The organism is Dokdonella sp. (assembly GCF_044227025.1).
Lineage (GTDB): Bacteria > Pseudomonadota > Gammaproteobacteria > Xanthomonadales > Rhodanobacteraceae > Dokdonella_A.
In genome coordinates, this window is record NZ_JBGAFX010000004.1 from 169,516 (window position 1) to 225,796 (window position 56,281).

Annotated in this window: 54 protein-coding genes and 2 pseudogenes (2 of these 56 running past the window's edge); 25 read left to right on the forward strand and 31 right to left on the reverse strand. The window is 67.3% G+C overall.

Annotated features, from left to right (window positions below):
• On the reverse strand, positions 1–270 hold the 5' portion of the coding sequence (locus ACILRJ_RS11130; RefSeq protein ID WP_395683259.1) for a carboxymuconolactone decarboxylase family protein. 291 nt of this gene lie to the left of the window's left edge; the window shows 270 of its 561 coding nt (coding positions 1–270); its start codon is at positions 268–270; its stop codon lies beyond the left edge, outside the window.
• 291 nt (positions 271–561) lie between these two features.
• A complete protein-coding gene (locus ACILRJ_RS11135; RefSeq protein ID WP_395683260.1) occupies positions 562–1,104 on the reverse strand; it encodes a peroxiredoxin in 543 nt (180 codons plus the stop codon).
• A 146-nt stretch (positions 1,105–1,250) separates the two neighbouring features.
• Between ACILRJ_RS11135 and ACILRJ_RS11140 the strand changes: the two genes are divergently transcribed.
• From ACILRJ_RS11140 to ACILRJ_RS11205, 14 genes and pseudogenes are all read left to right on the forward strand, one after another.
• Positions 1,251–2,219, forward strand: a complete 969-nt coding sequence (locus ACILRJ_RS11140) for a LysR substrate-binding domain-containing protein (protein ID WP_395683261.1) — start codon at positions 1,251–1,253, stop codon at positions 2,217–2,219.
• A gap of 175 nt (positions 2,220–2,394) precedes the next feature.
• A complete protein-coding gene (rnk, locus tag ACILRJ_RS11145; RefSeq protein ID WP_395683262.1) occupies positions 2,395–2,817 on the forward strand; it encodes a nucleoside diphosphate kinase regulator in 423 nt (140 codons plus the stop codon).
• Positions 2,818–2,948: 131 nt separating this feature from the next.
• Entirely contained in the window at positions 2,949–3,368 is a 420-nt protein-coding gene (locus ACILRJ_RS11150; RefSeq protein ID WP_395683263.1) for a rubrerythrin family protein, read from the forward strand.
• A 76-nt stretch (positions 3,369–3,444) separates the two neighbouring features.
• Positions 3,445–4,800 (forward strand): (Fe-S)-binding protein, encoded by a 1,356-nt coding sequence (locus ACILRJ_RS11155; protein ID WP_395683264.1) that lies wholly within the window; start codon positions 3,445–3,447, stop codon positions 4,798–4,800.
• A gap of 70 nt (positions 4,801–4,870) precedes the next feature.
• Complete coding sequence (locus ACILRJ_RS11160; RefSeq protein WP_395683265.1) at positions 4,871–5,461, forward strand: DUF3501 family protein; 591 nt, start codon at positions 4,871–4,873, stop codon at positions 5,459–5,461.
• 235 nt (positions 5,462–5,696) lie between these two features.
• A complete protein-coding gene (locus ACILRJ_RS11165; RefSeq protein WP_395683266.1) occupies positions 5,697–7,283 on the forward strand; it encodes a peptide MFS transporter in 1,587 nt (528 codons plus the stop codon).
• Positions 7,284–7,357: 74 nt separating this feature from the next.
• Complete coding sequence (locus tag ACILRJ_RS11170) at positions 7,358–7,933, forward strand: hypothetical protein (RefSeq protein ID WP_395683267.1); 576 nt, start codon at positions 7,358–7,360, stop codon at positions 7,931–7,933.
• Positions 7,934–8,144: 211 nt separating this feature from the next.
• A complete protein-coding gene (locus ACILRJ_RS11175) occupies positions 8,145–10,238 on the forward strand; it encodes a catalase (protein WP_395683268.1) in 2,094 nt (697 codons plus the stop codon).
• 152 nt (positions 10,239–10,390) lie between these two features.
• Entirely contained in the window at positions 10,391–10,981 is a 591-nt protein-coding gene (locus tag ACILRJ_RS11180) for an alpha-ketoglutarate-dependent dioxygenase AlkB family protein (RefSeq protein ID WP_395683269.1), read from the forward strand.
• Between the two features lie 155 nt (positions 10,982–11,136).
• Positions 11,137–12,012 (forward strand): Ku protein, encoded by an 876-nt coding sequence (locus ACILRJ_RS11185; RefSeq protein WP_395683270.1) that lies wholly within the window; start codon positions 11,137–11,139, stop codon positions 12,010–12,012.
• A gap of 122 nt (positions 12,013–12,134) precedes the next feature.
• The gene (locus ACILRJ_RS11190) at positions 12,135–12,941 is read left to right on the forward strand and encodes an SDR family NAD(P)-dependent oxidoreductase (protein WP_395683271.1); all 807 of its coding nucleotides are present in this window, start codon (positions 12,135–12,137) and stop codon (positions 12,939–12,941) included.
• Positions 12,942–13,019: 78 nt separating this feature from the next.
• A pseudogene (gene ligD, locus ACILRJ_RS11195) lies at positions 13,020–15,598 on the forward strand (DNA ligase D).
• Positions 15,599–15,729: 131 nt separating this feature from the next.
• Positions 15,730–16,044 carry a hypothetical protein gene (locus tag ACILRJ_RS11200; RefSeq protein ID WP_395683272.1) on the forward strand — a complete coding sequence of 105 codons (315 nt, stop codon included), beginning with the start codon at positions 15,730–15,732 and terminating at the stop codon, positions 16,042–16,044.
• A 45-nt stretch (positions 16,045–16,089) separates the two neighbouring features.
• Positions 16,090–16,236, forward strand: a complete 147-nt coding sequence (locus tag ACILRJ_RS11205; RefSeq protein ID WP_395683273.1) for a DUF3309 family protein — start codon at positions 16,090–16,092, stop codon at positions 16,234–16,236.
• A 57-nt stretch (positions 16,237–16,293) separates the two neighbouring features.
• On the opposite strand, the gene ACILRJ_RS11210 is transcribed toward ACILRJ_RS11205, so the two are convergent.
• The 7 genes from ACILRJ_RS11210 to rfbB form a co-directional block, all read right to left on the reverse strand.
• Complete coding sequence (locus tag ACILRJ_RS11210) at positions 16,294–16,536, reverse strand: hypothetical protein (RefSeq protein ID WP_395683274.1); 243 nt, start codon at positions 16,534–16,536, stop codon at positions 16,294–16,296.
• A 171-nt stretch (positions 16,537–16,707) separates the two neighbouring features.
• The gene (locus tag ACILRJ_RS11215) at positions 16,708–16,917 is read right to left on the reverse strand and encodes a hypothetical protein (protein ID WP_395683275.1); all 210 of its coding nucleotides are present in this window, start codon (positions 16,915–16,917) and stop codon (positions 16,708–16,710) included.
• 111 nt (positions 16,918–17,028) lie between these two features.
• On the reverse strand, positions 17,029–18,465 hold the full coding sequence (locus ACILRJ_RS11220; protein WP_395683276.1) for a mannose-1-phosphate guanylyltransferase/mannose-6-phosphate isomerase: 1,437 nt from the start codon (positions 18,463–18,465) through the stop codon (positions 17,029–17,031).
• Positions 18,466–18,519: 54 nt separating this feature from the next.
• Positions 18,520–19,455 carry a dTDP-4-dehydrorhamnose reductase gene (rfbD, locus tag ACILRJ_RS11225; protein WP_395683277.1) on the reverse strand — a complete coding sequence of 312 codons (936 nt, stop codon included), beginning with the start codon at positions 19,453–19,455 and terminating at the stop codon, positions 18,520–18,522.
• Positions 19,456–19,557: 102 nt separating this feature from the next.
• A complete protein-coding gene (gene rfbC, locus ACILRJ_RS11230) occupies positions 19,558–20,121 on the reverse strand; it encodes a dTDP-4-dehydrorhamnose 3,5-epimerase (protein WP_395683278.1) in 564 nt (187 codons plus the stop codon).
• Entirely contained in the window at positions 20,118–20,999 is an 882-nt protein-coding gene (gene rfbA, locus ACILRJ_RS11235) for a glucose-1-phosphate thymidylyltransferase RfbA (RefSeq protein WP_395683279.1), read from the reverse strand. Before rfbA ends, rfbC begins: the two co-directional genes overlap by 4 nt.
• Positions 21,000–21,112: 113 nt before the next feature.
• Positions 21,113–22,168 (reverse strand): dTDP-glucose 4,6-dehydratase, encoded by a 1,056-nt coding sequence (rfbB, locus tag ACILRJ_RS11240; protein ID WP_395683280.1) that lies wholly within the window; start codon positions 22,166–22,168, stop codon positions 21,113–21,115.
• A 262-nt stretch (positions 22,169–22,430) separates the two neighbouring features.
• Here rfbB and ACILRJ_RS11245 point away from each other — a divergent pair, with 262 nt between their 5' ends.
• A complete protein-coding gene (locus tag ACILRJ_RS11245; RefSeq protein ID WP_395683281.1) occupies positions 22,431–22,877 on the forward strand; it encodes a nuclear transport factor 2 family protein in 447 nt (148 codons plus the stop codon).
• Positions 22,878–22,935: 58 nt separating this feature from the next.
• Here ACILRJ_RS11245 and ACILRJ_RS11250 read toward each other — a convergent pair whose 3' ends face one another.
• Positions 22,936–23,931: an isoaspartyl peptidase/L-asparaginase family protein gene (locus tag ACILRJ_RS11250; protein WP_395683518.1), complete on the reverse strand. Its 996-nt coding sequence runs from the start codon at positions 23,929–23,931 to the stop codon at positions 22,936–22,938.
• A 180-nt stretch (positions 23,932–24,111) separates the two neighbouring features.
• Positions 24,112–24,858: pseudogene (locus ACILRJ_RS11255) on the reverse strand (cyanophycinase); the annotation flags it as partial.
• 203 nt (positions 24,859–25,061) lie between these two features.
• On the opposite strand from ACILRJ_RS11255, the gene ACILRJ_RS11260 reads away from it, so the two are divergent.
• The 4 genes from ACILRJ_RS11260 (at position 25,062) to adhP (ending at position 31,140) form a co-directional block, all read left to right on the forward strand.
• Positions 25,062–25,652: an RNA polymerase sigma factor gene (locus ACILRJ_RS11260; RefSeq protein WP_395683282.1), complete on the forward strand. Its 591-nt coding sequence runs from the start codon at positions 25,062–25,064 to the stop codon at positions 25,650–25,652.
• Positions 25,630–26,682, forward strand: a complete 1,053-nt coding sequence (locus ACILRJ_RS11265; RefSeq protein ID WP_395683283.1) for a FecR family protein — start codon at positions 25,630–25,632, stop codon at positions 26,680–26,682. The genes ACILRJ_RS11260 and ACILRJ_RS11265 overlap by 23 nt, the downstream gene beginning before the upstream one ends.
• 93 nt (positions 26,683–26,775) lie before the next feature.
• The gene (locus tag ACILRJ_RS11270) at positions 26,776–29,847 is read left to right on the forward strand and encodes a TonB-dependent receptor domain-containing protein (RefSeq protein ID WP_395683284.1); all 3,072 of its coding nucleotides are present in this window, start codon (positions 26,776–26,778) and stop codon (positions 29,845–29,847) included.
• A gap of 276 nt (positions 29,848–30,123) precedes the next feature.
• Positions 30,124–31,140 carry an alcohol dehydrogenase AdhP gene (gene adhP / locus ACILRJ_RS11275; RefSeq protein WP_395683285.1) on the forward strand — a complete coding sequence of 339 codons (1,017 nt, stop codon included), beginning with the start codon at positions 30,124–30,126 and terminating at the stop codon, positions 31,138–31,140.
• Between the two features lie 40 nt (positions 31,141–31,180).
• Here adhP and ACILRJ_RS11280 read toward each other — a convergent pair whose 3' ends face one another.
• The 3 genes from ACILRJ_RS11280 to ACILRJ_RS11290 form a co-directional block, all read right to left on the reverse strand.
• Positions 31,181–31,942, reverse strand: coding sequence for a murein L,D-transpeptidase catalytic domain family protein (locus tag ACILRJ_RS11280; protein ID WP_395683286.1), 762 nt, complete (start codon positions 31,940–31,942; stop codon positions 31,181–31,183).
• A 34-nt stretch (positions 31,943–31,976) separates the two neighbouring features.
• A complete protein-coding gene (locus tag ACILRJ_RS11285; RefSeq protein ID WP_395683287.1) occupies positions 31,977–32,984 on the reverse strand; it encodes a L,D-transpeptidase in 1,008 nt (335 codons plus the stop codon).
• A 68-nt stretch (positions 32,985–33,052) separates the two neighbouring features.
• Positions 33,053–34,096 (reverse strand): universal stress protein, encoded by a 1,044-nt coding sequence (locus ACILRJ_RS11290; protein ID WP_395683288.1) that lies wholly within the window; start codon positions 34,094–34,096, stop codon positions 33,053–33,055.
• Positions 34,097–34,132: 36 nt separating this feature from the next.
• Between ACILRJ_RS11290 and ACILRJ_RS11295 the strand changes: the two genes are divergently transcribed.
• Positions 34,133–34,732 (forward strand): GNAT family N-acetyltransferase, encoded by a 600-nt coding sequence (locus ACILRJ_RS11295; RefSeq protein ID WP_395683289.1) that lies wholly within the window; start codon positions 34,133–34,135, stop codon positions 34,730–34,732.
• Positions 34,733–34,947: 215 nt separating this feature from the next.
• On the opposite strand, the gene ssb is transcribed toward ACILRJ_RS11295, so the two are convergent.
• The 12 genes from ssb to ACILRJ_RS11355 form a co-directional block, all read right to left on the reverse strand.
• The gene (ssb, locus tag ACILRJ_RS11300; protein WP_395683290.1) at positions 34,948–35,439 is read right to left on the reverse strand and encodes a single-stranded DNA-binding protein; all 492 of its coding nucleotides are present in this window, start codon (positions 35,437–35,439) and stop codon (positions 34,948–34,950) included.
• Positions 35,440–35,610: 171 nt separating this feature from the next.
• Positions 35,611–36,135, reverse strand: coding sequence for a lipocalin family protein (locus ACILRJ_RS11305; protein WP_395683519.1), 525 nt, complete (start codon positions 36,133–36,135; stop codon positions 35,611–35,613).
• A gap of 41 nt (positions 36,136–36,176) precedes the next feature.
• A complete protein-coding gene (locus ACILRJ_RS11310; protein WP_395683291.1) occupies positions 36,177–37,256 on the reverse strand; it encodes a class I SAM-dependent methyltransferase in 1,080 nt (359 codons plus the stop codon).
• Positions 37,253–38,050 (reverse strand): DUF1295 domain-containing protein, encoded by a 798-nt coding sequence (locus ACILRJ_RS11315; protein ID WP_395683292.1) that lies wholly within the window; start codon positions 38,048–38,050, stop codon positions 37,253–37,255. The genes ACILRJ_RS11310 and ACILRJ_RS11315 overlap by 4 nt, the downstream gene beginning before the upstream one ends.
• Entirely contained in the window at positions 38,047–38,592 is a 546-nt protein-coding gene (locus tag ACILRJ_RS11320) for a DUF2878 domain-containing protein (RefSeq protein WP_395683293.1), read from the reverse strand. The genes ACILRJ_RS11315 and ACILRJ_RS11320 overlap by 4 nt, the downstream gene beginning before the upstream one ends.
• Before the next feature lies 1 nt (position 38,593).
• On the reverse strand, positions 38,594–39,868 hold the full coding sequence (locus tag ACILRJ_RS11325; RefSeq protein WP_395683294.1) for a class I SAM-dependent methyltransferase: 1,275 nt from the start codon (positions 39,866–39,868) through the stop codon (positions 38,594–38,596).
• Complete coding sequence (locus ACILRJ_RS11330) at positions 39,865–40,635, reverse strand: DUF1365 domain-containing protein (protein ID WP_395683295.1); 771 nt, start codon at positions 40,633–40,635, stop codon at positions 39,865–39,867. The genes ACILRJ_RS11325 and ACILRJ_RS11330 overlap by 4 nt, the downstream gene beginning before the upstream one ends.
• An 8-nt stretch (positions 40,636–40,643) precedes the next feature.
• Positions 40,644–41,951, reverse strand: coding sequence for an NAD(P)/FAD-dependent oxidoreductase (locus ACILRJ_RS11335; RefSeq protein WP_395683296.1), 1,308 nt, complete (start codon positions 41,949–41,951; stop codon positions 40,644–40,646).
• A 1-nt stretch (position 41,952) separates the two neighbouring features.
• The gene (locus ACILRJ_RS11340; RefSeq protein WP_395683520.1) at positions 41,953–42,867 is read right to left on the reverse strand and encodes an acyl-CoA desaturase; all 915 of its coding nucleotides are present in this window, start codon (positions 42,865–42,867) and stop codon (positions 41,953–41,955) included.
• A gap of 146 nt (positions 42,868–43,013) precedes the next feature.
• On the reverse strand, positions 43,014–43,757 hold the full coding sequence (locus tag ACILRJ_RS11345; protein ID WP_395683297.1) for an anti-sigma factor domain-containing protein: 744 nt from the start codon (positions 43,755–43,757) through the stop codon (positions 43,014–43,016).
• Positions 43,754–44,314 carry a sigma-70 family RNA polymerase sigma factor gene (locus tag ACILRJ_RS11350; RefSeq protein WP_395683298.1) on the reverse strand — a complete coding sequence of 187 codons (561 nt, stop codon included), beginning with the start codon at positions 44,312–44,314 and terminating at the stop codon, positions 43,754–43,756. The genes ACILRJ_RS11345 and ACILRJ_RS11350 overlap by 4 nt, the downstream gene beginning before the upstream one ends.
• 145 nt (positions 44,315–44,459) lie before the next feature.
• A complete protein-coding gene (locus ACILRJ_RS11355) occupies positions 44,460–45,263 on the reverse strand; it encodes a hypothetical protein (protein ID WP_395683299.1) in 804 nt (267 codons plus the stop codon).
• A gap of 223 nt (positions 45,264–45,486) precedes the next feature.
• On the opposite strand from ACILRJ_RS11355, the gene ACILRJ_RS11360 reads away from it, so the two are divergent.
• A complete protein-coding gene (locus ACILRJ_RS11360; RefSeq protein ID WP_395683521.1) occupies positions 45,487–46,416 on the forward strand; it encodes a polyprenyl synthetase family protein in 930 nt (309 codons plus the stop codon).
• 102 nt (positions 46,417–46,518) lie between these two features.
• On the opposite strand, the gene ACILRJ_RS11365 is transcribed toward ACILRJ_RS11360, so the two are convergent.
• A complete protein-coding gene (locus ACILRJ_RS11365) occupies positions 46,519–46,980 on the reverse strand; it encodes a low affinity iron permease family protein (protein ID WP_395683300.1) in 462 nt (153 codons plus the stop codon).
• 15 nt (positions 46,981–46,995) lie between these two features.
• Positions 46,996–47,784 carry a dienelactone hydrolase family protein gene (locus tag ACILRJ_RS11370; protein WP_395683301.1) on the reverse strand — a complete coding sequence of 263 codons (789 nt, stop codon included), beginning with the start codon at positions 47,782–47,784 and terminating at the stop codon, positions 46,996–46,998.
• A gap of 96 nt (positions 47,785–47,880) precedes the next feature.
• On the opposite strand from ACILRJ_RS11370, the gene ACILRJ_RS11375 reads away from it, so the two are divergent.
• Entirely contained in the window at positions 47,881–48,336 is a 456-nt protein-coding gene (locus ACILRJ_RS11375; RefSeq protein ID WP_395683302.1) for a c-type cytochrome, read from the forward strand.
• A 36-nt stretch (positions 48,337–48,372) separates the two neighbouring features.
• On the opposite strand, the gene ACILRJ_RS11380 is transcribed toward ACILRJ_RS11375, so the two are convergent.
• The gene (locus ACILRJ_RS11380; RefSeq protein ID WP_395683303.1) at positions 48,373–49,050 is read right to left on the reverse strand and encodes a cytochrome b/b6 domain-containing protein; all 678 of its coding nucleotides are present in this window, start codon (positions 49,048–49,050) and stop codon (positions 48,373–48,375) included.
• A gap of 152 nt (positions 49,051–49,202) precedes the next feature.
• Between ACILRJ_RS11380 and ACILRJ_RS11385 the strand changes: the two genes are divergently transcribed.
• The 3 genes from ACILRJ_RS11385 (at position 49,203) to ACILRJ_RS11395 (ending at position 54,329) form a co-directional block, all read left to right on the forward strand.
• A complete protein-coding gene (locus ACILRJ_RS11385) occupies positions 49,203–49,778 on the forward strand; it encodes an ECF-type sigma factor (RefSeq protein ID WP_395683304.1) in 576 nt (191 codons plus the stop codon).
• 1 nt (position 49,779) lies between these two features.
• Entirely contained in the window at positions 49,780–52,695 is a 2,916-nt protein-coding gene (locus ACILRJ_RS11390; protein WP_395683305.1) for a protein kinase domain-containing protein, read from the forward strand.
• Between the two features lie 65 nt (positions 52,696–52,760).
• Positions 52,761–54,329: a hypothetical protein gene (locus tag ACILRJ_RS11395; protein ID WP_395683306.1), complete on the forward strand. Its 1,569-nt coding sequence runs from the start codon at positions 52,761–52,763 to the stop codon at positions 54,327–54,329.
• An 18-nt stretch (positions 54,330–54,347) separates the two neighbouring features.
• Here ACILRJ_RS11395 and murD read toward each other — a convergent pair whose 3' ends face one another.
• Together murD and murL are read right to left on the reverse strand one after the other, a co-directional pair.
• Positions 54,348–55,712: a UDP-N-acetylmuramoyl-L-alanine--D-glutamate ligase gene (gene murD, locus ACILRJ_RS11400; RefSeq protein WP_395683307.1), complete on the reverse strand. Its 1,365-nt coding sequence runs from the start codon at positions 55,710–55,712 to the stop codon at positions 54,348–54,350.
• A protein-coding gene (gene murL / locus ACILRJ_RS11405; protein WP_395683308.1) for a UDP-N-acetyl-alpha-D-muramoyl-L-alanyl-L-glutamate epimerase crosses the window boundary here: on the reverse strand, positions 55,699–56,281 show its final stretch. 806 nt of this gene lie beyond the right edge of the window; 583 of the gene's 1,389 nt are visible here — the last part of the coding sequence; its start codon lies beyond the right edge, outside the window; its stop codon occupies positions 55,699–55,701. The genes murD and murL overlap by 14 nt, the downstream gene beginning before the upstream one ends.

The window sequence follows — 56,281 nt, forward strand, 5'->3', positions numbered from 1 at the left end:
GAAGCGATAGTAGATGTTGTTCATTGCCATGATCGAGGCGGCGGCGCGCGCGCCGTTCGCTTCCGCTTCACTGAGCGAACCGGAAAACCTTCCGGCGATCGCGCGTGTCAGCGGATCGTGGCGCGCCGAGATCGCGCTGGCAATCGCGACGATCGCGATCTGCTTGGCGGACAGCCCCGGCGATCCGGCCTCGCCGAGCACCGAATCGAGGTTGAGGCGAAGGTCCTTGGCGTAGTCGGGCAACTGGTCGCGGATCTGTTCGAGGGTCATGCCGTGCTCCTTGGAAGATTGGCGCCGGCCACGAATGGCCGGCGCCCACAAGCGGCGGCGCGGGGAGGGACGCGCTGCCGACTTGAACTGAAAACAACGGAATTCGCTTAGCAACCGTCCATGGTGCGCAGACGTTCGGCATCCTGCCTACCCGCCTGCCCCCGCGTGCGATGCCTGGGGGCATCGCACTAGCGGGTAGCGGCAAGCAACCGTCCATGGTGCGCAGACGTTCGGCATCCTGCCTCACCCGCCTGATCCCGTGCGATGCCCGATGGCATCGCACGAGCGGGATCAGGCGACTTTCAAGGTCTCTTCGCCCTGCTTCCAGTTGCACGGGCACAGCTCGTCGGTCTGCAGCGCGTCGAGCACGCGCAGCACTTCCTGCGGGTTGCGGCCGACGCTGCCGTCGGTCACGTAGGCGAAGCGGATCACGCCTTCCGGATCGACCAGGAAGGTCGCGCGCTTGGCGACACCTTCTTCCTCGTCGAGGATGCCGAGCGCGCTCGACAGGCGCTTGGCCGTGTCCGCGAGCATCGGGAACGGCAGGTCGCGCAGGTCCTTGTGGTCCTTGCGCCAGGCGAGGTGCACGAACTCGCTGTCGGTGCTGGCGGCGAGCACCTGCGTGTCGCGGTCCGCGAACTGCTGGTTGAGGTCGCCGAAGCCCTTGATCTCGGTCGGGCAGACGAAGGTGAAGTCCTTCGGATAGAAGAACACGAGCAGCCACTTGCCCTTGTAGCTCGTGTTCGTGATCGGCGCGAACGCCTTCTCGACACTCTCGGTCGAGACCGTGGCCTTGAGGTTGAATTCCGGGAACTTGTCGCCGACGGTCAGCATGGAGGAACTCCTGTGGGATGGTTGGTCGGTGGGATGCAACGGATGGGGCGCCTGGATCGCGCCGACGGAACAAAGGATAGGGGCTCGCAATCGATCATTCAATTCGATTGTTGAAATGACTTCGATAGGGTGCTTCAATCGCTGGCATGAACCTGCGCGATCTCCGCTACCTCGTCGCCCTCGCCGAACACAGGCACTTCGGGCGCGCCGCCACAGCGAGTTTCGTCAGCCAGCCGACCCTGTCGACCCAGATAAAGAAACTCGAGGAAGAACTCGGCGTGGCGCTGGTCGAGCGCACGCCGCGCAAGGTATTGCTGACCGAAGTCGGACGCGAGATCGCGCTGCGCGCACGCGAGGTGCTCGGCGAGATCGAGCAGATCCGCGCCGCCGCGCAGCGCACGCGCGACCCGGAATCGGGCACGGTGCGACTCGGCATATTCCCGACCCTCGGCCCGTACCTGTTGCCGCACGTGGTGCCGGCGATCCGCGCGCGCTTCCCGCGCCTCGAACTGTTGCTGACCGAAGAGAAGACCGAGGTGATCCAGCGCCAGTTGCGCGAGGGACGCCTCGACGCGGGCATCCTCGCGCTGCCGATCCACGACGACCAGCTGCATCAGGAATTCCTGTTTGAGGAAGACTTCGTGCTCGCAGTGCCCGAGGGCCACGCGCTCGCCTCGCTTCCGGCGCTCAAGCTCGGCGACCTCGCCGATCAGAACCTGCTGCTGCTCGAGGATGGCCATTGCCTGCGCGACCAGGCGCTCGAGGTCTGCCAGCTTGCCGGCGCGGTCGAGCGCAGCGGCTTCCGCGCGACCAGCCTCGAAACGCTGCGCCAGATGGTCGCGGCCGGCGTCGGCATCACGTTGCTGCCGAGCCTATCGGTGAAACCGCCTGTCGCCACCTCGAACGACATCCACCTGGTGCCGTTCCGCGGCGATCCGCCGAGCCGGCGCATCGCGATGGTGTGGCGCAAGAGTTCGGCCATCGTCGCGTTCCTGAAGACCCTTGCCGGCGTCGTGCGCAGCGTGCCGAGCGAGCTGCTCGACGCGCGGGCGGCCGGCCCGGCCGCGCGCACGCAGCGACGTGCGGGTGGCAGAGCTTCCAGCCGTTCGCGTTGAGCACGCCGAGCGGTGACGAGCGAAGTCGAAACGCCCGCGAATCCTGGAAGCCGCGCGACTGCAGGCTTCATGCCTGCGCTTGCCCCCCGCCCGTTTGAGAAACCCTGCGCATTGCACTACGGTACCTGCATGCTTTCGCGCTCCTTGCGGCGCGCCTCGACCTGATGGAGCTGTCATGAGCAACGCACCCACCACCCCGCCGATCCTTGTTTCCAGTCTCGATCTCGAACGCATCGAAGCCCTGCTCGATGAACCCGATCGACGCCACTTCCCCGGCGCACAGACCCTGCGCGCCGAACTCGCTCGCGCAGAAATCGTCGAACCTGCGCAGGTGCCTGCCGATGTCGTGACGATGAACTCGACCGCACGCGTGGTCGATGTCGATGCCGGCGAGGAGTACGAACTGACCCTGGTCTACCCGCGCGAGGCGGATGGCGATCCGGGCAAGGTGTCGGTGTTCGCGCCGGTCGGCAGTGCGATCCTCGGCCTGCGCATCGGCCAGTCGATCCAGTGGCCGGTCCCGGGCGGTCGCCTGCGCACGCTGCGTATCGCGGCGATCCGCTACCAGCCGGAGGCAAGCGGCCACCTGCATCGCTGATTGCCATAGGACCGCCCTATCACGGCGATAACCACGGTCGATTTCACTGCACCGCGAGTCGGTGCTAGGTTCGACGGGCGATGCCGGCGAATCCGGCGCCGATGCAGCATCCACCCAGCACGAGGTGCATCATGAGCAACCTGAAAGGCAGCCGCACCGAAGAGAACCTCAAGGCCGCGTTCGCCGGCGAGTCGCAGGCAAATCGTCGTTATCTCTATTTCGCGCAGAAGGCCGACATCGAAGGCCACAACGATGTCGCGGCGGTGTTCCGCTCGACCGCCGAGGGCGAGACCGGCCATGCGCATGGCCACCTCGAGCATCTCGAAGCGGTGGGCGACCCCGCCACCGGCCTGCCGATCGGCAGCACGTCGGACAACCTGAAGGCCGCCATCGCGGGCGAGACGCACGAGTACACCGACATGTATCCGGGCATGGCGAAGGCTGCGCGCGAGGAAGGCTTCGCCGAGATCGCCGACTGGTTCGAGACGCTGGCCAAGGCCGAACGCTCGCACGCGAACCGCTTCACCAAGGCGCTCGGCGAAATCGCCTGAGCGGATTGCGTCGCGACGAATCCGCGGGAACGGCCGGCCGTTCCCGCGTGCATGGCTGCGCGGGGGGGGGCGGACGATGGCCGAACAACGCTCGATCACGAATTCTGCCCGTGAAGGCAGCCTCGACGCCCCGACGCGCCATCCGCTCGACTGGAAGAATCCCGCGTTCTACGAGCAGGCCTCGCTCGATGCCGAGCTCGAACGCGTGTTCCACATCTGCCATGGCTGCCGGCGCTGCGTCAGCTTGTGCCATGCATTTCCGACCCTGTTCGATCTCGTCGACGAGTCGAGCACGATGGAAGTCGACGGCGTCGCGAAGAGCGACTACGCCAAGGTCGTCGACCAGTGTTACCTGTGCGACCTGTGCTACCAGACCAAGTGCCCGTACGTGCCGCCGCACGAATGGAACGTCGATTTCCCGCACCTGATGCTGCGCGCGAAGGCCAAGCGTCATCGCGACGGCGAAACCACGCTCGCCGCGAAAGTGCTTTCGAGCACGACCGCAGTCGGCAGGCTTGCCTCGATTCCGGTGGTCGTCGACGTCGTCAATGCGGCCAATCGCGCGAAGCCGACGCGCGCGCTGCTCGACAAGACCCTCGGCGTGCACCCGGACGCGCGCCTGCCGACGTACCACGCCGACACCGCGCGGCGCCGGCTCGGACACCTCGACGGCGCGAGCGCCGAGTTCGTGCCGGCGGGACGCACGCGCGGCAAGGTCATGCTGTTTGCGACCTGCTACTGCAACGTGTCGCAACCGCAAGTGGTCGAAGATCTCGCCGCGGTGCTCGGGCACAACGGCGTCGCCGTTGAACTGGTCGCACGCGAAGTGTGCTGCGGCATGCCCAAGCTCGAACTTGGGGACCTCGACAGCGTCGCCCGGTACAAGGAGAAGAACATCCCGCAACTCGCCGCCGCCGCGCGCGACGGCTGGGACATCACTGCGGCGATTCCCTCGTGCGTGCTCATGTTCAAGCAGGAACTGCCGCTGATGTTTCCGGACGACGCCGACGTCCAGCTCGTCAAGCGCCACATGTTCGACCCGTTCGAATACCTGTGGCAACGCCACCAGGCCGGCCTGCTGAAGATCGATTTCCGCAACCCGCTCGGCAAGGTCGCCTGGCATGCGCCCTGCCACCAGCGCGTGCAGAACATCGGGCCGAAGACGCGTGACGTGCTTGCGCTGGTGCCCGGCACCGAAGTCACCGCGATCGAACGCTGCTCGGGGCACGACGGCACCTACGGCGTGAAGCGCAAGACCTACGAGCTCTCGCGCAAGATCGCCAAACCGGTCGAGGCACGCATCGCGCAGGCGGCACCGGACCATTTCGCCAGCGATTGCCCGATGGCCGGCGCGCACCTCGCGCACGGCCTCGATGATTCACCGCGCGCGGAGAGTCCGATCGGCCTGCTTCGTCATGCGTATGGAATATAGGGCCGAGGACAGAATGCCCGCGCCATCATTGCCCGGCCGCCCTTCGGCCCTCAGCTCGCAGCCCTTGCCCATGAAGAAACTATCCCCCGCCGACCTGTGGAAACTCGAGGACTACGCGCGCGAGCGCCCCGCGTTCCGCGCGCGCGTGCTCGCGCACAAGCAGGCGCGCACGATCCACCTCGGCGCGCACCTGACCCTGCTGTTCGAAGACCGCCTGACCGTGCAGTACCAGGTGCAGGAGATGCTGCGCATCGAACGCATCTTCGAAGCTGACGGCATCGCCGATGAACTCGCCGCGTACAACCCGCTGATTCCCGACGCCACCAACCTCAAGGCGACCCTGCTGATCGAGTACGACGACGTCGCCGAACGCAGGCGCGAACTGGAACGCCTGCGCGGCATCGAACACGACCTCCGACTGGTCGTCGACGGCCATCCGCCGATCGTTGCGATCGCCGACGAGGACCTCGAACGCAGCACCGAGAGCAAGACGTCGGCGGTGCATTTCCTGCGTTTCGAGCTCGACCCCGCGGCGATATCCGCGTTCCGCGCCGGCGCGCGCGTCCACTTCGCGATCGACCATCCGCACTACCACGCGACGAGCGAACTCGACAACGCACAGCGCAGCGCCTTGCTCGCCGACTTCGGGACTGAGGGCTGAGGACAGCGCCACCCCCACGACGCTCTCCGGGCATGGGCGGCCGCGACTGGCCTTCGGCCATGCCGGGCGTCGATCGCCCTTGCAGCACTCGACAATGCATCGCCCCGCAGACGGTTGCTCCTGCGACCGCATCGTCTTGAAGCCCTCCCCCGCATGGCAATAGGGTGGGCTCCTGCGGGCAGCACGGCAGCAATCACTCGCTATACTCCGGCGCACGCTTTCTGCCGAACCCTGCATGTCGACTGTCGCACTGCCACGGAACCGTCCGGCCGAATTCCTCGGCCATCCGAAAGGGCTCTACATCTGCTTCCTCACCGAGATGTGGGAGCGCTTCTCGTTCTACGGCATGAAGGCGCTGCTGTTGCTGTACCTCGTGAAGTACCACCTGTTCACCGACGACAACGGCTACAACCTCGTCGGCGCGTACGGTGGCCTCGTCTACGCGATGCCGGTGATCGGCGGGCTCGTCGCGGACCGCTGGCTCGGCATGCGCAAGGCGGTCGTGTTCGGCGGCATCCTGCTCGTGCTCGGCCATCTCGGCATGGCGATCGAAGGCCATCCCGCGAGCAGCGTCGGCGGCGTCGTCACGCGCGATGCGCACGCGTTGCAGGTGTTCTACTTCTCGCTCGCGCTGATCATCCTCGGCGTGGGCTTCCTCAAGCCGAACATCTCGACCATCGTCGGCAAGCTCTATCCCGACGACGATCCGCGCCGCGATTCCGGCTTCACGCTGTTCTACGCCGGTATCAATCTCGGCGGCACGTTCTCCGGCATCCTGTGCGGCTGGCTCGGCGAGACCTACGGCTGGGGCTGGGGCTTCGGTGCGGCCGGCGTCGGCATGCTCGCGGGCCTCGCCAATTTCATCTACGGCCAGAAATACCTGCTCGGCCACGCCGAGCCGCGCGATCCCGCGGCGCTGCGCCAGCGCGTGTTCGGTCCGCTCACGCGCGAGCATCTCATCTATCTCGGTTCGCTCGGCCTGCTCGTCGTGATCTGGGGACTCATCCAGGCGCACTCGCTGTTCCTCGCGATCATCCCCGGCTGGTTCGAGCCGAGCCCGGTGATCCTCGCGATGCACGTGATCACCGCGTGCCTGCTCACCGGCATCCTGTGGTTCATGTTCACGCGCTGCACGAAGGTCGAGCGCGAGCAGATGTTCGTCGTGCTCGCCTTCATCGTGCTGTGCCTCGTGTTCTTCACGATCTACGAGCAGACCTACGGCTCGTGGGTGCTGTTCTCCGATCGCGTGATGAACCACGATGCGCTCGGCAAGGAATGGAACGCGAGCGAACTGACCTCGCTCGGCTCGTTCTTCATCCTCGTGCTCGCACCGTTCTTCGCCTGGCTGTGGCCGCGCCTCGAACGCGCGGGCTGGAACCCGAGCAAACCCGCGAAATCCGGCTACGGCCTGATCCTCGCCGGTCTCTCGTTCGTCGTGCTCGTGTGGAGCGCGCGCCACCCGCAGGCGAACGGCCTCACCGGCATCTGGTGGTTCGTGTTCGCCTACTTCGTGCTCGAGGTCGGCGAGATGCTGCTCTCGCCGATCGGCCTGTCCGCGGTCACCGAGCTCAGCGTGCCGCGCGTCGTCAGCCTCATGATGGGCGGCTGGTTCCTCGGCACCTCGTATTCGGAAGTGCTCGCCGCCGCGCTCGGCAAGCTGTCGTCGATGGAAATCCCCGAAGGCGAAGTGCTCAACGTCACCGACGCGCTCGCGAAGTACGACGCGCTGTTCCTGTTCTCGGCGAAGATCGGCATCGGCAGCGGCCTCCTCACGCTGTTGCTGACGCCGCTGATCAAGCGCTGGATGCACGGCGTGAAGTAGGGGTGGACTCGCCTTCCTGCACCCTGCGGCGTGACCGGTGGTAGGGTGCGCACAGCCCACCGAACTGCCTGCCGATGAGCATCTCGCCCACCCGATCCGCATCACGCGCGAACATCGTGTTCGCGCCCAAACCGATCCATCTGTATCCCCGCACATGGACAGCGTTCTTGTCGCTGCCGTTCGGCGTGGTGCTGTGCATCGCGGGAGCGACAATGGCGTATGTCGTGCACGACAACCTGCCTTCGCCGGCGAACAACATCGTGGCCGGCCTGATCCTTGCGTTCGCGCTGGGCCTGGGATGGACGACCGCGCGCGGCGCCCATACCGCGCTGTCCTCGAGGGATGCCGTACTCAGCGTCGATGAAGACGGCGTCACCCATGCCGACGGCGACACGACGTTCCTCGCCTGGTCGGAGATCGCGCGCATCTCCACGACCCATCACGACGGCGACCGGCTCGCGATCTGGTTCACGCGCGACAGCGACTACGCGCAGAGCGTCGGCAACGCCAGGGCACTCGCGCAACGCGCATTGACCGGCGCGGACCTCACGATCTACCTCGGCAATCTCGTCTACAACCCGACGCTCCTGAGAAAGACGGTCGCCGCCTACCACGCCGGTGCAAATCGCCAGGAGCCTGCCGGGCACTAGCCCGGGACGGGACGCATCGCGGAATGTGGCCAACGCCGGTTGGTTCGTACTCACCCGTCACCGAACCCGCCGTACCGCGCGTCGTCGGCTCCATGACGGATGACGGGTCCCGTCAGCCCTTCGTGCGCCCCGAGATGCCCGATGCTACCGGAGCCGTTCATCCTCGACGGCGCAGGATGTGAAACACACCCCCTCATCCGGAGCAACCGACATGGCCGCGAAAAACAAGCCTGCATCCAGATCAATTTCCAAGGGCGGCCAGGACGCACGGGGCAATGGGGATGAACTCCAGCAAAAGGCGAGTGGTAGGCACCCGGCGTTGACGACCAACCTCGGCATCCCCGTAGCGGACAACCAGAACTCGCTGCGTTCCGATCCGCGCGGACCGACCCTGCTCGAAGACTTCATCCTGCGCGAGAAGATCACCCACTTCGACCACGAGCGCATCCCGGAACGCATCGTGCACGCGCGCGGTTCCGCCGCGCACGGCACGTTCACCCTGAGCAAATCGCTGAAGTCCTTCACGACCGCGCGCATCCTCACCGAAGTCGGCGTGCAGACCCCGGTGTTCACGCGCTTCTCCACCGTGGCCGGAGGCGCCGGCTCGGTCGACACCCCGCGTGACGTGCGTGGCTTCGCGGTGAAGTTCTACACCAAGGAAGGCAACTGGGACCTTGTCGGCAACAACATCCCGGTGTTCTTCATCCAGGACGCGATGAAATTCCCCGACCTCGTGCATTCGGTGAAGATGGAACCGGATCGCGCGTTTCCGCAGGCCGCCAGCGCGCACGACACGTTCTGGGATTTCATCTCGCTCACGCCCGAATCGATGCACATGATCATGTGGGCGATGTCCGATCGCACGATCCCGCGATCGCTGCGCATGATGGAGGGTTTCGGCATCCACAGCTTCCGCCTGCTCGACGCAAAGGGCGCCTCGACCTTCGTCAAGTTCCACTGGCGCCCGCGGCTCGGCCTGCAATCCACCGTGTGGGACGAGGCGCTCAAGCTGCAGGCGGCCGACAACGATTTCCATCGGCGCGACCTGTTCGAGTCGATCGAAGCGGGAAGCTACCCGTCATGGGACCTCGCGGTGCAGCTGTTCACCGAGGAAGAGGCGAATGCGTTCCCGTTCGACCACCTCGACGCGACCAAGCTGATCCCGGAAGAACTGGTGCCGCTGACCGTGATCGGCACGATGGAATTGAACCGCTGGCCGGACAACTTCTTCGCCGAGACCGAGCAGGTCGCGTTCTGCCCCGCGAACATCGTGCCCGGCATCGACTTCAGCAACGATCCGCTGCTGCAAGGGCGCCTGTTCTCCTATCTCGACACCCAGCTGATCCGCCTCGGCGGTCCGAACTTCCACCAGATTCCGATCAACGCGCCGAAATGCCCGTACGCGAACCTGCAGCGCGACGGCCACATGCAGATGAACGTGCCGAAGGGGCGCGTCAACTACGAACCGAGTTCGCTCGAAGCGGATTCGCCGCGCGCTACCAGCGGCGGTTTCACCAGCCATGCGACCGTGCCCAACGACGGCGCCAAGGGTCGCGTGCGCGCGGAAAGCTTCGCTGACCACTATTCGCAAGCACGGATGTTCTTCCGCAGCCAGACTCCGCCCGAGCAGGCGCACATTGCATCTGCGCTCGTGTTCGAACTGTCGAAGGTGGCCACGCCGCATGTGCGTGAAGCGATCGTGGGTCATCTGCGCCACATCGACGGCGACCTGGCGCAGCGTGTCGCCGATGGCCTCGGCCTGGATGCGCTGCCGCCTGCTCCGCCTGCCGCGGTGAAGGCGAAGGACATGGCGAAATCGCCGGCATTGCAGATCATCGGCAAGATGAAGGATACGCTCGAGGGACGCTGCGTCGGCATCCTCATGGACGACGGTTCGGACGCGGCGACCATCAAGGCACTGCGCACCGCCGCCGAAGCCGCCGGCGCGCGCGTCAAGCTCGTCGCCCCGAAAGTCGGCGGCGCCAAACTCAGCGACGGCAGGAAACGCGCCGCCGACGGCCAGCTTGCGGGCACGCCCTCGATGGTGTTCGATGCGGTAGCGCTGGTGCTCTCGGACGACGCCGGCAAACGCCTCGCGAACGAGGCCGCTGCGGTCGACTTCGTGCGCGATGCCTTCGGGCACCTCAAGGCGATCGCCGCCGACGACGGTGCGCAAAAGGTGTTGAAAGCCGCCGGCGTGGCGAAGGACGCCGGCATCGTCGACGCATCGGACGCAAAGGGATTCGTCAAGGCAGCCAGGACGCGTCAGTGGGCGCGCGAGCCGAAGGTGCGCACGCTGGCGTGATGCGGGCGGTCAACTTCCGTCGTCGCCTCTCCCGCTTGCGGGAGAGGCCGACGCGCGCAGCGCGATGAGGAAACGGAGCGCAGACTCCGATCTGCTGCCGCAGTGAGGCGGTCGCGATTGAGACGAGGCGAAACCGGTCCCATCTGCAACCGATGCAATTGTCCTTCCTCGATGCACGCATCGCCGTCGTCGACGATCCGTCGGCACGGATAGAGTACTGGCCGTCCGTCATCGCGCCGGCCACGGCGGCTGCGTGGTTCGACGCGCTGTTCGACAACGTGGCGTGGCGCGCCGACCGGCGTCAAATGTACGACCGCGAGGTCGCGGTGCCACGGTTGCGCGGGCACTACACGCTGTCCGGCGACGAAGACCTGCCTGCGACGATCCGCGACGCACTCGCCGCGGTCAACCGCGTGGCGCCCGCACCGTACACCGGGGTCGGGCTCAACCTGTATCGCGACGGACGCGACAGCGTCGCGATGCATCATGACCGCCTCGCCGAACTCGTGCCCGGGCATCCGATCGCGGTCCTCTCGCTCGGCGTGCCGCGGCGCATGACCATCGCGCGCCAGAAGCCGCCGAGGACGACGCGCACGATCGAACTGCAACCGGGCAGCGTGATCGTGATGGACTACGCCTCGCAACTGCACACACTGCACGGCATTCCCAAAACGACTGCGCCGGTCGGTGCGCGCATCAGCCTTGCGTTCCGCGTGCGGCCTCCGAAAGCCGCGTCCGCATGAGCGTCGCGACCGAGTGTGCGGCAAGGAGCTTGAACGCAGGACAACATCCACCCGATACGTGCAGCTGAATCCGCGCCAACCCGCGGGCGCCTGCGCATTGCCGCGTCGGCCACGCAGCGCCTAGGCTGCAGGCGTGTACACACGGAGGAAGCGCGATGGCTCGACCGATCTGGAATGGCACCCTGTCGTTCGGACTGCTCAATATTCCGGTCGCCGTCATGAGCGGCGAACGCACGCACGACCTGCATTTCCGCATGCTCGACGCACGCAACCGCAAGCCGATCCGCTACGAGCGCGTGAACGCCGAGACGGGGCGCGAAGTGCCGTGGAAGGATATCGTCAAGGCGTTCGAATACCGCAAGGGCAGCTACGTCGTGCTCGAGCCCGAGGACATCAAGGGAGCGGCGCCCGAGAGCCACGAGATGATCGACCTCGACACGTTCGTCGAAGCGGATGCGATCGGCCCGGAGTACTTCGAGAAGCCGTATTACCTCGTCCCCGGCAAGCGTGCGGAGAAAGGCTACGTCCTGCTGCGCCAGACGCTGGAGAAGACCGGCCGAATCGGCATCGGCCGCGTCGTGATCCGCACGCGCGAATACCTGTGCGCGGTGATGCCGCGAGGAAAGGCGCTGCTGATGAACCTGCTGCGCTATCCGTCCGAAGTGATTCCGCTGAGTGAATACGATTTTCCGGCGACCACGAGCCGCGTGAGCAAGAGCGAGCTCGCGATGGCGGAAAAGCTCGTCGAGACGCTGTCCGGCGAATGGAAGCCTTCGAACTACAAGGATGAATTCCGCGAGCGCCTCAAGAAGGTCGTCGCGAAGCGGCTCAAGCACAAGGGTGCGGTCGAGATCGAGCCGGAGGAAAGAGAAGAAGAGGAGAAATCGACCAATGTGGTCGATTTCGTCGCGCTTCTCAAGGAAAGCCTAGCCAAGGGAACGCGCGCGCCGGCCAAGAAGAAGGCCGCTGCGAAACCGACCGCGAAGAGCGCGGCGAAGAAGCGGAAGACGCCGGCGCGGCAGCGCGCATGAGTCGCCGATCGCGTCGAGTCGATGAATCGCGCGTGAGTCGCGCGCGACGTGCAGGTGCCGCGTTCATGCCCGGGTCGAACGCGGGCGACTAGCGTCGTGGCTCCCGATGGAGGTTCGCTGGCATGACGACGATGCGCTCCCCGACTCCGCGCCGCCCGCTGGCGATCGTCACCGGCGCTTCCTCCGGCATCGGCCTGGAACTGGCCAAGCTCGCTGCCGGCGACGGCTATGATCTGGTGATCGCGGCGGATACGCCGCTGGACGATGCGGTGCAGGCGCTGGAAGCGCTCGGCGCGCAGGTCTCGGCCGCGCGCGTAGACCTGTCCGATCAGGAAGGCGTCGACCGAATCCTGGCCCTCGTCGGCGATCGGCCCGTGTCGCGCTTGTTCGCGAATGCGGGGCACGGCCTCGGCAGCGCGTTCCTCGACCAGCGCTTCGACGCGATCATGCACGTTCTCAACACCAACGTGTCGGGCACGCTGTACCTGCTGTATCGCGTCGGCTGCGAGATGCGTCTCAACCGGCGCGGGCGCATCCTGGTCACCGGCTCCATCGCCGGCTACCAACCCGGCAGCTACCAGGCCGTCTACAACGCCTCGAAGGCCTTCATCGATTCGTTCGCGCTTGCCCTGCGCGACGAGCTGAAGGATTCGGGCGTAAGTGTGTCGTGCCTGATGCCCGGGATCACGGACACCGCCTTCTTCGAACGCGCGGGCCTGCTCGACACCCGGATCGGCACGGCGCCCAAGATGGATCCGGCCGAAGTCGCGCGCATTGGCTACCAGGCGATGGAGCGTGGCGAGGCGGACGTCATCGCGGGCTGGAAGAACAAGCTCGAGACCGCGCTCGCGATGTTCATCCCGGCCGCGCAGCTTGCAGCGCGGCACGGCAGGGCGGCCAAGCCCGGCAGCGCGCAACCGGGCGCCTAGCGCTGCACGCGATCGCAACGCGAGCGTTCAGGATGCGACGGTGACACTGGCTCGACACGTGCTGGAGGCACACCTCGCATGGGATTGGCCGAGTACAAACGCAAACGCACGTTCCACTCCACGCCGGAGCCTGCCAGCGGCGGCAATCGCGGCCGACGCCTCTTCGTGGTGCAACTGCACCATGCGAGCCATCGCCACTACGATTTTCGGCTCGAGCATGCGGGCACGCTCAAGAGCTGGGCGGTGCCGAAGGGGCCGAGCTTCGATCCCGCGGTCAAGCGCATGGCGGTGCAGGTCGAGGATCACCCGCTTTCGTACGCGGGGTTCGAGGGCGACATTCCGAAAGGAAATTACGGCGCCGGTCATGTCGACGTGTTCGACACCGGAACGTGGGAACCGATCGGCAGCGTGCGCGAAGGACTGGCCAAGGGCGAACTCAAGTTCACGCTGCACGGAGACGTGCTGCGCGGGTCGTGGGTGCTGGTGCGCACGCGCAAGGAAGCAGCGAAGCCGCAATGGCTGCTGATCAAGCATCGCGATGCGTACGCCGGGCCGCGCGAGGCGGACGACTTCGTCGATGCGCATTCGGACCGGCCGCTGCCATTGCGCGAGCGCCGCAAGATCTGGAAGGACGCGCCTTCGACACCGGAACCGCGGGCCACTCCCGCGAAGGGCGCCGGTAAACGCGCGGCGATCCCGGACGGTCCGTTCGAACCGGAATTGTGCCGCGTTGCGACGGAGGCGCCCGCCGGCGGGGACTGGCTGCACGAGGCAAAGTGGGACGGCTACCGCATCCTCGCGACGATCAAGAATCGACGTGTGCGACTGTGTCGCGCAACGGTCTCGAATGGACCGACAAGGTGCCCGAGCTGGTCGATGCGCTGCGCTCGCTCGGCCTCGAGAGCGCCCAGCTCGACGGCGAGATGATCGCGCTGCGCGACGGCCGCGACGATTTCAACGCATTGCAGGGACGGCTGTCCGCCGAGGAGAAAGCGCCGATCGCCTACATGCTGTTCGACCTGCCCTACCTCGAGGGCCGCTCGCTGCGGGAGCTGCCGCTGGTCGAACGCAAGATGCGGCTCGAGGCGCTGCTGCGTGACAATCCACACGAGTTGCTGCGCTACTCGGCGCACCAGCTCGGGCAGGGTCGCGCGGTCTATGAGCAGGCGATCGAGTCAGGGCTCGAGGGCATCGTCAGCAAGCGCATCGACAGCACCTACCGCGGCACCCGAAACGGCGACTGGGTCAAGGTCAAGGCACGCCGGTCCGACGAGTTCGTCGTCGTCGGCTACACCGAACCGAAAGGCAGTCGCGCCGGCATCGGCGCGCTGCTGCTCGCCAGACCCGTTGGATCGGGACTCGAATACGTCGGCCGCGTGGGCACGGGTTTCAGTAATGAGCAATTGCGCGCACTGCGCAAGGATCTCGCCGGGACGCGCATTGCCGATGCACCGGCCGAGGTGGAAAAGATGAGTCGCACCGATCGCGCGCTCGCAAAGTGGGTGAAGCCGGCACTGGTGGTCGAGGTCTACCACCAGGGAATCGGCGGCCAGGGATTGCTGCGCCAGCCTGCGCTGAAGACGTTGCGCGAAGACAAGTCCGTGGCCGATCTCGAGAAGGACGCCCACACCATGGCGAAGGCAGTTGCCGCATCGAAGGCGTCGCGAAAAGGCGATGCGTCGGCCGTCAAGGCGAAGAGCACGAAGCGCGTTCCGAAGCGCGCCGCCGTGGCCAGGCGCACCGACGCCTCCATCGGAACCGGCCACGTCCGCCTCACGCATCCCGAGCGCGAGGTGTTTCCGGATTCGGGCATCACCAAGGCCGATGTCGCCGCCTACTACACGGCCGTCGCACCGCTGCTGCTCGACGGGATCGCGCATCGACCGCTGTCGGTGTTGCGTTGTCCCGATGGCGTCGGCAAGGCGTGCTTCTTCCAGAAGCACAGCGGGCGCGGCTGGGGCGATCATGTGCGCACGGTGACCGTGAAGGAGAACGAAGGCAGCGACCGTTATCTCGCGGTCGACGATGCGATCGGCGTCCTGCAACTGGTGCAGATGAACGTGCTCGAATTCCATCCATGGGGCGCGCTGGCCTCCGACCAGGAACATGCCGATCGCGTCATCTTCGACCTCGATCCGCACCCCTCGGTCGCCTGGGCGGATGTCAGGAAAGCCGCGCGCCTGCTGGGCGATGCGCTCGATGCGATCGGGCTTGTTTCGTTCCTGCGCACGACCGGTGGCAAGGGATTGCATGTGGTCGTTCCACTCGCGCCGGCCGTCGCATGGGCAGATGCGAAGCACTTCGCCGCGCAGGTCGCGCTCATCCTTGCCGCCGAACGCCCGCGCATGTTCGTGAGCGTCGCCGGCGAGCAGAAACGCGACAAGAGAATCTTCACCGATTGGCTGCGCAATGCACGCGGCGCGACCGCGGTCGCGTCGTACTCGCTGCGCGCGCGTGAAGGCGCTCCGGTGGCGATGCCGATCGAGTGGTCGGAACTTGCCCGCCTGCGCAGTGGAGCAGCGTATACGCTGAAGTCCGCGCTGAAGAAGATCCGCAGCCGGCAGCGGGATCCCTGGGCCGGCTTCCGCGATGTGCGCCAGGGGCTGCCGATGTTGAAAGCGCCGCCCGCACCGAGGCGCAAGAAGTCGGCACGCTGAGATCGATGTCGTATCGATGGATCCAGCTGAACGCCGGCGTAGCGCGGCCACCCTCGATTTGGCGAGCAGTCAACGTCGCGCAGCGAAGCTGACGGAAACCGACCACCATTCGCGATTGACGGGAGTACGCCATGCCACAGGGCGACAAATCCAGTTACAGCCCCAAGCAGCGTCGCAAGGCCGAGCACATCGAGGAAGGCTACGAGAAACGCGGCGTCTCGAAGAAGACGGCGCAGAAGCGCGCCTGGGCGACGGTCAACAAGCAGGACGGCGGCGCGAAAGGAGTCTCCCGCAAGAAGACCGCGGCCAAGAAGGCTCCCGCGAAGCGTGCGGCGAAAAAGACCGCGGCGCAACGCGCGACGAAGAAGACCGCGAGCAAGCGCACGACCTCGACGCGCTCTGCCGCGGCAAAGAAGGCCGCGAGAACGCGTGCCCGCAAGCGCTGAGTCCGATTGCGAACCGCACCAGCCACACGAACCAAGGAATGCACCATGCTGCGCACGATCGTCCTGATCCTTCTGGTCCTTCTCGTTCTCGGCGCACTGCCGCTATGGCCGTACAGCACCGGCTGGGGCTACTACCCGAGCGGTGGCGGCTTGTTGCTGCTGATCATCCTGCTCGTCCTGCTCTTCCGCTAGCTCCGGGCGAGCCTGTCGCAGCGCATGCACGCGCGTGCACTCGCGACGCCACCGAGATCAGGCACCTGTCGCATCAATCGCGAACGGCGGCAGCCCGGCATCCTCATCCGTCGACGGTGCCGGCAATCGCGACGGCACGAAGGCCGTGCTCGGCATCGCCCGCAACGCCTGCAAGGTTGCCACCCAGGCACCGCATTCGCCGTGGTTGAGGAATGCGAGCGGATTGATGCGCCCCACAGGGCGGTCATCGGCTATGGCGGGAAGCGGGGTCCAGTAGTCCTGCTCGGGAACGGTCGGCATGGGAACGGGCAACTCCAGGGGGCCTATCACGGCTAACGCTGAAGTGGGTGGAATGGCGACATTGGGTCGTGACAAGCGCCCGGATTGCGCGCAATGTGTGATGCGAGTCACATATTTACCGCGGTTGCGTTCAGGTATGCACGCCGCGTAACCGGGCTCGATCCCGCACTTTTACCGCGCGAAATTGGTTTCGCGTTCCAGGATTGGGCATCCGCCAGTTTCGACGACGACGCTCACCGCGAGGTGGTCGCCATTCGGCGAGATCTTTACGCTGCGAAACCGCTCGTGGCGCGCGAAATCGGCAAGCGGAACCGGGTCCGCCGACGCGAGCAGGGGAACACCGGCGAACAGCGCGATGCATGCGTGCAGCAAACGTTTCATGCCGACCTCCCTGTCATGGTTTGCCGAAGGTACGCGTCTCCGCTGACCGCATCCTGTGGCCACGGTACCCCGCAACGCGGGTGTCACTGGTGTCGCGCGAGGAATTACGCGCTACTTCGCCTGCACGCGTCCGTAGCGGTCTTCGAGGCGCACGATGTCGTCCTCGCCGAAGTAGTCGCCGCATTGCACCTCGATCAGGTGGATGTCCGTGCCGGTCGGGTTCTCGAGTCGGTGCACGGTGTTCATCGGGATATAGGTCGACTGGTTGCGCTCGAGCAGGAATTCCTCCTCGCCGACGCGCACCTTGGCCGTGCCTTCGACCACGGTCCAGTGCTCGCTGCGGCGATGGTGCAACTGCAGCGACAGCACATGGCCGGGCTTCACCGTGAGGCGCTTGACCTTGCAGTCGTCCGCATCCTCGAGCACGGTGTAGCTGCCCCACGGGCGGTGCACGGTCTGGTGCACGCTCGCGGCGGCGTGGTTGGTCGCACGCAAACGCTCGACCACCAACTTGACCTGCTGCGCGCGTTCGCGGTGCGAGACCAGTACCGCATCACCGGTATCGACGATGACCAGATCGCTGACGCCAACCGCGGCGACCATGCGCGCGTCGGACTGGATGTAGCAGTTGCTGCTCTCGATCACGATCGCCTGGCCGCGCACGCGGTTGCCATCGCCGTCGGCCTCGGCTTCGAGGTCGCTCATCGCCTTCCACGAGCCGATGTCGCTCCAGTCGAACGAGGCTGGCACCACCGCGACCTTCGGCGCGCGCTCCATGATCGCGTAGTCGATCGAGATGTCCGGCTGGGCGAGGAAGGTGTCACGCTCGAATTCGATCGGGCTTTCATGGTTGAGCGCGTGCGCATGGCATGCCTGCGCCGCCTTCAGCACGTCCGGGCAAACCTGCGCGGCGACGGCGAGCAACGCGTCGGCGCGGAAGCAGAACATGCCGGAGTTCCACACGTAGTCGCCCGAGGCGACGTAGCTCTCGGCGGTCTGCGCGTTCGGCTTCTCGACGAACGCGGCGACGGCACGGCCCTCGCGCGAGGCGATCGCGTCGCCCATGCGGATGTAGCCGAAGCCGGTTTCCGGATGCGTCGGTCGGATGCCGAACGTGACCAGCCAGCCGTCCTGCGCGAGCGCCTCGGCACGGCGCGCGTCGGCGATGAACGCGTCGAGATCGCGGATCAGGTGATCGGCCGGCAGGATCAGCAAGGTCGCGTCGGCACCGACGCGATCGCGCGCATGCAGGGCGGCGAGCACGACTGCGGGCGCGGTGTTGCGGCCGGCGGGCTCGAGCAGGAATGGCAGCTTGTCGAGATCCGCACCGTCGTGCTGTGCGTACTCGTCACGCGTCAGGAAGTAGTAGTCGCGACCGGTCACGGTCAGCACATGGCCGCCATCGGCGCAGCGCAACGCGCGGTCGAGTGTCTTCTTGAGCAGCGACTCGCCGTCGCCCATGCGCATGAACGGCTTCGGATACGCGCTGCGCGAGACCGGCCAGAGGCGGGTGCCGGCACCGCCGGAAAGAACTACGGGGACGAGCATGTTCGAACTCCTGCGCCGGCAGGTGGCCGGCGCTTCAAGCCCGGCCTTGGCGCATCACGCCGGGCCGGTTGCGGCCGCGAGTTCGTCGAGGACCTGGTCCAGACCCGCGTGCCAATCCGCCAATTGTAGCCCGAATGTGTTTTCGAGCCGCGAGCCGTCCAGCACTGACCACGCCGGACGGCGCGCCCGGGTCGGGAAATCCGCGGTCGCGATCGGGACCACCCGCGGCGCACGCGCGATCAGGCCGCGCCGCTGCGCGCCTTCGACGATCGCGCTGGCGAAGTCGTACCAGCTGCACTGCCCATTGGCGACGAGGTTGAACACGCCGGCGTTCGCGGGGGCAGGCTTCGCACGAGGCGCGCTGGCCTGCGCAAGCACCGAAGCGGTGGTGTCGGCGATCCAGCGTGCCGGCGTCGGCGCACCGACCTGGTCCGCGACCACGCGCAGCTCGTCGCGCTCGGCCGCGAGGCGCAGCATCGTACGCAGGAAGTTGTGCCCGTGCGCGGCATACACCCACGCCGTGCGGAAAATCAGGTGCGCCGCGCCGCTCGCGGCAAGCGCCTGCTCGCCGGCGAGCTTGCTGCGTCCGTAAACGCCGATCGGCGCGGTCGCGTCGTCCTCGCGGTACGCTCGCATGGCGTTGCCGTCGAAGACGTAGTCGGTTGAATAGTGCACGACGCGCGCGCCATGCGCCGCCGCCCACATGCCGATCTCGCCGGGTGCGCGATGGTTGATGCGGGCGGCGAGCTCGGGTTCGTCCTCGGCGCGGTCGACGGCGGTGTAGGCAGCCGCGTTGACGATCAGGTTCGCCCGCACCGTGTCTAGCGCGTGCACGAGCGAGGCGGCGTCGGCAAGATCAACCGCAAGGCACCGCGATCCATCGGCAAGTTCGCCCTTGCGGGTCGCGATCACCAGCTCACCGAGCGGCGCGAGAGCGCGCGACAGTTCGTGGCCGACCTGTCCGTTCGCGCCGAGCAGAAGGATGCGCATGGACTCTCCCGTGCTCATCGCTCCAACTCCTGGAGCCCATCCCGCGCGCAACCGATCAGGTCGCGCGTCCGCATGGATGCCGCTCGCGCCCAGGTTGCACTCCTACACGGCATCGACACGCACCGGCAGCTTCTCGCGCGGCACATCGGCGAGGAATGGTGCGTTGATGTCCTTGTCCGACAGCGACGGCGCCGCGACCGGCCAGTCGATCGCGAGCGCAGCGTCGTTCCAGCGGATGCCGGCATCGCAGGCGCGGTCGTACAGCGCTGTGCACTGGTAGACGAAGGTTGCGTGTTCGGACAGCACGGCGAAGCCGTGCGCGAAGCCTTCCGGAACCCAGAAATGGCGCTTGTTCCCGGCGGAGAGGACTGCCGCGGCCCAGCGACCGAACGTCGGCGAGCCGACGCGGATGTCGACCGCGACGTCGTAGACCTCGCCTTCGAGCACGCTGACCAGCTTGCCCTGCGGCTTCGGCCACTGGTAGTGCAGGCCACGCAGCACGCCGCGCGCCGAGCGCGAGACATTGGTCTGCACGAACGCGAGGTCGAGCCCGGCCTCGGCAAAACGTTGCGCGTTGAAACTTTCGTAGAAGAAGCCGCGCGCATCGCCATGCACGGCGGGTTCGATCACGACGCAGCCCGGCAGGTCGGTTTCGATGATCTTCACGTACGTGCCTGCTTGACGAGTTGCTGCAGGTATTGGCCGTAGCCGTTCTTCGCCAGCGGCGCGGCGAGGCGCAGCACCTGTTCGGCGTCGATCCAACCCTGCTGGTAGGCGATCTCCTCCGGGCAGCACACCTTGAGGCCCTGGCGACGTTCGATCGTCTCGACGTAATTGGACGCCTCGACCAGCGACTCGTGCGTGCCGGTATCCAGCCAGGCATAACCGCGGCCGAGCTTCTCCAGCATCAGCGCACCTTCGTCGAGATAGCGGCGGTTGAGGTCGGTGATCTCGAGCTCACCGCGCGGCGAGGGTTTCAGGGCAGCGGCGTAGTCGCACACGTTCGCGTCGTAGAAATACAGGCCGGTCACCGCCCAGTTGGAACGCGGCTGCGTCGGCTTTTCCTCGAGGCCGATCACGCGCCCTGCCTTGTCGAACTCGGCGACGCCGTAGCGTTCCGGATCGCGCACCCAGTAGCCGAACACGGTCGCGCCATCCGCGCGCGCGGCCGCGCGTGCAAGCGTTTCGGTGAAGCCGTGGCCATAGAAGATGTTGTCGCCGAGCACCAGACAGCACGGCCTGCCCGCCACGAACTCGCGCCCGATGAGGAATGCCTGCGCAAGGCCATCCGGCGTCGGCTGTACCGCATACGAGATCGACAAACCCCATTGCGATCCGTCGCCAAGCAGGCGCTGGAACAACGCCTGCTCGTGCGGCGTGTTGATGACCAGCATCTCGCGGATGCCGGCGAGCATGAGCGTCGACAGCGGGTAGTAGATCATCGGCTTGTCGTACACCGGCAGCAGCTGCTTGCTGACCGCCTGGGTCACCGGGTACAGCCGCGTGCCGGAACCGCCGGCGAGGATGATGCCTTTCGTGGTCATGGTGATGCCTTGTCGCATGAGGTCTGTGGGAGCGGCGGAAGCCGCGATGCTCTATGCGCGCTCAATGAGGAGCAAAGCATCGCGGCTTCCACCGCTCCCGCAATTCTTTCCTTTCATGTCCCACCCAGGCGCTCCATGCGATAGCTGCCGTCGAGCACGCGCTGCACCCAGGGCTGGTTCGCAAGATACCAGTCGACCGTGCGCGCGATGCCGCTCTGGAACGATTCGGTCGGGTGCCAACCGAGGTCGCGCTTGATCTTCGATGCGTCGATCGCGTAGCGGCGGTCGTGGCCGGGGCGGTCCTTGACGTAACTGATCAGCGATTCGCGCTTGCGTCCGTCGGCGAGCGGCCGGCGCTCGTCGAGCAGCGCGCAGATCGTCTTTACTACCTGGATGTTCTCGCACTCGGCGTCGCCGCCGATGTTGTACACCTCGCCGACGCGGCCGATCTCGAGCACGCGCCGGATCGCCGCGCAATGGTCGCCGACATAGAGCCAGTCGCGCACGTTGCGGCCGTCGCCGTACACCGGCAGCGCCTCGCCCGCGAGCGCCTTCTGGATCATCAGCGGGATGAGTTTCTCGGGGAACTGGAACGGCCCGTAGTTGTTCGAGCAGTTCGTGGTCAGCACCGGCAGGCCATACGTGTGATGGAACGCGCGCACGAGGTGGTCGGACGCGGCCTTCGAGGCCGAGTAGGGCGAGTTCGGCTGGTACGGCGAGTCCTCGCGGAAGCGCCCGACCGGCCCGAGCGAACCGTACACCTCGTCGGTCGACACGTGCAGGAAGCGGAAACCGTCCTGGCGTTCGAGCGGCGACCCGCGCCAGTAGCCGAGCGCGCACTCGAGCAGCGCGAGCGTGCCGACCACGTTCGTCTGCACGAACGCTGCGGGGCCGTCGATCGAGCGGTCGACGTGCGATTCGGCCGCGAAGTTCACGATCGCGTCGGGACGGTGTTCGGCGAGCACGCGCTCCACGCAGGCGCGGTCGCCAATGTCGCCATGCACGAACGTGTAGTCGGCGCGACCTTCGACCGCGGCGAGCGTGTCGCGATTGCCGGCATAGGTCAGCGCGTCGAGATTGACGATGCGCACGCCACCCTGCCCGAGCGCGCCGAGCACGAAATTGCCGCCGATGAAACCGGCGCCGCCGGTGACGAGGAGGGTCTTCATCCGATCCGGGTTCCGCAAGGAAAAAGGCCGGTTTGCCCGGCCCCTGCGTATCGTAATGGCAGGCGCCGTCGAACGCGAATCCGGGCGGCGACCGCATGCGGCGGCCGCCGACCGCGGGTCTCGGAAAACGCACCACCGGCCGGGAGCGAAGCCCACGCCGCAGGGCGTCATTGGCAGCCGGAAACGGCGAGTATGCCGCGCCCGAAGCGCCGATGATCACGCCACGCCGGCGATCAGCCCGGCCCCAGCCCGGAATCGAAAAATGCCCATCCTCCTCGACCTGACCGCGGCAGTCGCCGGCACCGCCGGCGCTCCCGCGCCCGTCGCATCGAACGACCGCGCCGACCTGATCGCCGCCGACCAGCGCATGCAGCGCGCATTCGTCGAGCGTGACATCGCCACTCTGCGCGACATCCTCACCGACGACTACGTGCTGGTCGTCTCCAGCGGCGACGAACGCACCAAGGCGATGGTCCTCGCCGAACTGGCATCACCCGAGGTGCACTGGGAGGTCAACCAGAGCAGCGGCTGGGTCGTGCGCGTGCACGGCGACACTGCGATCGTCGTCGCGACCCTGCACCAGAAGGGTGTCGACCACGGAAAACCGTTCGACAGCAACGTCAAGTTCTCCGACACCTGGATCCGCGACCACGGCAAGTGGCGCAACGTGCATGCGCATGCGTCACGCGCGGTGGACGTCGGCGACTGACGCAGCACGAGCCGAGTGCGCGAGCGGCGAAGCGGTTCGCGCGCAAACCGGCGTCCGCTTAATGCGCGTCACCCTGCAATTTTTCGTCCGCGTAGATGGCGACGTGGGGCACGCCGTCGGTGCCGATCCATCCGCGATACATGCCTTCGGTGTTGAACGGCAGCGCGAACGTGCCATCGCGCGCAAGCGCGATCGCGCCACCGTCGCCACCGGCCTTCGGAATGTCGACATTTATGACCTCGCGCGCGGCGCGCGCGATCGACTGGCCTGACAGGCGCACGCGCGCGCAGACCTCGTGCGCGGCCGCGTCGCGGATGTAGAACTCGCCCCAGCCGGTGCCCGACACCGCGCAGCGGTCATCGGCCCAGGTGCCGGCGCCAATGATCGGCGAATCCCCGACGCGGCCGTAGCGCTTGTCGGTCATGCCACCGGTCGATGTGCCCGCGGCGAGGCGCCCCCGCGCATCGAGCGCAAGCGCACCGACGGTGCCGAAATACTTCCGGCCGACATCCAGCCTCGCGACGCCGGCGGTCTCTTCCTTGAGCGCCTTCTGCAATTGCTGCCAACGCTTCTCGGTGCGGAAGTAGGACGGGTCGACCAGGGTGACGCCCTGCTCCTTCGCGAACGACTCGGCGCCATCGCCGACCATCATCACGTGCCGCGACTTCTCCATCACGGCGCGCGCGAGCAGGATCGGGTTCTTCACGCGATGCACGCCGGCGACCGCGCCGGCCTTGCCCGTCGCGCCGTCCATGAGCGAAGAATCGAGTTCATTCCTGCCGTCGTGGTTGAACACCGCGCCACGCCCGGCGTTGAACTGCGGATCGTCCTCGAGCACGGTGATCGCGGCCGTGACGGCGTCGAGCGCCGGCTTGCCCGCAGCCAGTAGCGCATGACCCGCGCGCAGCGCGGCTTCGAGCGCCTTGCGCGCGCTGGCCTCGTCAGCCGGCGTCATCTCCGCCCGCTCGACACCCGCGCCACCGTGGATCACCAGCAGCGGAGCATCCATCGCGACGAGGACGCCATCGCGCACGGCATAGCGGTGCTCGAACATCGGTTTTTCCACGCGACCGTCGGGCAGGTGCAGCAGCGAATCCACGCCGATGCCGATCGTTTCCACGCGCGCCTGCTGCATCGCCTGGTCCTCGACCTGCGCGGCGAAGCCGCCTTTCACGAGCGTCGCACCTGCACCCGCGGCTGTCGCGTAGACGCGCGCATTGCCGTCACCGTCGACCGCAACGGCGGCGTCTTCGTCGACGCCAAGGCCGAACAGGGGGCGGCCGGCGATCGACTCGGCCTTCGCGACGAATGCGATCAGGCGGCCGAGCCGGTTGCGCTCGCTGAAATGCGTGTCGGTGACGACGCCCTTCAGTTTCTCCAGGTGCAGGAAACCGGTTTCGATGGTGTTCTCCGGACCGAGGGGATCGGCAAGCGCGCGCGGGCTGATCTGGCTGCCGCCATCCATCGAGCCATAGAGATACTCGCCGAGCATCGCGAGGCCGGCGCTGGTGCCGCCGAGCGGCTTGCCGGCGCGCACGTGGGCGTCGAGCGCTGCAGCCACCGGCGTACCACGCCAGTAGCGCACGTAGCGCGACTGGTCGCCCCCGCCGATGAAGATGCCATCCGCGCGCTTCAGGCTGCGCAGCATCGCCGCGTCGGTCGCGGCCTCGCGATCCTTGAACACGAAGGTTTCCACCGACGCGATGCCGCCGACGTCCTTGAAGAACTCCTCGCCGATCTCGCCCGCCTGCGACGCGCGCAAAACGACGACGTGGCCGTTGCCGGCGCGCTGCATGAACCAGTGCAGCGCATCGAAATTGCGATCGCCGCCGCCCATCAGGAGCAGGCCGGGCTGAACGCGACCGGGCGTCTTCGCCGCGGTATCGCCGAGCACATAGTGTCCGTAGTCCGCCGCGAGAACGGGCGCACTGGACGTGCAAGCCAACATCACAGCCATCATCCATCGGTACCCAACCGTCATGCCGCCACTCCTCGATGCCCCAGCCGAAACCACGATCTCGAATTCGAACCGTTCGTGACGAGCGTGACGAGCGTGACGGAACGAAGTTCCGCGAAGTCGCAACACGCGCTTGCGTTCAACACGAACGGCCTTGGATTGTTCCAGACGAACCGGAGCCGCGCTTCCCCCATGCGGACCTTACGGGGCCGGGTTAGAGTGGCGTCATGCCGACCGACTTCGACGACTGGTTCGTGCGCGAGATCCTCGTCCACGAACGCGCGCTGGCGCAGTACCTGCAACGCTGCTGGCCGCATCGCGACGACCTGCACGACCTGCGCCAGGAGGTCTATGCGCGCGTCTACGAGGCGGCCGCGCGCAACCGCCCGGCGTCGCCGCAGGCGTTCCTGTTCACGACCGCACGCCACCTGATGACCGACCGGGCACGTCGCGCGCGCGTCGTGTCGATCGAACCCGTGGGTGATTTCGAGCTCTCGAACGTCCATGTAGTGGACGAGATGTCGCCCGAGCGATGGACGGGCGCGCGCCAGGCGTTGAAGCGCCTGGCCGACGCGCTCGATCGCCTGCCCGACCGCTGCCGCGAAGTGGTGTGGCTGCGGCGTGTCGAGGAATTGCCACAAAAGGACGTTGCGCAACGCATGGGCATCAGCGGGAAGACCGTGGAGAAGCAACTGGCCAAGGGCATGCGCCTGATCGCCGACCATCTGTACGGCGGCGAGCCCTTGCATCCCGGCGAGTCCAGCGAATGGACCGCCACCGACGAGGACGACGGAAATGCACGACAGCAGGCGGATTGAACAAGCCGCTGCCGAATGGCTCGTGCAGCGCGACCGTGGCGACTGGGGCACGCAGGACGAACAGTCGTTGCAGGACTGGCTGTCCGCGGACACGCATCATCGCGTCGCGTTCCTGCGGCTGCAGGCGGCATGGCGCGAAGCCGGTCGGTTGCAGGCGCTCGCGGCCGGGTTGCCGGACGGCACGGTGCCGCCGCGTCCGGCGTGGTCGTCCGGCGTTGCCGGCCAGCAATCGACGCACACGAACGAGGACATGGCGGCAGCGGATGTCGCGCCCGGTCGCGGACGTCGGGGTCGCTGGCACCATGCACTCGCGGCGACGCTGGCCTTCGCTGCGATCGGCTCGGCGGCCTGGCTCGGCTGGCAATGGAGCGGCCGTCACGAACAGAGCTATGCGAGCGGGCTCGGGCAACTGGAAAACGTGGTACTCGCGGACGGCTCGACCGCCACGCTCAGCAGCGACAGCCGGCTGCACGCACGCATTACACGCGCCGAACGCACCATCACCCTCGAACAGGGCGAAGCCTATTTCGAGGTGGCACATGACGCCGGCCGGCCGTTCGTGGTCGCCGCCGAGGGTCGCCGCGTGGTCGCCGTGGGCACGCGGTTCTCGGTGCGTCGCGATGCGCAGGAAGTGCGCGTCGTGGTGACCGAAGGCAAGGTGCGGCTCGACAGTCCCGTGGATGGCGATGGCCACCCCGCTCCCGTTTCCCTGCTGCCTGCCGGCAGCGTGGCGACCGCCGGCCGCAACGGCGTGCTCGTGCAGTCGCTGCCGATCGCGGACGCGGAACGCTATCTGCAATGGCGCAGCGGTTTCCTGACGTTCGACGACACTTCGCTCGCCAGTGCCGCTGCCGAATTCAACCGCTTCAACTCGCGCAAGCTGGAGCTCGCGGACGCCGGGGTCGCGGATCTTCGGGTCGGCGGAAATTTCCGCTGGGGCAACCTCGACAGCTTCGTGAAGCTGCTCGAACTCGGCTTCCCTGTGCGCGCCGAGCGCCTTCCCGACCGGATCGTGTTGCATACCCGCTGACGCGCCCGGGTCGGTGCATGGGGGAACCCGACCCGTTCGTTCGTCGTGATGAATCGAACAGGTGCCGTCCCGAGCACCGGGGGAGTGTCGTCGATGCGTCAACCCATGCGTGTCCTGCTGTTGGTCGTGGCCTGTTCGGCCGCCCTGTCGGCCCAGGCCCAGGTGTCCGCCGGCGCCATCGATGTGCCGGCCGGCGATCTCGCCACTGCGCTCAACACGCTGGCGCGCGAGTCCGGCACGCAACTGGTCTATCGCGCGGACGAGCTGAAAGGCGCTCGCACCGGCGGCGTGCACGGCGCGACCTCGACCGACCAGGCGCTCGAAACGCTGCTGCGCGGCAGCGGTTTCTCCGCCACGCGCGATGCATCTTCCGGCGCCATGCTGATCACGCGCGACAAGGCGCCCAACGGGCGCCCGGCCTCACCCGCTGCGGGACGCCCGAAGGACGTTCCTGCCGCGCCGCCGGCCGCCGAGGAAAAGCCCGTTACGCAAATGGAGACCTTGCAGGTCACCGGCTCGCGCATCCCGCGCTCGCAGGTGGAAGGACCGGCACCGATCTCGGTGATCACCGCCGCCGAGATCCAGGCCAACGGCTTCACCACCATTCCCGACGTGCTGCGGGCGATGACCCAGAACGGTGGCGAGACGCAGAGCCAGCAATCGGCGAGCGGCGCCGACTTCTCGCCGGGCGCGCAGCAGGTCGACCTGCGCGGGCTCGGCCCCAACCACACGCTCGTGCTCGTCAACGGCCGTCGCATCGCGGACTTTCCGATGCCGTTCAAGGGTCGCAGCAACTTCACCGACATCTCGAGCATTCCGATCGGCATGATCGAACGGATCGAAGTGCTGACCGGCAGCGCGTCGGCGATCTACGGTTCCGACGCGATCTCCGGCGTCGTCAACTTCATCCTCAAAAAGAAGATCGACGGCACCATCCTCGACGTGCGCGCCGGCACCACCACCGAAGGTGGCGGCTCGTCCTTCGACGCGAGCATCGTCAGCGGCTTCGAGCGCGGCAACTTCAGTGGGGTCTACAGCATCGAGCTGACCTCGCAGAATCCGCTGTGGGCGTATGACCGCGACATCCAGGACTCCACCCTCGACGCGCCGACCGCGAGCTCCCGCTCCGCGCGGCGCGCTTACCTGCGCACCGACTGGGATGACACCTACATCGATCCCGGCCAGGCGACCTGCGACGCGCTCGCCGGACAGAACCACGGCAGCACCTACCGCGCCTCGCGCCCCGGCTGGGGACCGTATGATCCAGAACTCGACGACTACGGCCCGGGCTACTACTGCGGCAGCGACAAGTCGATCGGCTACGGCACGATCCTGAGCAAGCGACGCGGCATCAACGGCTACGCGTCGATGGCGTACAACCTCGGCAACGGCAACGAATGGTTCGCCGACGTGCAGGCGGGGCGCCATACGGTCGACATCTTCCGCGACGTGACGTCGTGGAGCTACATGGCGCCGGACGGCAACGAGGAAGGCTACTTCTTCAACCAGGCCACCGACCAGGTCGAATACTGGCAGCGCCAGTTCTCGCCGGAGGAAATCGGCGGCCTCAACCGCAACATGATCGAAACGACGCAGAAGACGTTCGGGCTGACCACCGGATTCAAGGGCACGTTCGGCAACGACTGGGACTACGAGGCCTCGCTCAGCCATTCGCTGTACAAGGCCGACATCAGTTGGCCACAGATCGTCGCCGCGCGTGCGAATGCGCTGTTCCTGGGCGAGCAGCTCGGCGAGAACGACGACGGATTGCCGATCTTCGACGTCGATCCGTCCCGCCTGTACACGCCGCTGACGCGCGCCGAATACGATTCCATCGCGGCGCGCACGGTCTACCATCCGAAATCGGAGACGAGCACCGCGGCGTTCACGGCCAGCACGATCGACCTGTTCGCACTGCCCGGCGGCAGCGCGGGATTTTCCGGCACGGTCGAAGTCGGGCGCCAGGCCTACGACCTCAATCCCGATCCGCTCGCGACCGAGTACTACTACTACAGCTGGAAGGATTCCGACGGCCACGGCAGCCGCAACCGCTGGGCGACCGCGAGCGAACTGCGCATGCCGGTGCTGGAGTCGCTCAACCTCAGCGTGGCCGGACGCTACGACCAGTACCGCTATTCCGGACACACGATCGGCAAGGCGACCTGGAGCACGGGCCTCGAATGGCGTCCGCTCGCCAGCCTGCTCGTGCGCGGCTCGTACGGCACCGCGTTCCGCGCGCCCGACCTGCACTACGTCTATTCGGGCATCGGCAACGACGAGACATCCGGCACCGACTACTACAACTGCCTGCTCGACCAGGCCGAGGACTGCGAGGAATATTCCGAAGGACTGATCCGCACGCGCCAGGGCAACCGCAACCTCGATCCGGAAACCAGCAAGTCCTGGACCGCCGGTTTCGTCTGGTCGCCGATCTCGGGCATGGACGTCTCGCTGGACTGGTTCGACATCAACATGCGCAACCAGGTGCAGGACATGAGCGTCGACGCGATCCTGCGCGACGAAGCGTCCTGCCGCCTCGGCACCCTCGACATCCATTCGCCGACCTGCGTCGACGCGTTGTCGCGCATCACGCGCAGCGCCAACGGTTCGCTGTACGGCATCTACGTCAACCCGATCAACGTCGCGCGTGAAACCACCAGCGGCATCGACCTCTCGGCACGCTACCGCTTCGACACGAGGATCGGCCAGTTCACGCTCGCCGCCAACCACACCTGGGTGAAGCGGCACGATTTCCAGCAGTACCCGGGCGATCCGGTCGAGAACGAATTCGCCGTTAACAGCGGCTTCGACATTCCGCGCATCAAGACCAGCGCGAGCGTGACCTGGGAGAACGACACCTGGTCCGCCACGCTGCACGGCGAGCGCCTGGGCCGCCTGCCGAACGGCTGGTCGTACGACCAGGTGTGGGAGGACGGCGATCCGGGCCCGACAATCCCGGCGACCTACCGCTTCAATGCGTCGGCGCAGTACCGCTTCGACGACCACGCGCGCGTTTCGCTCGCCGTGACCAACCTGTTCAACAAGATGCCGCCGCGCGACCCGACTTATACGGCGTACCCGTACTATGACGTGTCCTGGTTCGACGCGATGGGTCGCACCGTGAACCTGCAATTCACGTACAAGTTCGGCGGCAGCAAGCTGTAGCGATCCGTTCTTGCCGCAAGGAGATGCCGCAATGGCGCCGGCGCATTTTCAGTGGAGCGTCGGTCTGGCGGGCGCGGGCGCCGTGCTGCGCGTGGGCACCTTGTGCATCTCGCGCCCAGCAACAGCCCCGTCGTCGCGGCCTCCTTGTGCACGCCACGCCATCGATTGCGCGCGTCATTGACGTGCGCAAATTCGGGCGCGACTTGATCGCCGTCAAGACCGCGTCCGCGCACGCGCACTACCATTGCACTCTCGTCGCCGTATCGGAGTCCGCGCATGAAAGCAGCTGTCGTACGCGCATTCGGCCGCCCTCTCGTCATCGAAGACATGCCGGTGCCGCAACCTGGTCCAGGCGAAGTCCTGCTCAAGGTGCGGACCAGCGGCGTCTGCCACACCGATCTGCACGCCGCCGACGGCGACTGGCCGGTACAGCCGGTGCTGCCCTTCATTCCGGGTCACGAAGGGGTCGGCGTGGTCGCCGCACTCGGCGCCGGCGTGAAGGGCCTGCGCGAGGGCGACCTCGCCGGCGTGCCGTGGCTGCACGATGCGTGTGGCCACTGCGAGCACTGCACCTCCGGCTGGGAAACGCTGTGCGAGTCGCAGCACAACACCGGCTACAGCGTGAATGGCACATTCGCCGAATACGTCGTTGCGAATGCCGCGTACGCGGCGCCGCTGCCTGCGGATGTCGACGAGCTCGCGATCGCCCCGATCCTGTGCGCGGGCGTCACGACGTACAAGGGCATCCGCGAGACCGAAGCGCGCCCGGGCGAATGGATCGCGATCTACGGCGTCGGAGGCCTCGGCCACGTCGCGATCCAGTACGCGAAGGCAATGGGCCTGCACGTGGTCGCGCTCGACGTCTCGGCGGACAAACTCGCACTCGCGCGCGCATGCGGTGCGGACGTCGCGCTCGACGCGGCCGCATCGGACGCGGTCGCGCGGACGCTGCAGGCGACCGATGGCGGCGCGCACGGCGTGCTCGTCACGGCGGTGTCGCTGCCGGCGTTCGAACAGGCCCTGGCGGTCGTGCGCCGGCGCGGCACGATCAGCCTCGTCGGCCTGCCCCCCGGCCATTTCCCCACGCCGGTGTTCGATGTCGTGCTCAAGCGCATCACGCTGCGCGGCTCGATCGTCGGCACCCGTCGCGACCTTGCCGAAGCACTCGCGTTCGCAGCGGAAGGCAAGGTGCGCACGCGCGTGCACGCCGCCCGGCTCGAGGACATCAATACCGTGTTCTCGGACCTGAAGGCCGGCAGGATCGACGGGCGGATCGTGTTGGACCTGCGCTGATCGCGACGACAGGCCGGCGCCGATGCACGCGACGCGTCCGTCAATGCGCGACGGGCGAGCGCTTCGATTGCGCTGGATCAACCGGCTCGACGGCCTGTGCGATCCCGCGCGCCGGGCCTGCGCAGTCGCCAAGCAATCGTGAACGTGCGAGCCAGTCGGCATCCGGGTAGTACGCGAACAGGAACGATCCCTCGCTCAGCGTATCGATCAGCGGGCGCGCGATCGCGGGACGCACCGCCGGGCAACCGAAGCTCCGGCCGAGGCGCCCCTGCCGCTGCACGAGTTCCTCGCTGACGTAGGGTGCGCCGTGAACGACGATCGCGCGTTCCATCGCAAGGTCATTGAAACCCGGTTCCAGGCCGCGCAAGCGCAATGAGTATCCGTTGTGCCCGACGTACGTGCCGGCGCTCTCGAAGCCACCGAGGCTCGACTCGAGGCTGCCGACCTCGTTCGAAAAGTGCTCCGCCAGGTTCCCGCCGCTGTTGCGGCCGTGCGCCACGCGCTCCTCGTAAAGGAGCTTCTGCTGCACGACATCGAAGATCCACAGCCTCGGCAAGGTCGAAGGGCGCGAATAGTCGATGATGCCGAGGATCCGATCGTCTCGATCAGTTGAATGCTTCCGGCATGCCAATGCGCGCGTGGCCAATTCGAGCACGCGCGGATCGGCGGCCGGTGCCGCACGCTCGAGTGCGCCTGCGAGTGCCGTGGGCGCCGGAGCTGGCATCGGTTCGGCGCTGGCGATGCCTGCACCGGAAAGCAGCGCGGCCAGCATGCTTCCGATGGCCAGCGCGGAGCGCACCATGAATTCCGTGCGTTTTCGCCGTGGATCGTTCGGCTCAATTCCCATGCCCAAGCCTATCATCCGGCGCAGTGGACGATTGCAACACGGGTTCCGCTGATGCATCTCCGCTGCGCAAGGCGGGCTGGTCCGTGACCAGGATGCTGGTTCCCGGCACAAGAATCGCTTCGATGTGCGCCACAAACTCTTGCGGAGCCCGCAAGCTGAACGCCAATGCATCCATCGACAAGTCACCGAGGCTGCCGCGTATCGGATACACCGCCCAGGTCCGCGCAGCCGGCGCGATGGCCTCCTTCGCGGGTGTTGCCTGCCCGGCGACGAACACGACCGCACCATCGCGATGGAATCCCTCGGCAATCACCAGGTCGGCGCTGCCGATCCGGACGCCGTTGCGCAACACGTACACACGACGGTCCGCGAGGCTCGCCAGGATACTGACCGGGCCGTCGGCCCCCGCTGCATCGTCCCACCAGGAGGGTTGGGCGCTCCCCTGCGCGGCCATCGCCGCCTCGCCCAACGGTGTCACCGGTGCGAGTACCGCGGGGTGAACGATCTCCGGAGCACTTGCCCCGGCATCCGCGACCACCACGGTATCGCCGCGCGCGGTGACCTCGAACAGGCGTTGTGCGAATCCATGGGGCAACCGCACGCAACCATGCGATGCCGCGTAGCCGGGCAGGGTCCCTGCGTGCAGCGCGACACCATCCCAGGTCAGTCGCTCCATATACGGCATCGGTGCGTCGTCATACAGATTGGAACGGTGTTCCCGCTCCTTCTGCAGGATCGTGAATACACCCGTCGGCGTGGCATGCCCGCTCCGCCCCGAGCTGATCGGACTGGAGCCGATTGCGATCCCGTTCCGATAGACGTGGACGCTCTGTTCCGCGAGGCTGACGACGATGACCATGGGCCCACGCGGCGCTGCCTGCGGCTGCCACTCGAAGGCAGGCACCCCCGCTCCCGCTGCATCGGCCGGATGCGTCAGCAGCCAGGGCGTTGCCGCCAAACCGATCGCGAGCAGGAATAACCTTCCAAGCTTGTTCACCGGTGATCTCACGATTGGACGTGTCGCGTACGGTTCCCAGGCGCTCAATGGGGTCGCCATGCGCGCTTTCAATTTCTCATGAAGACCGGCAAGGTTGCCTCCTGCAACACGGTTCGGGTAGCACCCCCGAATGCCCATTCGCTGAAGCGGTTGCGTCCGTATGCACCCATGACCAGCAGGTCGGCACCGACTTCAGCGCATGCCGAGAGGAGAGCCTTTCCCGCGTTTTCATCCGAAGCGGTGATGCCCTTGGCATTCGAGCCCACCCCGTGACGCGCGAGATAGTCGTGGATGTCGAATGGGGGCAACCAGCCCGCTTCGATCTCGGGAGCGCGGCGCGCCCCGTCCAACAGGATCACGCTGGATGCGTGGGACAGCAATGGCAGTGCGGCGTGGACGGCGCGCACGGCCTCGGCTGAACCGTTCCATGCAATCGCGATGCAGCCGAGCGAGGCGTTTCGCGTCGACGCTGGCGCCACGATGCACGGCATGCGCGAACCGAGCACCAATGCGCCAAGATCCGCAGGGGAAGCCCACGGAGATTCGCGATCGCGTTCCAGGACGAGCAGATCGTGCCAGTTGCCGATGTGCCCGAGCGTCTCCGGCGCTCGTCCCTCGGCCACCTGCCAACTTGCCGAACGCACGCCCATCCGCTTTGCCCAGGCAGTAAAGGAACCCGCCGCCGCGTGCGCCGACTGCTCCGCGTCGCGCGCCGTCTCGAAGATCGCCTGGATGGCGTCGCCGGACGCGTATGGCGGCATCATGTACAGCGGTGACGGATGAACGAACACGCCGGTCAATGCACCGTCGATGCGCGCGGTGAGGTCCGCCGCGTATTCGATGCCGCCGCTCCATGAATCGTATCGCCTGGCATAAACCATGACGTCTCGCATGTTGTCGTTCCTCCTGTCTGTCAGGACACCGGCAGTGCGCTGGCGGCGACTGCCGGATCGAGCATGGCGACCATCTGCCGGGCATCGCACAGATGGCCGGGCACTTCGGATCAGCCTGTTCCAGACTATCTGCCGCGATCCGCCAGGCCCTTGATCGTGGTCAAACTCGAACGACGATCGTTTGCGGGTTTGATCCAGATCAACAGCATGTGATCGCACTCGCGAATATCATCGCGCCATCCCCCGGAGTACGCCATGACTATGCCCACCCGCCCGACCCCACCATCCAATGCATCTGCAGAGGAGTCCGTTGCGAAACCCGCCGCGCAAGCAGGGCGTCCAGGCGAGGCGCATTGGCACGACGTCCTGCTCGACGGTACCCGCGTGCTGATCCGGCCGATCCACAAGGAGGATGCCGAGCTGGAGCGCGAATTCATCGAACTCCTCTCTGCACGATCGAAGCGCCTGCGCTTTCTCGGCTCGATCGGTTCGCCGAGCGACACGCTGATCCGCCAACTCACCGACATCGACTTTCGACGCGAGGCGGCGTTCGCCGCCCTTCTCGCGCGCGAAGGCGCCAAGCACCTGATCGGCGTCAGCCGGTTCAGCCTCGGCGCCGACGGAAAATCGTGCGAGTGTGCGGTGACGGTCGCCGATGAATGGCAGCACAAGGGGTTGGGGACGCTGCTGATGCGCCATCTCATCGAGGTCGCGCGCGAGCGTGGCGTGCACGAGATGGCTTCCATCGATGCCGCGGACAATACGGAGATGCAGGAGCTCGCCGAATTCCTCGGCTTCACGCGACACACCGATCCGCAGGACCCGCATCAGGTCATCCACTCCCTGCGGCTCTGAGCGGCGTCGCGCGTCAGGTGCCCCGGCGCGTCGCGCTGCGGCGGAACCTGTGCGCACTGCTGCGAAAAATCTGATGCGCAGGTGCGCGACGCGGACCGGCAGCCTCGACCAAAGAGCCGCGCCTGGCGGGCTCCGACGCTGGACGCTTCATCAACGAAAAACCCGCCGAGAGGGCGGGTTTTGCCGTAGATGCAACGTGGACGGAGGGCGGGGAATCAAAACGGGATGTCGTCGTCCTCGAAGCCGCCGCTGTCCGCCGGTGGTGGCGCGGACGAACGCGGAGCGGAGGGCGCGCCACGCGACGGAGCGGAACGCTCACCGCCGCGATCGCGGCTGTACCCGCCGCCACCACCGCCACCGCCACCTTCGCCGCCGCGGCTGCCGAGCATCTGCATCTCGTCGGCAATGATGTCGGTCGAGTAGCGCTTGATGCCGTCCTTCTCGTATTCGTCGGTGCGCAGCTTGCCTTCGACGTAGACCTGGCTGCCCTTCTTGAGGTACTCGCCGGCGATCTCCGCAAGGCGACCGAAGAACTTCACGCGGTGCCATTCGGTGCGTTCCTGCTGCTCGCCGGTCTGCTTGTCCTTCCAGCTTTCCGAGGTTGCGATGCGGATCGAGGTGATCGCGCTGCCGCTGGTGGTGTAGCGCGTCTCGGGATCGGCGCCGAGGTTGCCGACCAGGATGACCTTGTTGATGCCGCGTGCCATGAAAGTTCCTCTGTCTCGTCCTGCTGTGCGGCGCGCAGGATAACATTCCCGGCCCTCCTGGCCGCGGACGGATCGCCGCTGCGGGCGTCCGACTGCGGCGCGCAGTCATGTCAGCCGACGCCGACCCGGAACGTCGGCACATGGCTGGCGCCGCAATCGCGGCGTCGCTGCCTAGTCCACGGCGGGACGGGCACCCGCAGGCTCGGGCCAGCGCTGCGGCACGCGGCGCAGGTCCCCGACGGCATAGCCGAGCGCCTCGAGGCGCGCCACGGCCGCATCGTAGTCGGCCTCGGGGATCGTCGGCGTGCGCGCCATGATCCAGGCGTAGTCGCGTGCATTGCGCGCAATGATGGTCCGCGAGTACCCGGCATCGAGGTCGGCAATGATGTACTCGGCCCGGATCGGCCAGATGAACTGCATGCCCCACACCGCATTGCCGGTTCCCGCCTGCACGAAGCCGCGCGGGCGCATCGTTTTCAGGGGAGCATCGAACGATCCGTTGCGGTAGCGGAAGGTCGTGCGGATCGTGCCGTCCGCCTGCAATGCGTAGGACTCGATCGCGTTGAAGGCATTGCGTTCGGGACGCGACGGGATATGTGCGATCACGTACCAGTCGCCCATGAAGCGTGCCAGGTCGACCTGCTCGACCGGTCGGATCGCAGGCCGGTCGTGCGCGCATCCGGCCATGGCGAACATGAGTCCGGCACACGCGATGAATCCGATCCGACGCCGGGCGTTCATGCGCGACGCTCGAACAGGTAGTGGGCGACCATCCATTCACTGCCGTCGGCGTAGCCGAACAATTCGGCGCAGGCCATCCAGAACATGCGCCAGCGCTGGAACCACAGGGGCGCCGCTTCGCCGTAGGCGTGGCGCAGGATCGGCATCAGGACCTCCCGCTTGCGGTCCTGCCCTTGCAGCCAATGGTTCGCCGTGCGCTGGTAGTGGCGGCCGTCGACGAGCCAGCGACGCTCGAGTACGAGGTCGCGCTGGAAGCAGGCAAAGGTATCGGCCGAGGGCATCAGTCCGCCGGTGAAGAAATGCCGACCCAGCCAGTTTCCGTCGCCCTCCGTCTCGAACGGATACAGCAGCGTGCGATGGCAGAAGATGTGCGCGAACAGCTTGCCGTCGGCGCGCAGCCACGAGCGTATGCGCTCGAACAGCGCCTGGTAGTTGCGCAGGTGTTCGAACATCTCGATCGATACGCAGCGGTCGAAACGTGCCACCGGCAGGTCGAGATGGTTGACGTCGCGCGTCAGCACCTGCACGTTGTGCAGGCCGAGCTCGCTGCAGCGCGCTTCGATGAACTCGCGCTGTGGCCGCGAATTGGAAATGGCCGTGATGCGCGCGTTCGGGTACCGGGCGGCCATCCACAGCGTCAGCGAGCCCCAGCCGCAACCGAGTTCGAGGATGTCCTGGCCATCGGCGAGCTGCGCACGCTCGCCGTACAAAGCGAGCATCGCGTCCTCCGCCTCGGCCAGCGTCTCGTTGCCGTTCGGGTAGTAGCACGACGAGTACTTCAGTCGCGGCCCGAGGCAATGGGCGAAGAAAGCCGGCGGCAATTCATAGTGCTGGCGGTTCGCCGCATCGGTGTGGATCGCCAGCGGGCTTTCGCGCAGCGAGGCGATGCGCAGTGCGAAGCGCATCGACTGGGCTTCGGGACCGCCCAGGGCCTCCTCGCGCAGGCGCTGCGCGCATTGCCGGCGGATCCCGGCACGCAGGAGGCTGTCGGGCAGCCAGCCGCGTTCGGCGAGACCGAGCAGGCCGGGTGCGGCATGGTCGGTGTCGAGTTCGAGCGTGTTCACAAGCGTCGTCATGGCAAGTCCTCGGTCGATGGTTTTTTCGGAAACCATGGAAACAGCATCGGCGTCGTGCGCTGGTAGGCACGGTAGTCGTCGCCGCGGGTACGCAACGCCTGCGCCTCGGTGAACGGGATGCCGCTCAGCCAGCGCAGGAAGACGAACATCACGACCGGTCCTGCCCACGCCAGCCAGGCCAGCGGCGAACCGAGCGCGAGCAACACGTAGGCAAACCAGTGCAGCCATTCGAAGAAGTAGTTCGGGTGGCGCGAATAGCGCCAGAGTCCCTCGCGACAGGTACGTCCCTTGTTGGCCGGGTCTGCGCGGAAGCGCGCGAGCTGTGCATCCGCGAGCGCCTCGCCGGCCACGCATCCGATCCAGAGCACGATCGCGAGGATCAGCGACGGCGTGACCGTCGCGACCGGATTGGCCGCCGTCGCAACGAATGGAAGCGCGAACAAGGCGACGAGCAGGGCCTGGAACTGGAAGAACGCGAACCATGCGCGCTGGTCCTCGCCCCAGCGCGCGCGCAAATGGGCGTAGCGCCCATCCTCGGGTTCCCCGCGCACGCGGTGCCACAGATGAGCCGCAAGCCGGATCCCCCATGCGCCACCGAGCACGGCGAGCACGCAGCGCGGCAGGACGGCGCCATCGCCGAACAGCGCTGCGACGATGGCCGCGCTGCCGACCCCGAGCGCCCAGATCGCGTCGACGATGCCCGCGTTGCGATGGCGTCGCTGCCAGGACCAGCCAGCCGTTTGTGCGGCGGCCGCGAGGATCCAGATCGAGACCAGGGTCACCGGCGCACTCATCGCGCTGCTCCTTGCAGGCCGACCGGACGCGAGCGCCGATGCCAGCGCTGTGCCAGCAATGCCAGCAATGGCAGCGCAATCGCCCAGCCGAACGCGAGCATCGCGACGGCGTGCCACGCCGGCGCCGCGAACACCACCGCACCGAAGCCGCGAGCCGCGCCGAGGTAGGCCAGCGGACCGCCGATGGCGCCGAGCACGACAGCCCAGTCCGCCCGCCCGCGCAGGAAGGCGAACGAGTGGTTGATGGTCATTGCGAACGCAGCCCACACGGCGAGGATCCACGCCGGTGCCGGCAGCAACGCGTCGTGCGATGCGTAGTGCAGCACGCCGAAGCCCGCCAGCGTTCCATCCAGCACGATGCCGACGAGCAATGCACACAGCACGAGAAGCAGGTCGCTGCGTCGCTCAGTCGAGGCGGACAATTGCAGCGCGACGAACAGCGCCGCCACGCCGACGCCGACCCATGGTGCGTCGCGCGCCGCACCGATCACCGCCGCAAACCAGACGGCCTGGTAGCCCAGAAGGTTCGCCCAGAAGCCCATGTCACGCCTCCACGCGATCGAGACCGGTGATGAATTCCGCGTTGCGTCTGCCGGGCTTGGCCAGCAGCATCTGCGCGACGCCGATCGAACGTTCGCGGAAGCCGCCTTCGCAATAGGCGAGGTAGAACTCCCACAGGCGCATGAAGCGGCGATCGAACCCCTGCGCGCGCACCTCGGACTGGCGCGCGAGGAAGCGCTCGCGCCACGCCTGCAAGGTGCGCGCATACGACGACCCGAAGTCCTCCATGTGCACCAGTCCGAGATCGCAGCTGCGCGCCTTCGACGCGACCAGCGCCGCGACCGAGGGGATGAACGAACCGGGGAACACATGACGCTTGATGAAATCGACCGAACGCAGCGCCTGGGCGTAGCGGTGGTCCTCGATCGTGATCGCCTGGATCAGGGCGAGGCCGGTGGGCGCGAGCAGCGCACCCAGCTTGGCGAAATAGCCGTCGAGATTCGGCGCGCCAATCGCTTCGACCATCTCGATCGACACCAGCTTGTCGAACTGTCCATGCAGATCGCGGTAGTCCTGCAGCAACAGCGTGACGCGGTCCTGCAGCCCGGCCGCCGCGACCCGTTCGCTGGCCAGCGCATGCTGTTCACGCGAAATCGTCGTGGTGGTGACGTGGCAACCGTATTCTGCGGCGGCATGCAGCGCGAAGCCGCCCCAGCCGGTACCGATCTCGACCACGCGGTCGCCCGGCTGCAACTGCAGCTTGCGGCAGATGCGTTCAAGCTTGCGCGTCGACGCCTGCTCGAGCGTATCCACGTCGCTTGCATAGAGCGCCGAGGAATACATCAGGTCGTCCGACAGGAAAAGGCGGAAGAAATCATTGCCGAGGTCGTAATGGGCGGCGATGTTGCGGCGGGCGCCGCTGCGCGTATTGCGACGCAACGCATGCCAGGCGCGAAGTGCAAGTGAACCCGCTCCTGCCAGTCCGGACTCCATTCCGTCGAGGAGATCGCGATTGCGCACGAGCAGGCGCACGAGGCCGACCAGATCATCGCAGTCCCAGGCGCCGTCGATGTAGGCTTCGGCAGCGCCCACGCTGCCGTTCATCGCGATGGCTCGGTAGAACGCCGGATCATGCACGTCGATCGTCAAGGGATCGGTTCCGCGCCCGAGCTCGCTCTTGCCGAGCGCATCGCGCAGACGCAATGGCCGGCCCCCAAGCGCGTCCATCTGCGCAAGCAGGCGTGCGCGCAATGCGCGATCGATGCGGCCCCAGGCGGGCGCATCGGAATGACGGAACTCGTCGGCGATCTCGTTCATGGGGCTTCCCGCACCGGATGGGGGTGGTCGTGGATGGGCGTTCGCTTCAGCCACAGCTGCAGCGCCTGCCAGTGGATGGCGCCGACGACCTGCACGGTCATCAACGGATAGCGCCACAGCACGCGCGCGAGCGCGGCGGTATCGAGCGGTCGGCGCTGCAGCGCGAGGGTCGCGTCGAATTCGCGATCGTCGCCGCGCAGCACGTCCATCTGCACGTGCAGATCTTCGCCGGGAGCGGTGAACGTCCAGCGGTAGTCGCGCTCCATCGCCATGAACGGCGACACGTGGAACGCCTTGCCGAATTCCCAGCGCCATGTACGTCCACGGCGTCCTGCTTCCGCCACGGGCAGCACGTAGGCATGGCGTTCCTTCCAGGGCGTGTTGGTGATTTCCGCGACGACGTGGCGGAGCGTCGTGCCGTCCGCTTCGAAGCAGTAATAGAACGTGACCGGATTGAACACGTGGCCGAAGTAGCGCAGATGGGTCAGCACGCGGATTGGCCCGTCGGCAGGCACGGCGCCGGCGGCGCGTATGCGCCCGCGCACGGCCTCGGCCAGGGGTAGATTGTCGGGCCCGAGATAGTCTCGTCGGCGGAATTCGGCGACGTTGCGGTGACCGTTCGACCACAACCAGCGCCCGCTGAACACGCGATCGAGCTCGTCGAGGTCGAGGTAAAGCTGCGCCATGCGGTAATGGAATTGATGCGCGTGCGGCATGCGCCGCCGATGCCGGACCGAACCTTCGTAGATCGCACTGCACAGGGGCATGGCGGTGCTCATGCGCGCGACCAGGCCGGCGCTGCGGCCGAATGCGTACCGGTGGCCGTGGCTGTCACGGGTGCAGTCCAATGGACGCCGAGCGCGTGCGCCACTTCGACGGCACTGCGCATGCCATCCTCGTGGAAACCCCACCCCCAGTACGCACCGGCGAACCAGGTGCGCCGATGGCCCTGCAGTTCTGCCCTGCGCGCCTGCGCCGCGACCGAGGCGCGCGTGTAGACCGGGTGCATGTAATGCAGGCGACGCAGGATGCGTGCCGGATCGATGGCGGCCGTGCGATTGAGGCTGACCACCAGCGGCACCGGCGAGTCGATGCCCTGCAGCAGGTTCATGCAATAGCTGACCGAGCATGCGGCGTCGCGGTCGCGCGGCACGTGCGCGTTCCATGCGGCCCATGCCTTGCGGTTGCACGGCAGCAGCGAAGCGTCCGTATGCAGCACGACTTCGTTGGACTGGTAGGGAATCGCGCCGAGCACTTCCTGCTCGCTCTCGTTCGCGTCCGCCAGCAGCGCCAGTGCCTGGTCGCTGTGGCAGGCGAGGACGAGCTGGTCAAAGCGTTCGACCGTGCCTGCAGCGAACACCTCCACGCCCTCGGCGTCGCGGGCAACGCGCAGGACCGGCGTGCCGGGACGCTCATCGACTCGCCAGGCGTGACGCATCGCCTGCACGTATGCGGAGGATCCGCCGACGACGACGCGCCACTGCGGGCGACCGCGCACCTGCAGCATCTGGTGGTTCGCCATGAAGTGCGCAAGGTAGCGCGCGGGAAACTCGAGAATCCTCTCGGGCGGCGACGACCAGAGGGCCGAGGCCATTGGCACCAGGTGCTCGTCGCGGAACGCGGTACCGAAACGATGCTCGGCCAGGAACTCGCCCAGCGTGGGACCTGCATCGGACCCTTCCAGAAGGTGTGGCGCGAGGCGGTAAAACCGCACGAGGTCGGCCAGCATGCCGAGGAAGCGGCGCGAGACGAGGTTGGAGCGCTGGCAGAACAGCGTATCCAGCGAGGTCGCGCTGTACTCGACGCCGCTCGCTTCGCTGTGTACGGAAAAACTCATCGTGGTCGGTTTCGTTTCGACGCCGAGCTCGTCGAACAGGCGCGTCAGCAGCGGATAGTGCTGTCGGTTGTGCACGATGAAGCCGGTGTCGACGCGATGGCATCGACCATCCAGTTCGATCTCGTGGGTATGCGTATGCCCGCCGAGGTAGTCGTTCGCCTCGAACAGCACGACCTCGTGGCGCTTCGAGAGCAGCCAGGCGCTGGCGAGACCCGCAATGCCTGATCCGACGATCGCGATGCGCATGTCAGCCGCGCCCCTTCGCCGCGACCCATGCCGGAATCGGCTTGAGGTTTCGCACGAGCCCGAATGCGGCCAGCCCGCGCAGCAGGTACCAGGTGATGTCGAGTTCCCACCAGCGGAATCCCTGGCGGACGGTGCCCGGGAAGAAATGGTGGTTGTTGTGCCAGCCTTCGCCGAACGTGATCAGGGCCAGCCACGCATTGTTGCGGCTGTCGTCCGCGGTATCGAAGCGACGCGAACCGACGCGATGGGCGAGCGAGTTGATCGTGACCGTCGCATGGAAAAGCGCCACGGTCGAGACGAAGAATCCCCATACCAGCATCTGCGCTCCGCTGGTGCCGGCCTCCGGCACGGCTGTCTCGAGCCACGCGCCGAACACGTACAGCAGGACGGCAAGCACGACCGGCACGACGGTGTCATAGCGGTCGAGCCAGCGCAGCTCGGGATACTTCGCGAAATCCGGTACGCGTGCCCAGTCCGTGCGGAACGCCGCGCGCGTCAGGAACCACCCGGCATGGCTCCACAGGAACCCGCGCAGGGTCGGCGAATGCGGATCAAGGGCAGTGTCGGCGTGCCGATGGTGATTGCGATGGTGCGCGGCCCACCACAACGGCCCGCGCTGCACGCACGAAGCACCGATCAGCGCGAAGGTGAACTGCACGCCGCGCGAGGCACTGAACGTCCGGTGCGAGAAATAGCGATGGTAGAACGCGGTCAGCGCGAACATGCGCAATGCATACAGCGCGGCCGCGGTCCACAACGCGACCGCCGACACGCCGACCCAGAGCACGCCGGCGCAGGCGACGTGCATCGCGAGGAACGGCAGTGCACGCAGCCAGTCGATGCGTTGGGCGTCCGCAGGCTCCGGGTCGGCGTCGTCGTCGACCCGGGTGTCGACCCAGCGGCGCAGGCGGGCCATCGCAGTGCGCGCACCCGGCGCTGGCGCGCCGACTGCCGGCGCGCCGCAGTCGGCATTCGTGCAGGATTCGCTGGACATGCATCGCTCCGTGACTCCACTCGGTACCGTCTATACGGACCGAGTGCGCGGACGGATGCAGTCGTGGATCAAATCTGCCGGATGCCGCCCTTCGCGACCACCGGACCGCTGGGTGCGGCATGCGGCAATCCGACCGACGGTTCGAGCGTGATCGCGAGCGTCGCACCGACGGCCAGCTCGCGCCGCAACGGTTCGGGCACCGCGATCGTGTGCGCCTTCTCGTTTGAGACGAACCCGAGCGACAACGGCGCCTTGCCCGCCGGAATGATCCACAGTTCATTCACGCGTCCGCTCGCGTCGGCGGTAGTCGGCACCGGAACCATCAGGACCTTGCCGTGCGACAGGTCGATTGACGCGAGCCAGCCGGTGCTGCCGTCGTCGTGCGCGAGCACGGTCACCGGCTTCGCGGCCTGCTCCTCGGCGACCGGCGGCAACGGCGCCGGCGGCTTCCGCGGTTGCAGGCCGATGACGACCGCCGCGAAGCCAGCGGCAGCGGCGAGAGCGGTCGCCGCGCGCCAGAACGCGATGTTGTTCCACAGGCCCGGTCGCGCCGCCCCGACCGAAGGCCAGCCGAGTTGCGTGCGGATGCGGGGCCATACGTGCGCCGAGACCACGACGGGCTCCACTCGCAAGAGCCAGGGCGCGAGGCGCTCATCCCATGCCTGCACGAGCTGTGCGAATGCGGGGTCCGCCGCGATACGCGCCTGCGCCTGCCGGCGGGCGGTGGCATCAAGCACGCCGAGCACATACTCGCCGGCACGGAGGTCGTCGCCGTGGCCGCTGTCGTCGAGGCGATCGTCGGCTGCGTTCATTGTTCGAGGCACGCCTTCAGCTGCGCCAGGCCACGGCGGATCCAGCTCTTGATCGAACCGAGCGGCGAACCCGAGCGCCCGGCGAGTTCCTCGTAGGTCGCGCCGTCGAAGAATGCGGTGCGAATCAGCGTCTGACGGCGCGGCTCGAGCTGGTCGAGGCAGTCATCCAGGCGCGCATGCTCGCCGGCAGCCTCGGCACGCGCCGCGGGCGATGGAGCATCGTCCGGGGTCGCCTCGATCGCTTCGATCGGCGCACGGTTCGCCGCCGCCGGCAGCGCGCGCAGCCGGTCGATCGCGCGATGGCGGGCGATGGTACCGAGCCAGGTCAGCGCGCTTGCGCGCGAGGCATCGAATTGCGCGGCCTTGCCCCAGGCGGCGACGTACACTTCCTGCAGCACGTCTTCCGCCTCGGCGCGATCGGCAAGCAGGCGCATGCAGATGCCGAGCAAGGTTGCGGATGTGGTCTGGTAGAGCGACTCGAACGCCTGCCTGTCGCCGAGCGCGACGCGCGCCAGCATTCGATCCGCGTTCTCCACCGCTCCGCTTCGTTCGGTCATCCTGCGCCCTTGACGGTACATGCCGCGGCAGCCGCGCTTCCGCCACGGCCCGCAGGCGATGTTATGCCATGCACGGGCACTGCGGTACAGCGGCGCGTTGGCCGACCCTTGACGCGACCGTGCCGCGCAGCCCCCTTGCATGCCGTCAGCCATTGCACCGCCCATCCAGCGGCCGCGCGAGGGCCGTATCCACTTCGGCCCGATCGACGCTTGCGGCGTACAGCTCCGGTGGGAACTCGATGCGCACCGCCTGATTGCGCCCGCGCCCGTCGCGGATGCTGCCGATGCCTTCGAAACGCAGCAGCCAGCGGTCGCTCGCGCGGTAGGCGAGATCGGTTTGCGGCACTGCAAAGCCGTACCATGCATCGAGTTTCATGCGCAGCCGCAGCAGCGAATCGTCGCCTTCCGCGGACGCTACCCTGCTGATGCTGACGCCGAGGAAATCGAACCGGCTCGGCAGCAGGAACGCGGCAGTGACCGGATTCCCGGCGAGCAGGTCGTCCCAGCGCTGCCTGATCAGCGCGTCGAAGCCGGCGTCGACGACGCCGTCCGGCCCGATGCGCACCATGCGCCGCTGCGTTTCTTCCTCCCGGCCCGCCTGCACGAACACCTCGCGCCGATCGCCCTCTCCACGCACGCCTTCGCGATAGCCGTCACGACCGTCGACGAACTCGAATTCGGGTGCCGAGGCGTCGCTTGCGACGCGCAAACGCTTGCGTGCGAATGGCGTCCCATCGGGGCAGCGATAGAGGACCACGCGCCCGGACGCGCCCTTCTCCTCGTAGCGCAGGTGGAGTTCACGGTACAGCAGTTCGCCATCCGCTTTCGCGTACGCGATGCCTTCGTAACGGTCCGCGGCGGACGCGTGCGGCGACCACGGAAGGCATAGCAGCACGGCAATGGCCAGCACGCCATGCGCCGCGCGTTCGAGTCGGGTTGCCGCGTTCACTGGCTGTCTCCGCCGCTGTCTTGCCGGGTATACGGTTCCAGCCGGCGCACGGATGCAGCTTCCAGCCCTTGAACAGCGCACCGCATGGCAAAAGCACGCGCGCCGTTATACTCGCCGTTCTCCTGCCGTCCGGACGTCGCCGACCTTGAGTTCCGCCGCCCCGTTGAATACCCCGCCGCGCATCGCGCGCCTGACCGACGTGCAGGCGTTCGCCGCCGCCGACATGGCTGCGGTCGACACGCTGATCCGCACGCGGCTTGCCTCCGACGTGGTGCTGATCAACCAGATCGCCGAGTACATCATCGGCAACGGCGGCAAGCGCCTGCGGCCGATGCTGCACCTGATCGCCGCGCGCGCGGCCGGTTACGCCGGACACGACCACCTGCAACTCGCCGCGCTGATCGAGTTCATCCACACCTCGACCCTGTTGCACGACGACGTGGTCGACGAGTCGGACCTGCGCCGCGGCCGCAAGACCGCGAACGCGGTATGGGGCAATGCGGCGAGCGTGCTGGTCGGGGATTTCCTCTACTCGCGCTCGTTCCAGATGATGGTCGAGCTCGACAGCATGCGCGTGATGCGCATCCTCGCCGACACCACCAACCGCATCGCCGAAGGCGAGGTGCTGCAGTTGCTCAACATCGGCAACCCGGACACGCACGAGCAGGCCTACCTCGACGTGATCGAACGCAAGACCGCGGTGCTGTTCGCCGCGGCGACGCGCCTTGGCGGCGTGATCGCCGGCGCATCGACCGCGCAGGAGGAAGCGCTGGCGCGCTACGGCCTCGATCTCGGCTACGCATTCCAGATCGCCGACGACGTGCTCGACTACGCATCCGACGCGGACACGCTCGGCAAGAACATCGGCGACGACCTCGCCGAGGGCAAGCCGACCCTGCCGCTGATCGTCGCGATCGAACGCAGCGCCCCGGCGCAGGCACGGATGCTCAAGGACGCAATCCGCGCCGGTGGCCTCGATCGCCTCGACGACGTGCTCGCCGCGATCCATGCAACGGATGCACTCGCCGCGTCGCGTGAACGCGCGCACCGCTATTCCGACTCCGCGCGCGACGCGCTCGCGCCGCTGCCACCGTCGGACGCACGCGACGCGCTGGCAGTGCTGGCGGACTACGCGGTCGATCGCACCCGCTAGGGCGGTCGGCGCGACGCCCGGGGTGCGCCAGGGATCGGTCGTAGCCGGTTGCTCCCCCGTGGGCGACGCAAGCAGCCACTTCAGCCGCGATATCCCGTGCGCTCAGCTCTCGGGGCGCGCCCGCGGACGCGCCTCCGCCTCGTCGTCTTCGACATCATCGTTGCAACCGATGTCGCGTCCGCCTTTCTCGATGTCCGAGCGCGCCCTTTCGGCCAGCCTGCGGTAACGGTCACGCGCCTGGTCCAGTTCCTTGTCGTCCAGTTCCTCGAGATCCAGCAGCGCGTTGTGCGCGCCGTTCATCGCGCGGATCAGTTCGTCCATCTTCACGTGCATCGCTTCCGAATCGCGGTTCTGCGTGTTCTGGATCAGGAACACCATCAGGAACGTGATGATCGTGGTGCCGGTGTTGATGACGAGCTGCCAGGTGTCGCTGAAGCCGAACAGCGGCCCGGTGACGGCCCACACGGCGACGATCGAGACGGCAAGGACGAACGTCGCCGGGCGCCCGGTGGCGCGCGAGGCGGCCGTGGCGAAACGGGTGAAGGCTGATTTTCGCCTGGCCATGCGCATGCGCCGGGGTCAATTCGCCGCGAAAGCTTCGGCGAAAAAGGCGTGCATCTGTGCAAAAGCGCGCTTCGCCGTGCGCTCGTTGTACTCGCAACCGGGCACCGTGCCGTGCGCGCCGGGGATCGCGAAACAGTGCACCGCGCCGCCGTAGGCGATGAACTGCCAGTCGACCTTCGCCTCGCGCATCTCCTGCTGGAAGCCGGCGATCTGTTCGGGCGATTCGAACTTGTCGTCGGCGCCATGCAGCACCAGCACCTTTGCCTTGATGTTCTTCGCGAGCGAAGGATCGTCGGTCGAGAGGTTGCCGTGGAACGAGACGACCCCGGCGACATCGGCCCCGCTGCGCGCGAGATCGAGCGTCGTCGCGCCGCCGAAGCAGAAGCCGATCGCGCCCCAGTGCCGGCCGTCGAGCGGCGCCTTGCCCGCCTGCGCCTTGAGCTGTGCGAGTGCCGCATCGATGCGCGCGCGCAGGACGTTGCGGTCCTTGTACATCGCTTCAGTCGCGGCGCCGGCCTCCTTCGGATCCTTCGGTCGCACCTCGATGCCGTAGACGTCGGCGACGAGGATCACGTAGTCCTTGCCGGCGATCCGTTTCGCCAGCGCGAGGTTGTCCGGCGTGATGCCGAGCCAGTCGGGCGTCATCACGATGCCCGGGCGCGCGGTCTTCGCGGCATCGTCGTAGACGAGCACGCTCTGCATCTTCTTGCCGCCGACCGCATAGTCGATCGGCCGGCTGACCATCGCCGCCTGCAGCGGCAGCGCGAACAGGAGTGCGAAGGCGACGGCAAATGAACGGATCATGGGCGGCTCCGGCTGCGACAGGGAAACACATGATAGACCTGTACCCGTGGCAACGGCTGCTAGACTGGCGCGCAACCCCACCGACCGGAGTCGCCGATGCGTCGCCCCAGCCTGATCCTCGCTACCGCTGCCGCGCTCGGCACTGCCGCCATCGCGACCGCGGCGGTCAAACCGGAAACCGCGATCGCCTATCGCCAGGCCGGCTACACGATGCTCGGCTGGAACTTCGGTCCGATGGCGCAGATGGTGCGCGGCAAGACGCCGTGGGACGCGGCCGAGTTCGCACGCCGCGCCGAGCGCGTCGCCCTGATCGCGCCGCAGTTGCTGGAAGGGTTCCCCGAAGGCTCCGATACCGGCGCGACGACCGAGGCGAAGCCCGATATCTGGAAGAACATGGACGACTTCAAGCTGAAGATGGACGACCTCGTCAAGCAGTCGAAGCTGCTCGCCGACGCCGCCAAATCGGGTGACGAGGCAAGAATGAAAGAGCAGTTCAAGCAGACCGCGGGCACCTGCAAGGCCTGCCACGACAAGTACCGCAGCGAGGATTGACGCCGGGGACCGGGCGCTGGGGAAACGAGGCGCGCGTCAGGCGGCCTCGCCCCACGCCACCAGCGCCCACACCGCTGCCGCTGCAAGCGCGAACAGCAGCAGCGCGAGCCAACCCGGCGCAAACCGCAACGACTGCGCGCGCACACCACGCGCATGTCCGGACAGCATCGGCAGGACGAGGTTGTTGCCGCGCAGGACCCCGTACGACGCGATCGCGACGAGGTGCAGCACGATCAGCGCAAGCAGCACGTAGCGGTTCCACAGGTGGATGCGCGTCATCCACGCCACGGTCGCAGCGGATACACGCGCAACCAACGGCCCTTCCTCGCTGATGTCGTCGCTCGCGAACAGGCCGCTGGTCGCCTGCAACGCAATCGACGCGAGCATCAGCACGACCGACCAGCCGCCGAGCGGGTTGTGTCCCGCGCCATGCGTCGCATCACCGCGCGCAAGGCCGGCAACGTAACGCCACACCGCGCGGGGGCCGCGCACGAATTCGCCGAAGCGGCTCGTCTGCGAGCCGCACAAGCCCCACAGCAGGCGGAACGCGATCAGCGCGAGCGTCGCGTAGCCGCACAGGTAGTGCCACTGCATCGACGGCCAGCCGAACTCGCCGCTCGCGTATTGCAACGCGACCAACGCGACCAGCAGCCAGTGGAACAGGCGGGTCGGCAGGTCCCACACGCGGTGGGAGTCGTTCGCTGGGTGCGTCATCGGCTGTTCCATGCGCACGAGCATAGCCGCAGCGCGTCGCGGACTCACGCGATCAACGACGCATGGACACCGCGCACCGGTCGCGCGTTGCCGCTGCGCGGCTTTGATCCTATAGTCGATTCATGCGCCGGGAGAGTGCGTCTGTGCCGTTGATGGATCGGGGAAAACAGGGCGCGCCCGGCGCATCCGCCGCGGAGACCGCGGACGCGTCGGCGCAGGCCGACCTGTTCGCGCTGGCGTACGACGAGCTGAAGCGGATCGCCCATCGCGCGCGCCGCAACAGTCCGCGCGCGGAGACCATCGATACCACCGCGCTGGTGCATGAAGTATTCCTCAAGATCCGCGTTCGCGACGAAGCGCGCGACAAGGATCCCGCCTACCTGCGCGCGCTCGCTGCCCGCGCGATGCGCCAGGTCCTCGTCGACCGCGCGCGCCGGCGCCTCGCCGACAAGCGCGGCGAAGGCGTTCCACTCGTCACGCTGGACGGCCTGAATGCCGCGTCGGGTGAAGCCGCTCCGTTCGACCTTCTTTCGGTCGAGCATGCATTGACCGAACTCGAACGCCTCGACGAGCGCCTCGCGCGTCTGGTCGAGATGCATGTATTCGCCGGCATGAGCATGACCGAAGTCGCGCACGTGCTGGAGGTCAACGAACGGACGGCCTACCGCGACTGGCGCAAGGCGCGCGCGTTCCTGATCGGGCATCTCGACGCGGCAGGGGTCGGCTAGGATGGATGCGTCGCGCTTTCGCCGGATCGGCGAATTGTTCGATGTGCTGGTCGACCTGCCGGCGGGCTCGCGCGCGCAGCGGCTGCGCGAGCTGTGCACCGATGCATCGCTGCGCGCCGAGGTCGAGGCGCTGCTGCGCGCGGACGCGCGCGGCGACTCGTTTGAAGCAGCGGCATTCGACCAGCGCGACGCCCTCGCGATGGATGACGGCGAAGCGCACATTCCGCTGCCCGACCACGCGTTCGGCGATTGGCGCGTGATCCGCGAACTCGGCCGCGGCGGCATGGGCATCGTCTACCTGGTCGAGCGCGACGGCGACCGCTTCCTCCAGCGCGGCGCGCTGAAGCTCATCAAGCGTGGCATGGATTCCGAACCGATCGTGGCGCGCTTCCTGCGCGAGCGTCGCGTGCTAGCGCAACTCGATCATCCCGGCATCGCGCGCCTGCTCGACGGCGGCATGAGCGCGGACGGGCGGCCGTTCCTGGTCATGGATTTCGTCGATGGCGTCCGGCTGTCCGAGCACATGCGGGCGAACCCGTTGCCGCTGGCGGATCGGCTGCGGATATTCCTGGATGTCTGCGACGCCGTCGCACACGCCCATCGCCAGCTCGTCGTGCATCGGGACATCAAGCCGGCGAACATCCTCGTCACGCGCGAGGGCATCGTGAAGCTGCTCGATTTCGGTATCGCCAAGCTGCTCGCTGACGGCGACGGCGACGGCGGCACCGCGACTCGTGCGGGACCGTTCACGCCTTCGTACGCCGCGCCCGAGCAGCGCGAAGGCGGCGTGGTCGGAACCGCCGCCGACGTCTACGCGCTCGGCGCCCTGCTGTACGAACTGTTGACTGGCACCTGTGCGACGACCGGTCGCCACGGCGGCGCGGCAGTGGACGAAGTCACCGCACCCAGCGTGCGGGCACTCGCCGGCGTGGCCACCGCCATTCCGCCACGCCTGTTGCGCGGCGACCTCGACATCATCACGCGACGCGCGTTGCAGCACGATCCGGAGCGGCGCTATCCGAGTGTGGATGCACTGGCCGACGATGTACGCCGCCACATCGAAGGCCGTGCGATTGTTGCGCGGCGAGCGAGTACCGGCTATCGCGCCTACACGTTCGCCCGGCGACATCGATACCTGCTGTCCGCCGCGTCCCTGGTGGTCGTCGTGTCGATCGCCGCGGCGATCTTCAGCCGGCACCAGGCCGACGCGGCGCGCAGCCAGGCGCAACGCGCACGCACCGCACAGGCCTTCCTCGCCGGGGTCTTCGCCCAGGCGAGTCCCGACGAGAACAATGGCCGACCGTTCACGGCGCACGAACTGCTCGAGCGCGGCGAACGCCAGGCAGCCCAACTGGCCAACGTTTCCTCGCAGGTCGAAATGCTCAACCTCGTCGCCGGCCTGTACTGGGACATCGGCGACTACGATCGTGCAGGCACGGTCGCGACACGCGCGATCGGCCTCGGTGCCTCCGCACCGCCTGCAGTGCGGGCACGCAGCCGGATCGTGATGGCGCGCGTCGCGAGCGAGCTTCGCTCCTTTCCCGAGGCCCTTCGCCATGCGCGGGAAGCGCGGTCGCTGGCCATCGAGGCCGGCGAGGATGGACAGGCCGAAGCACTCGATGCCCGGCGCACGGAAATCGGCGCGCTCGTCGCGAGCCAGGACTATCGGACCGCTTCCCCGATGCTGCAAGGACTGCTCGACGACGATCGCGCGCGATTCGGCGAAGTCTCGAACGAGGTGGCCGACGATTACGTCCTGCAGGGCAAGATCCTCGAGAACAGCGCGCGCGGGCCGGAAGGAATCGCCGCGATCACCCGTGCGGTCGGCATCCTGCGCGCGTTGCCGACGCGCTCGGACACGCGCCTGCTGGATGCGTCCAGCCGGCTCGGCGTGGCGCAACTGCATGAGCAGGATCTCGCCGCAGCAGAACCGACGCTGCGCGAATGCGTCGAGCTCGCAACCCGCCTCTACGGCCCGGACAACATCCAGACCTGGACCACCCGCTCGAACCTGATCCGCGTCGCGGAGCTGGCCGGTCGATTCGACGAAGCGGTGCGCGAACGCGGCGCGCTGCTCGACGTCGAGCGCGCCGCGCTCAAGGATTCCAATCCCGGCCAGCTCAGCAGCCACGCCAAGTTCCTCGCTGCCGACCTGCGCGAGCTGGGTCGTTTCGGCGAGGCCGAAGCCGCGTTCCGGGAATCGTTGCAACTGGCGGACAAGGCCAACGGCACGCCAGGCGGCAGCGACAGTGCGGACGCCCTGCTGCACCTCGGCTACACGCTGCAGCTGCAGGGCCGCCATGCCGAAGCCGAGGTCGCGATGCGCGCGGCCTATGCGATCACCAGCGCGCATGAACTCGCGAGGTCGCAGTGGCTCAACGACACCCGCGCCCGCCTCGGCAACCTCCTGCGCGTGCAAGGCCGCAATGACGAGGCGCTGGTCGAGTTGCGCGCGTCTGCCGCGGCACTGGCGCCGACCGAGCCCGACTCGTCGAAGCCCGACCCCGTCCGCGCGAACGTGCTCGCCCAGCTCAGCCTGGCCGAGCTCGAAGCCGGGGATGCGCGCAAGGCCGAATCCATCGCCAGCGATGCGCTCGCGCTGGCGCGTCGCTCCTTCGTGCCCGGCAACTTCCGGCTGGGCGCCTCGCTGTACGCCCTCGCGCGCGCGAAGCTGGCCAGAGGGATGGCGGATGCGTCGCTGCAGCTGCTCGACGAAGCGCTGAAGGTACGTTCGCCGCCACATCCGCCGGGCGATCCGCGCGTGCTCGAGGTGCAGGCGAGCCGCGTCGCAACCCTGGCTGCGCTGGGACGTGACGAGGAAGCCGCTGCGCTTCGGCGGTCCGTGGATCCGTTGATCGACAAGCTTGGGGCGCCGTACCGGCCTGCCCTGCGCCGGGAAATGGCGATCCGCAACTGATCGCGACCGGCGTGTCAGGGTTTTGCGCTGCAGTGCGTGAAGGGTAGTCCACGGAGGACACCATCATGACCTTTACACGCTTCAGCTTCGCCCTGTGCATGTTCGCGCTCACCCTGGTTGCCGCACCCGGCAAGGCCGTCCCGCTGCCGCCGGGCTCGATCGACCCGGCCTTCGGCGACAACGGCTTCGTTCGCCTCTACTACGACGACCGCCTCGGCGCGACGACGGACGACAGCGGCCGCACGATCCGCATCGTGCAGGGAGACCTCGGCGGCGGCGCCTTCGGCCCCAAGTGGATCCTCGTCGCCGGTCCGGCTGGCCGCTACGTCGAGATCACGCGCCTGACGATGAACGGCCAGATCGATCCCACCTTCGGCGCGAACGGCGTCGCGTTCTCGGCCCGCTCGAACGTGGCCAGCTACGGCGGCATGGTCGTCATGCCCAACGGCGACATCGTCATCGGCTATGCCGACGACTACCTCGGCCCCGACGACGACAGCAAGGACTTCTTCATCGAGGTATTCACCGCCGACGGGCAACCGAAGAATGTCGGTGGCGACGAATCGCCGAACCAGCGCTGGGTCGACCTCAGCAACGGCAATGGCAGCTGCAACACGACCTATCGCGAGAATCGCGCGCAGCGCCTGATCCTCACTGCGGAGGGCGGCATCGTGCTCGTCGGAGACATCGCCAACTACAATTCCGACGACCAATTCCAGCAGCGCTACGTCGCCACCGCCGAATTCAACGGCGGTTCCTACGGTCCGGCGCGGCCCGGATTCTTCTGCACTAGCGCAGGAGGAATGCTCTGGAGCCTCTACTCGAACGGCAGCAGCTTCAGCTCCGACGGAATCGTCCACGGTGCCGTCTCCGATGTCGGCGCACATGTGCTGACTGTCGGCAGTGCCGACCTGTCTGGCGACGGCCAAGCGCAGCTTTGGGGCATGCAGAACTACGCCGATCTCGCCAGCGGCGGACTCAACCATGACTACGACGTCGGCATGCCCGCGGGTTACTGGCAGCAGCGCCAGAGCGATTTCTGGCAGATCCGTACCGAGGCGCAGCCTGGACACTTCGTGTTGTTCGGCGACGCGGAGAACGGAACCTTCGGCGGCAACGTACGACGGCTGCCGGTGATCGCGACGACCTCGGCAAACGCGATGACGCCGCTGTGGTTCTACCCGATCGGTGCGGCGGCCGACACCGCGGTGGCGGCGCTCGATGGCCAGCGCCTTCCCGGCGCACTCGATCTCATGGTGATCGGCGGCGCAAGGGACTGCACGGCGGCGAACAGCTGCGGCAGCGACTGGAACAGCATCGTCGTCGGGGTCAGCAACGGTCAGTCGATCCTCAATGCCTACCAGCCGCAACCCGCGTTCGGCAGCGAAGGCTGGGTGCGCCACGCGGTGCCCGACTACGACGGATCGCCCGCGACCCACGCGCTCGCATGGAGTGGCGTGATCCAGGCCGGCATCACGGCCGCGTCCGACACCAACCTCTACGTCGTCGGCGAGTTCGTCACGAACGCCGATGGGCACCTCGACACGTTCGTCGCCAAGCTGCGCATCCTCAATGGCGGCGACCCGCCGTGGTACATCCCCGCCGACACGATCTTCCGGGACGGGTTCGACTGAACCGACCGGCCTCGAGCATCAGAGGATGCCGAGGCCCTCGATGCGTCCGATCGCCGCCGGATCGAAACCCGCGAGCTGCGCGAACGCGCAGCCGCGCTCGGCGTAGTCCTTGAACTGGTCGAAGCTCGGCGCGCCGGGCGAGAGCAGCACGACGCCTCCCGGCGGCGTCGCCGCGCGCGCGAGCGCGAACGCTTCGGCGAGCGTCGCCGCCGATTGCCGCACGTAGGCGCCGCCGGTTTCGTCCAGCAACGCGGCAATGCGCGGACCGTTCGCACCCATCGTGATGATCGCGTGCGGCGGTTGCGCACGCACCGCGTCGGCGAACGGCTGCCAGTCGAGGCCGCGGTCGTGGCCACCGACCAGCACGCTCATCGCATGGCCGTGAAAACTCGCGAGCGCTTCGAGCGTCGCCTGCGGCGTGGTCGCGATGCTGTCGTCGACGAATGTGATGCCATCATGCACGCCGAGTGTCTGCAGCCGGTGCGGCAGCGGACGGAATGTCGCGATCGCCGGCGCTGCCGCGCGCGCATCCTCGTCCGCGGCATCGAGCGTGGCGAGTGCGGCGCACAGGTTCAGCGCGTTGTGCGGGCCCGGCAGCGGCGATCGGGCAAGCGCGAACGCCGCCTGTCCGTCGCGCGCGATCGTGCCGTCGCTGACGTGCCACCCTCGTGCGTCACCGAACGTGCGGCGACCCGCGTGCACCCCGGTGCGGCTGAGCAGATCCGGCTGCAATGCGCCGACGACCAGCGTGCGGGAAACCGCGGCGAGCGCGAGCTTGTCCTCGACGTAGCGTTCGCGCGTGCCGTGCCAGTCGAGGTGTTCCTCGTACACGTTGTTGATCACGCCCACCTCGATCGGACCGGCTTCGCGCGTCTGGAAACTCGACAGTTCCACCACCCACCAGTCCGGTGCCTGCGGCGGATCGAGCAACTCGAGCAGCGGCAAGCCGATGTTGCCGGCCAGCGCCACGCGTCGCCCGAGCGAACGCAGCAGATGCGCGATCAGCGCGGCGACCGTGCTCTTGCCCTTGGTACCGGTCACGCCGATCACGCGCGCGTCGGGGTTCTCGGCGAACCACAGCGCGGTGCCGGAGGTGAAACGCGTGCCGTTGTGCTGCGCCTCGATGATTTCGGGTCGATACGCGCCGATGCCGGGCGACTTGATCACGACCTCGAACGCGGACAGCGCCCCCGCGCTCGGTGCGTCGGTGACGACCTGTGCTGCCGGATGCACCGCCTGGCCGAAAGCCGCTTCCGAGCCACTGCAGAACAGCGTCACCGGCTGCCGCGGCAGGCGCAGCTGCAGCGCGGAGAGCGCAGCGCGGCCTTCGCGCCCGAAGCCCCACACCGCGACGCGACGTCCGGCGAGATCAGCGATGCGCATCGATGAACCCCCGCAGACGTGGCGGGATGCGATCGTCGCCGGCGGGAACCAGCAGGTCCGCCAGCGCGGGAACGTCGCCGAGTTGCGGTTGGATCTCGTCGACGAAGCGCGCGATCAGCGCGTCCTCGCGCCATTCCGCTCGCGCGGCGAGCGCCGCCATCGCAGCGCGCGACTCGCTGCCCTCGCCGACGCATTCGAACGGCTTGTGGTCGCGGTATTCCATCAGCGCATCGAACGCGGGCGCGAGCGATTCGTCATCGAGCAGGTTGCGCCCGAAGATCGCGAGCAGGCGCGGCTTGGGCATGAACGGTGCGAGCGCGAGGAACACGAAATGGCACTTCGGGCACTGCCCGCACCAGCGGTCGGCCGGCTTCGGCCCGAGAATGCGGAAGTTGCGGTTGCAGCTCGAGAACACGTCGTCGTAGCGCGACGAGCGCGCGAAGCGCTCGGCCACTGCAAGCTCCGACAGCGGACGCAGCAGCGAGTAGTAGTCGAGATCCGGCACCACGCGTGCGTGCAGCAGTTCGCCGAACCGTCGCTCGAACTCCCAGCCCTTGCTCCACTGGTGG

Coding starts and splice junctions, on each gene's coding strand:
- ACILRJ_RS11265 (WP_395683283.1), top strand. CDS start 25,630: ATGCACGACAGCAGGCGGATTGAACAAGCCGCTGCCGAATGGCTCGTG.
- ACILRJ_RS11375 (WP_395683302.1), top strand. CDS start 47,881: ATGCGTCGCCCCAGCCTGATCCTCGCTACCGCTGCCGCGCTCGGCACT.
- murD (WP_395683307.1), bottom strand. CDS start 55,712: ATGCGCATCGCTGATCTCGCCGGACGTCGCGTCGCGGTGTGGGGCTTC.
- ACILRJ_RS11220 (WP_395683276.1), bottom strand. CDS start 18,465: ATGCTCGTCCCCGTAGTTCTTTCCGGCGGTGCCGGCACCCGCCTCTGG.
- ACILRJ_RS11250 (WP_395683518.1), bottom strand. CDS start 23,931: ATGTTCGAGCACCGCTATGCCGTGCGCGATGGCGTCCTCGTCGCGATG.
- ACILRJ_RS11200 (WP_395683272.1), top strand. CDS start 15,730: ATGCCACAGGGCGACAAATCCAGTTACAGCCCCAAGCAGCGTCGCAAG.
- ACILRJ_RS11180 (WP_395683269.1), top strand. CDS start 10,391: ATGCAATTGTCCTTCCTCGATGCACGCATCGCCGTCGTCGACGATCCG.
- ACILRJ_RS11270 (WP_395683284.1), top strand. CDS start 26,776: ATGCGTCAACCCATGCGTGTCCTGCTGTTGGTCGTGGCCTGTTCGGCC.
- ACILRJ_RS11370 (WP_395683301.1), bottom strand. CDS start 47,784: ATGATCCGTTCATTTGCCGTCGCCTTCGCACTCCTGTTCGCGCTGCCG.
- ACILRJ_RS11365 (WP_395683300.1), bottom strand. CDS start 46,980: ATGGCCAGGCGAAAATCAGCCTTCACCCGTTTCGCCACGGCCGCCTCG.
- ACILRJ_RS11310 (WP_395683291.1), bottom strand. CDS start 37,256: ATGACGACGCTTGTGAACACGCTCGAACTCGACACCGACCATGCCGCA.
- ACILRJ_RS11155 (WP_395683264.1), top strand. CDS start 3,445: ATGGCCGAACAACGCTCGATCACGAATTCTGCCCGTGAAGGCAGCCTC.
- ACILRJ_RS11350 (WP_395683298.1), bottom strand. CDS start 44,314: ATGACCGAACGAAGCGGAGCGGTGGAGAACGCGGATCGAATGCTGGCG.
- ACILRJ_RS11395 (WP_395683306.1), top strand. CDS start 52,761: ATGACCTTTACACGCTTCAGCTTCGCCCTGTGCATGTTCGCGCTCACC.
- ACILRJ_RS11345 (WP_395683297.1), bottom strand. CDS start 43,757: ATGAACGCAGCCGACGATCGCCTCGACGACAGCGGCCACGGCGACGAC.
- ACILRJ_RS11330 (WP_395683295.1), bottom strand. CDS start 40,635: ATGCCCCTGTGCAGTGCGATCTACGAAGGTTCGGTCCGGCATCGGCGG.
- rfbB (WP_395683280.1), bottom strand. CDS start 22,168: ATGAAGACCCTCCTCGTCACCGGCGGCGCCGGTTTCATCGGCGGCAAT.
- rfbD (WP_395683277.1), bottom strand. CDS start 19,455: ATGCGCATCCTTCTGCTCGGCGCGAACGGACAGGTCGGCCACGAACTG.
- ACILRJ_RS11280 (WP_395683286.1), bottom strand. CDS start 31,942: ATGGTGCGCTCCGCGCTGGCCATCGGAAGCATGCTGGCCGCGCTGCTT.
- ssb (WP_395683290.1), bottom strand. CDS start 35,439: ATGGCACGCGGCATCAACAAGGTCATCCTGGTCGGCAACCTCGGCGCC.
- ACILRJ_RS11385 (WP_395683304.1), top strand. CDS start 49,203: ATGGATCGGGGAAAACAGGGCGCGCCCGGCGCATCCGCCGCGGAGACC.
- ACILRJ_RS11340 (WP_395683520.1), bottom strand. CDS start 42,867: ATGGCCCGCCTGCGCCGCTGGGTCGACACCCGGGTCGACGACGACGCC.
- ACILRJ_RS11215 (WP_395683275.1), bottom strand. CDS start 16,917: ATGAAACGTTTGCTGCACGCATGCATCGCGCTGTTCGCCGGTGTTCCC.
- ACILRJ_RS11190 (WP_395683271.1), top strand. CDS start 12,135: ATGACGACGATGCGCTCCCCGACTCCGCGCCGCCCGCTGGCGATCGTC.
- ACILRJ_RS11335 (WP_395683296.1), bottom strand. CDS start 41,951: ATGCGCATCGCGATCGTCGGATCAGGCATTGCGGGTCTCGCCAGCGCC.
- ACILRJ_RS11260 (WP_395683282.1), top strand. CDS start 25,062: ATGCCGACCGACTTCGACGACTGGTTCGTGCGCGAGATCCTCGTCCAC.
- ACILRJ_RS11205 (WP_395683273.1), top strand. CDS start 16,090: ATGCTGCGCACGATCGTCCTGATCCTTCTGGTCCTTCTCGTTCTCGGC.
- ACILRJ_RS11325 (WP_395683294.1), bottom strand. CDS start 39,868: ATGAACGAGATCGCCGACGAGTTCCGTCATTCCGATGCGCCCGCCTGG.
- ACILRJ_RS11170 (WP_395683267.1), top strand. CDS start 7,358: ATGAGCATCTCGCCCACCCGATCCGCATCACGCGCGAACATCGTGTTC.
- rfbA (WP_395683279.1), bottom strand. CDS start 20,999: ATGACCACGAAAGGCATCATCCTCGCCGGCGGTTCCGGCACGCGGCTG.
- ACILRJ_RS11165 (WP_395683266.1), top strand. CDS start 5,697: ATGTCGACTGTCGCACTGCCACGGAACCGTCCGGCCGAATTCCTCGGC.
- ACILRJ_RS11305 (WP_395683519.1), bottom strand. CDS start 36,135: ATGTTCGCCATGGCCGGATGCGCGCACGACCGGCCTGCGATCCGACCG.
- ACILRJ_RS11175 (WP_395683268.1), top strand. CDS start 8,145: ATGGCCGCGAAAAACAAGCCTGCATCCAGATCAATTTCCAAGGGCGGC.
- ACILRJ_RS11295 (WP_395683289.1), top strand. CDS start 34,133: ATGACTATGCCCACCCGCCCGACCCCACCATCCAATGCATCTGCAGAG.
- ACILRJ_RS11185 (WP_395683270.1), top strand. CDS start 11,137: ATGGCTCGACCGATCTGGAATGGCACCCTGTCGTTCGGACTGCTCAAT.
- ACILRJ_RS11315 (WP_395683292.1), bottom strand. CDS start 38,050: ATGAGTGCGCCGGTGACCCTGGTCTCGATCTGGATCCTCGCGGCCGCC.
- ACILRJ_RS11140 (WP_395683261.1), top strand. CDS start 1,251: ATGAACCTGCGCGATCTCCGCTACCTCGTCGCCCTCGCCGAACACAGG.
- ACILRJ_RS11380 (WP_395683303.1), bottom strand. CDS start 49,050: ATGACGCACCCAGCGAACGACTCCCACCGCGTGTGGGACCTGCCGACC.
- ACILRJ_RS11245 (WP_395683281.1), top strand. CDS start 22,431: ATGCCCATCCTCCTCGACCTGACCGCGGCAGTCGCCGGCACCGCCGGC.
- ACILRJ_RS11135 (WP_395683260.1), bottom strand. CDS start 1,104: ATGCTGACCGTCGGCGACAAGTTCCCGGAATTCAACCTCAAGGCCACG.
- ACILRJ_RS11150 (WP_395683263.1), top strand. CDS start 2,949: ATGAGCAACCTGAAAGGCAGCCGCACCGAAGAGAACCTCAAGGCCGCG.
- rnk (WP_395683262.1), top strand. CDS start 2,395: ATGAGCAACGCACCCACCACCCCGCCGATCCTTGTTTCCAGTCTCGAT.
- ACILRJ_RS11320 (WP_395683293.1), bottom strand. CDS start 38,592: ATGGGCTTCTGGGCGAACCTTCTGGGCTACCAGGCCGTCTGGTTTGCG.
- ACILRJ_RS11360 (WP_395683521.1), top strand. CDS start 45,487: ATGGCTGCGGTCGACACGCTGATCCGCACGCGGCTTGCCTCCGACGTG.
- ACILRJ_RS11160 (WP_395683265.1), top strand. CDS start 4,871: ATGAAGAAACTATCCCCCGCCGACCTGTGGAAACTCGAGGACTACGCG.
- ACILRJ_RS11390 (WP_395683305.1), top strand. CDS start 49,780: ATGGATGCGTCGCGCTTTCGCCGGATCGGCGAATTGTTCGATGTGCTG.
- ACILRJ_RS11210 (WP_395683274.1), bottom strand. CDS start 16,536: ATGCCGACCGTTCCCGAGCAGGACTACTGGACCCCGCTTCCCGCCATA.
- adhP (WP_395683285.1), top strand. CDS start 30,124: ATGAAAGCAGCTGTCGTACGCGCATTCGGCCGCCCTCTCGTCATCGAA.